General features: G+C 38.5%; 49 protein-coding genes (1 of these 49 running past the window's edge). 42 read left to right on the top strand and 7 right to left on the bottom strand.

The annotated features are described in order from the left end of the window. A protein-coding gene (gene rplI / locus Q4489_RS04610; RefSeq protein ID WP_303477712.1) for a 50S ribosomal protein L9 crosses the window boundary here: on the top strand, window positions 1-328 show its 3' portion. The gene continues 125 nt to the left of window position 1, outside the view; only the last 328 of its 453 coding nucleotides appear in the window; its start codon lies off the left edge, out of view; it ends in the stop codon at window positions 326-328. 33 nt (window positions 329-361) lie between these two features. On the opposite strand, the gene Q4489_RS04615 is transcribed toward rplI, so the two are convergent. Beyond that, window positions 362-526, bottom strand: coding sequence for a hypothetical protein (locus Q4489_RS04615; RefSeq protein ID WP_303477716.1), 165 nt, complete (start codon window positions 524-526; stop codon window positions 362-364). A gap of 142 nt (window positions 527-668) precedes the next feature. Here Q4489_RS04615 and Q4489_RS04620 point away from each other — a divergent pair, with 142 nt between their 5' ends. Then, window positions 669-2,084 (top strand): EAL domain-containing protein, encoded by a 1,416-nt coding sequence (locus Q4489_RS04620; protein WP_303477718.1) that lies wholly within the window; start codon window positions 669-671, stop codon window positions 2,082-2,084. On the opposite strand, the gene Q4489_RS04625 is transcribed toward Q4489_RS04620, so the two are convergent. Then, complete coding sequence (locus Q4489_RS04625; protein WP_303477721.1) at window positions 2,047-2,994, bottom strand: 1-aminocyclopropane-1-carboxylate deaminase/D-cysteine desulfhydrase; 948 nt, start codon at window positions 2,992-2,994, stop codon at window positions 2,047-2,049. The genes Q4489_RS04620 and Q4489_RS04625 overlap by 38 nt on opposite strands. 171 nt (window positions 2,995-3,165) lie before the next feature. On the opposite strand from Q4489_RS04625, the gene Q4489_RS04630 reads away from it, so the two are divergent. From Q4489_RS04630 to Q4489_RS04685, 12 genes are all read left to right on the top strand, one after another. Then, complete coding sequence (locus tag Q4489_RS04630; RefSeq protein WP_303477722.1) at window positions 3,166-4,077, top strand: MSHA biogenesis protein MshI; 912 nt, start codon at window positions 3,166-3,168, stop codon at window positions 4,075-4,077. After that, complete coding sequence (locus tag Q4489_RS04635; protein WP_303477724.1) at window positions 4,070-4,672, top strand: PilN domain-containing protein; 603 nt, start codon at window positions 4,070-4,072, stop codon at window positions 4,670-4,672. The genes Q4489_RS04630 and Q4489_RS04635 overlap by 8 nt, the downstream gene beginning before the upstream one ends. Window position 4,673: 1 nt before the next feature. Further along, entirely contained in the window at window positions 4,674-5,357 is a 684-nt protein-coding gene (locus Q4489_RS04640; protein ID WP_303477725.1) for a hypothetical protein, read from the top strand. Continuing rightward, complete coding sequence (locus Q4489_RS04645; protein ID WP_303477726.1) at window positions 5,350-5,676, top strand: MSHA biogenesis protein MshK; 327 nt, start codon at window positions 5,350-5,352, stop codon at window positions 5,674-5,676. Before Q4489_RS04640 ends, Q4489_RS04645 begins: the two co-directional genes overlap by 8 nt. A 2-nt stretch (window positions 5,677-5,678) precedes the next feature. Then, window positions 5,679-7,376: a pilus (MSHA type) biogenesis protein MshL gene (gene mshL / locus Q4489_RS04650; RefSeq protein ID WP_303477728.1), complete on the top strand. Its 1,698-nt coding sequence runs from the start codon at window positions 5,679-5,681 to the stop codon at window positions 7,374-7,376. A gap of 17 nt (window positions 7,377-7,393) precedes the next feature. Then, the gene (locus Q4489_RS04655) at window positions 7,394-8,296 is read left to right on the top strand and encodes an ExeA family protein (protein ID WP_303477730.1); all 903 of its coding nucleotides are present in this window, start codon (window positions 7,394-7,396) and stop codon (window positions 8,294-8,296) included. Further along, complete coding sequence (locus Q4489_RS04660; RefSeq protein ID WP_303477731.1) at window positions 8,293-9,441, top strand: lipopolysaccharide assembly protein LapB; 1,149 nt, start codon at window positions 8,293-8,295, stop codon at window positions 9,439-9,441. The genes Q4489_RS04655 and Q4489_RS04660 overlap by 4 nt, the downstream gene beginning before the upstream one ends. Window positions 9,442-9,445: 4 nt before the next feature. Beyond that, a complete protein-coding gene (locus tag Q4489_RS04665) occupies window positions 9,446-11,161 on the top strand; it encodes a GspE/PulE family protein (RefSeq protein WP_303477732.1) in 1,716 nt (571 codons plus the stop codon). A gap of 6 nt (window positions 11,162-11,167) precedes the next feature. Then, window positions 11,168-12,400, top strand: coding sequence for a type II secretion system F family protein (locus Q4489_RS04670; RefSeq protein WP_303477733.1), 1,233 nt, complete (start codon window positions 11,168-11,170; stop codon window positions 12,398-12,400). A 2-nt stretch (window positions 12,401-12,402) separates the two neighbouring features. Continuing rightward, window positions 12,403-12,888 carry a hypothetical protein gene (locus tag Q4489_RS04675; protein ID WP_303477735.1) on the top strand — a complete coding sequence of 162 codons (486 nt, stop codon included), beginning with the start codon at window positions 12,403-12,405 and terminating at the stop codon, window positions 12,886-12,888. Window positions 12,889-12,989: 101 nt separating this feature from the next. Next, a complete protein-coding gene (locus Q4489_RS04680; RefSeq protein WP_303477736.1) occupies window positions 12,990-13,601 on the top strand; it encodes a type II secretion system protein in 612 nt (203 codons plus the stop codon). Between the two features lie 20 nt (window positions 13,602-13,621). After that, a complete protein-coding gene (locus Q4489_RS04685; RefSeq protein ID WP_303477738.1) occupies window positions 13,622-14,062 on the top strand; it encodes a type II secretion system protein in 441 nt (146 codons plus the stop codon). Between the two features lie 68 nt (window positions 14,063-14,130). On the opposite strand, the gene Q4489_RS04690 is transcribed toward Q4489_RS04685, so the two are convergent. Then, on the bottom strand, window positions 14,131-15,795 hold the full coding sequence (locus Q4489_RS04690) for a PglL family O-oligosaccharyltransferase (RefSeq protein WP_303477739.1): 1,665 nt from the start codon (window positions 15,793-15,795) through the stop codon (window positions 14,131-14,133). Between the two features lie 234 nt (window positions 15,796-16,029). Here Q4489_RS04690 and Q4489_RS04695 point away from each other — a divergent pair, with 234 nt between their 5' ends. The 17 genes from Q4489_RS04695 (at window position 16,030) to Q4489_RS04775 (ending at window position 38,304) form a co-directional block, all read left to right on the top strand. Then, the gene (locus Q4489_RS04695; protein WP_303477740.1) at window positions 16,030-16,530 is read left to right on the top strand and encodes a prepilin-type N-terminal cleavage/methylation domain-containing protein; all 501 of its coding nucleotides are present in this window, start codon (window positions 16,030-16,032) and stop codon (window positions 16,528-16,530) included. Continuing rightward, window positions 16,527-17,036: a Tfp pilus assembly protein FimT/FimU gene (locus tag Q4489_RS04700; protein ID WP_303477741.1), complete on the top strand. Its 510-nt coding sequence runs from the start codon at window positions 16,527-16,529 to the stop codon at window positions 17,034-17,036. The genes Q4489_RS04695 and Q4489_RS04700 overlap by 4 nt, the downstream gene beginning before the upstream one ends. Continuing rightward, window positions 17,026-17,571, top strand: a complete 546-nt coding sequence (locus tag Q4489_RS04705; protein ID WP_303477743.1) for a prepilin-type N-terminal cleavage/methylation domain-containing protein — start codon at window positions 17,026-17,028, stop codon at window positions 17,569-17,571. Before Q4489_RS04700 ends, Q4489_RS04705 begins: the two co-directional genes overlap by 11 nt. After that, window positions 17,571-18,320 (top strand): type II secretion system protein, encoded by a 750-nt coding sequence (locus Q4489_RS04710; protein WP_303477745.1) that lies wholly within the window; start codon window positions 17,571-17,573, stop codon window positions 18,318-18,320. The genes Q4489_RS04705 and Q4489_RS04710 overlap by 1 nt, the downstream gene beginning before the upstream one ends. Further along, entirely contained in the window at window positions 18,310-18,747 is a 438-nt protein-coding gene (locus tag Q4489_RS04715) for a pilus assembly PilX N-terminal domain-containing protein (RefSeq protein ID WP_303477746.1), read from the top strand. The genes Q4489_RS04710 and Q4489_RS04715 overlap by 11 nt, the downstream gene beginning before the upstream one ends. 172 nt (window positions 18,748-18,919) lie before the next feature. Beyond that, complete coding sequence (locus tag Q4489_RS04720; RefSeq protein WP_303477747.1) at window positions 18,920-19,549, top strand: PEP-CTERM sorting domain-containing protein; 630 nt, start codon at window positions 18,920-18,922, stop codon at window positions 19,547-19,549. A 228-nt stretch (window positions 19,550-19,777) separates the two neighbouring features. Continuing rightward, window positions 19,778-23,971, top strand: coding sequence for a LamG domain-containing protein (locus tag Q4489_RS04725; RefSeq protein ID WP_303477748.1), 4,194 nt, complete (start codon window positions 19,778-19,780; stop codon window positions 23,969-23,971). 168 nt (window positions 23,972-24,139) lie between these two features. Next, window positions 24,140-25,183, top strand: a complete 1,044-nt coding sequence (locus Q4489_RS04730) for a rod shape-determining protein (protein WP_074500290.1) — start codon at window positions 24,140-24,142, stop codon at window positions 25,181-25,183. A 188-nt stretch (window positions 25,184-25,371) separates the two neighbouring features. Further along, window positions 25,372-26,259: a rod shape-determining protein MreC gene (mreC, locus tag Q4489_RS04735; RefSeq protein ID WP_303477750.1), complete on the top strand. Its 888-nt coding sequence runs from the start codon at window positions 25,372-25,374 to the stop codon at window positions 26,257-26,259. Then, on the top strand, window positions 26,246-26,725 hold the full coding sequence (mreD, locus tag Q4489_RS04740) for a rod shape-determining protein MreD (protein WP_303477751.1): 480 nt from the start codon (window positions 26,246-26,248) through the stop codon (window positions 26,723-26,725). The genes mreC and mreD overlap by 14 nt, the downstream gene beginning before the upstream one ends. Window positions 26,726-26,736: 11 nt before the next feature. Further along, window positions 26,737-27,339: a nucleoside triphosphate pyrophosphatase gene (locus tag Q4489_RS04745; RefSeq protein WP_303477753.1), complete on the top strand. Its 603-nt coding sequence runs from the start codon at window positions 26,737-26,739 to the stop codon at window positions 27,337-27,339. Window positions 27,340-27,349: 10 nt separating this feature from the next. Continuing rightward, window positions 27,350-28,813: a ribonuclease G gene (gene rng, locus Q4489_RS04750; protein WP_303477755.1), complete on the top strand. Its 1,464-nt coding sequence runs from the start codon at window positions 27,350-27,352 to the stop codon at window positions 28,811-28,813. A 114-nt stretch (window positions 28,814-28,927) separates the two neighbouring features. Then, window positions 28,928-32,908 (top strand): YhdP family protein, encoded by a 3,981-nt coding sequence (locus Q4489_RS04755; RefSeq protein ID WP_303477757.1) that lies wholly within the window; start codon window positions 28,928-28,930, stop codon window positions 32,906-32,908. After that, on the top strand, window positions 32,901-33,743 hold the full coding sequence (locus Q4489_RS04760; RefSeq protein WP_303477758.1) for a carbon-nitrogen hydrolase family protein: 843 nt from the start codon (window positions 32,901-32,903) through the stop codon (window positions 33,741-33,743). The genes Q4489_RS04755 and Q4489_RS04760 overlap by 8 nt, the downstream gene beginning before the upstream one ends. Then, entirely contained in the window at window positions 33,736-35,175 is a 1,440-nt protein-coding gene (tldD, locus tag Q4489_RS04765) for a metalloprotease TldD (protein WP_303477759.1), read from the top strand. Before Q4489_RS04760 ends, tldD begins: the two co-directional genes overlap by 8 nt. Before the next feature lie 197 nt (window positions 35,176-35,372). Then, complete coding sequence (locus tag Q4489_RS04770) at window positions 35,373-35,660, top strand: hypothetical protein (RefSeq protein WP_303477761.1); 288 nt, start codon at window positions 35,373-35,375, stop codon at window positions 35,658-35,660. Window positions 35,661-35,799: 139 nt separating this feature from the next. Further along, on the top strand, window positions 35,800-38,304 hold the full coding sequence (locus tag Q4489_RS04775) for a TonB-dependent receptor (RefSeq protein ID WP_303477762.1): 2,505 nt from the start codon (window positions 35,800-35,802) through the stop codon (window positions 38,302-38,304). 172 nt (window positions 38,305-38,476) lie between these two features. On the opposite strand, the gene Q4489_RS04780 is transcribed toward Q4489_RS04775, so the two are convergent. Together Q4489_RS04780 and Q4489_RS04785 are read right to left on the bottom strand one after the other, a co-directional pair. Then, on the bottom strand, window positions 38,477-39,307 hold the full coding sequence (locus Q4489_RS04780; RefSeq protein WP_303477763.1) for a S1 RNA-binding domain-containing protein: 831 nt from the start codon (window positions 39,305-39,307) through the stop codon (window positions 38,477-38,479). Window positions 39,308-39,363: 56 nt separating this feature from the next. Continuing rightward, on the bottom strand, window positions 39,364-39,816 hold the full coding sequence (locus tag Q4489_RS04785) for a TerB family tellurite resistance protein (protein ID WP_303477764.1): 453 nt from the start codon (window positions 39,814-39,816) through the stop codon (window positions 39,364-39,366). A gap of 245 nt (window positions 39,817-40,061) precedes the next feature. Here Q4489_RS04785 and nagX point away from each other — a divergent pair, with 245 nt between their 5' ends. The 3 genes from nagX (at window position 40,062) to Q4489_RS04800 (ending at window position 45,831) form a co-directional block, all read left to right on the top strand. Next, window positions 40,062-41,204, top strand: a complete 1,143-nt coding sequence (nagX, locus tag Q4489_RS04790) for a transmembrane glucosamine N-acetyltransferase NagX (protein WP_303477765.1) — start codon at window positions 40,062-40,064, stop codon at window positions 41,202-41,204. A 265-nt stretch (window positions 41,205-41,469) separates the two neighbouring features. Continuing rightward, window positions 41,470-42,663, top strand: coding sequence for an efflux RND transporter periplasmic adaptor subunit (locus Q4489_RS04795; RefSeq protein WP_303477766.1), 1,194 nt, complete (start codon window positions 41,470-41,472; stop codon window positions 42,661-42,663). Between the two features lie 3 nt (window positions 42,664-42,666). Further along, window positions 42,667-45,831, top strand: a complete 3,165-nt coding sequence (locus tag Q4489_RS04800; protein ID WP_303477767.1) for an efflux RND transporter permease subunit — start codon at window positions 42,667-42,669, stop codon at window positions 45,829-45,831. Between the two features lie 357 nt (window positions 45,832-46,188). Here the strand turns inward: Q4489_RS04800 and Q4489_RS04805 are convergent, their stop codons facing one another. Further along, on the bottom strand, window positions 46,189-47,496 hold the full coding sequence (locus tag Q4489_RS04805; protein WP_303477768.1) for a GGDEF domain-containing protein: 1,308 nt from the start codon (window positions 47,494-47,496) through the stop codon (window positions 46,189-46,191). Window positions 47,497-47,713: 217 nt separating this feature from the next. Between Q4489_RS04805 and Q4489_RS04810 the strand changes: the two genes are divergently transcribed. Then, the gene (locus Q4489_RS04810; RefSeq protein ID WP_303477769.1) at window positions 47,714-49,624 is read left to right on the top strand and encodes a GGDEF domain-containing protein; all 1,911 of its coding nucleotides are present in this window, start codon (window positions 47,714-47,716) and stop codon (window positions 49,622-49,624) included. Window positions 49,625-49,764: 140 nt separating this feature from the next. Next, entirely contained in the window at window positions 49,765-49,935 is a 171-nt protein-coding gene (locus Q4489_RS04815) for a universal stress protein (protein ID WP_303477770.1), read from the top strand. Window positions 49,936-50,064: 129 nt separating this feature from the next. Here Q4489_RS04815 and Q4489_RS04820 read toward each other — a convergent pair whose 3' ends face one another. Beyond that, complete coding sequence (locus Q4489_RS04820) at window positions 50,065-50,283, bottom strand: EF-hand domain-containing protein (RefSeq protein ID WP_074500331.1); 219 nt, start codon at window positions 50,281-50,283, stop codon at window positions 50,065-50,067. Window positions 50,284-51,492: 1,209 nt separating this feature from the next. Here Q4489_RS04820 and Q4489_RS04825 point away from each other — a divergent pair. The 6 genes from Q4489_RS04825 to glyA all read left to right on the top strand — a co-directional run bounded on the left by Q4489_RS04825 (window position 51,493) and on the right by glyA (window position 57,657). Beyond that, window positions 51,493-52,935 carry an alpha/beta hydrolase gene (locus Q4489_RS04825; protein WP_303477771.1) on the top strand — a complete coding sequence of 481 codons (1,443 nt, stop codon included), beginning with the start codon at window positions 51,493-51,495 and terminating at the stop codon, window positions 52,933-52,935. A 9-nt stretch (window positions 52,936-52,944) separates the two neighbouring features. Continuing rightward, window positions 52,945-53,691, top strand: a complete 747-nt coding sequence (locus Q4489_RS04830) for an ATP-binding cassette domain-containing protein (RefSeq protein ID WP_303477772.1) — start codon at window positions 52,945-52,947, stop codon at window positions 53,689-53,691. Next, complete coding sequence (locus Q4489_RS04835) at window positions 53,688-54,851, top strand: ABC transporter permease (protein ID WP_303477773.1); 1,164 nt, start codon at window positions 53,688-53,690, stop codon at window positions 54,849-54,851. Before Q4489_RS04830 ends, Q4489_RS04835 begins: the two co-directional genes overlap by 4 nt. Window positions 54,852-54,868: 17 nt before the next feature. Beyond that, window positions 54,869-55,459 carry an RNA polymerase sigma factor gene (locus Q4489_RS04840; RefSeq protein WP_303477774.1) on the top strand — a complete coding sequence of 197 codons (591 nt, stop codon included), beginning with the start codon at window positions 54,869-54,871 and terminating at the stop codon, window positions 55,457-55,459. Then, the gene (locus Q4489_RS04845) at window positions 55,459-56,088 is read left to right on the top strand and encodes a hypothetical protein (RefSeq protein WP_303477775.1); all 630 of its coding nucleotides are present in this window, start codon (window positions 55,459-55,461) and stop codon (window positions 56,086-56,088) included. Before Q4489_RS04840 ends, Q4489_RS04845 begins: the two co-directional genes overlap by 1 nt. 312 nt (window positions 56,089-56,400) lie before the next feature. Further along, the gene (glyA, locus tag Q4489_RS04850) at window positions 56,401-57,657 is read left to right on the top strand and encodes a serine hydroxymethyltransferase (protein ID WP_303477776.1); all 1,257 of its coding nucleotides are present in this window, start codon (window positions 56,401-56,403) and stop codon (window positions 57,655-57,657) included. The last annotated feature ends 14 nt before the right edge of the window (window positions 57,658-57,671 follow it).

A 57,671-nucleotide genomic window follows, 5' to 3' on the forward strand; every position in this document is an offset into this window, starting at 1 on the left:
AAACGTTGAGCACTTTGAAGCTCGTCGTGCTGATTTAGAAAAGAAATTAGCGGATGACTTAGCTGCTGCAGAAGCACGTGCTGCTAAATTAGTAGAACTTGCTGAAGTAACTATCGCTTCTAAAGCTGGTGACGAAGGTAAATTATTCGGTTCAATCGGTACTCGTGACATCGCTGATGCGATCACTGAAGCGGGTGTTGACGTTGTTAAAGCTGAAGTACGTTTACCTCACGGTTCAATCCGTGAAACAGGTGAGTTCGATATCGCTATTCACTTGCACACAGATGTAGATTCAAGCATTAAAGTTGTTGTTATCGCTGAAGCGTAATGACAATTAAGCTTTATATGAAAACGCTGTAACTTAGGTTACAGCGTTTTTTTTACTTTTATTTTGGCCAATCAGTGTTGATTGCATAATTTTAGCTACACTTTGAGTAGAATCTACAAACACATCAAGGTTAATGGTCAAGCTAACATCATCTTCACCAGTGGTATTATTGTCTCTATTGTACCTGATAACTGTCATTATCACTGGAACATCGCTTTTACTTTGGTTTAATTATCAAATATTACTTGCGTCTATTCTTACGTTCGTACTTTTGGCGATCATCGTGACTATCTACCTCATTCATAACAAAATCATGCCCAAATATAAAAGATATCTAGTGGTGGAAAACTGGGCGTACTTGGCAAATATCTGTCATGAATATCAAGATTTAGTTGGACAAGACGTTATTGCCCGAATGGTGAACCGATTAGTCGCTAAAGGTCGTGATGTTGATAATATCGACAGCATGATTGATAAAGGTATTAGAAGTAAAATATTGCTTGATGAAGATACAGGGCTTGGCAATAGAGAATTCTTTGATCATCGTCTTGACGCGTTACTGAAAGAAGAAGGCATTCAAGGAGCCGTTTACTTTATTCACTTTAATGAAGGAGAACTAGTTTATACGCTTCATGGTAGAACAGCGGTAACGCAAATTTTCAATCAGGTGATCGGTAGTATTAATATGTTGCTACATAAACTATCGGGTTGTTATTTAACACGCAGAGGTACCTATGAACTTGCGTTGATAGCGCCAGGTGTTTATATCACTGAAGCAGAACAATTAGCGCAACGCATGATCAAAACCTTATCGAGTATAGCCTTACCTATAGGCGTAGAACGAGATTCTTTTGTCCATATCGGTGTAAGCTATTTTTCTCAAGCTGAGAATAGCTATCAAATTAAATCTGAAGCTGATATGGCGCTACGATCTGCGCAATTACAAGGCCCTTCACAATGGTTTATGTTTGAACCAGGCGAGGTGGAGCATGTGCGTGCTAAAGGTTCATTACAATGGAGAACCTTTTTGGAAAAAGCCATTGCAAGAAATGCCTTTGTGTTATTTTTTCAGCCGGTACTTGCTGCAACCAATGAACAATCGTTACATCATGAAGTTTTGGTCAAAGTGCGTGATGAAGACGGGCAATTGATTAACGCACGCGTCTTCTTACCAATGGCGGTGAAAAGTGGTGTGATTAAAGAGGTTGATTTTTTAGTGTTATCACAAGTCTGCCGTTTATTGAATTACGATCGACATTTAACCGAAAGTTGCAGTTTAAATTTATCGATTGAGAGTTTGTTATCGAAAAACTTGCTCGGTAAGTTTAAAGAAATTCTTGTTCGCTATCCAAAAATATCATCACAATTGATTGTAGAGATATCAGAATATCATTTGGTAAATGAGTATTTACGGCTAAAGCCTGTATTATCGCAGCTACAGTCACTTGGAGTAAGATTATTTATTGATAAGGTTGGGCAATATATTGAAAGTGTAGATTACTTAAAAGAATGTCCAATCAGTGCAATTAAGCTTCATGCCAGTATTGTTATTAATATTCATCAGCGTTCTGAAAATCAAATTTTCGTCAAAAGTCTAGTGAAAATATGCCAGTCTCAACAAGTTGATATTTACGCCTTTGGTGTCGAATGTGCTGAAGAGTGGCGAACGTTAAAAAAATTAGGTGTGAACGGCGGGCAAGGACACTACTTTACTGAGCCTATGTCGCAAGTGGCAAAAGCCATTCATCAGCCTTAATTTTATGTTGTTCAATAAGACCGTATAAACCTTGTAAGCCTCCCGTATGTAATATCACGATACGGTGTCCCGAGGGGAAAAATCCTTGTTCAACCAACGTTAGTAACGCTAAGATCATTTTCCCTGAATAAATAGGCTCTATCGGTAATTGCGTTGCTTGGCTAAACGCACGCATTTTTGTTAAATCTTCTACGGAAAATTTTGCATAACCGCCACCATGAAAATTCGTGAATAGTTGCCAGTTTCGAGCGTTACATTGATGCGACTCTAATAAGGTATCAATGTGTTCACGTAAATATTCTGCTTGCTTTAATACCGCAATACCGAGAATATTATGTTGTTGTTTATCCCCTGCAATTATTCCTGAAATCGTGCCAGCACTTCCAACTGGGGTAATAATCGTATCAAATTCAACTTGGCTATTTAGTTCATCGCATAATTCGCTGACCCCCTTTAACGCAAGAAGATTAGTGCCGCCTTCAGGAATAATAAAATAGTCAGGGTAACGTGCTTTTAAATTTGTTAAGTAAGTTTCATTGTGGCGCAATTTGTAAGTTTTACGATCAATAAACGTTAAAGACATCCCCCATTTTTTGGCCTGTGTAAGAGTTGCATTGGTTTCATAATGCTGTTCTCCACGTACTATGCCAATTGCAGGTAATTGTTGCTGCTGACATGCATATGCGAGTGCATGAAGATGATTTGAATAACCACCACCAAAACTGAGTGCGCCGCGGTAGCCTATAGATTTGGCATGCTTTAAATTATATTTTAACTTTCGCCATTTATTGCCCGACACAACGGGGTGAATAAGATCATCGCGCTTTACGTAAACGGTTAATTTATGTTTCGTGAATAATGGATGTTCAATGACTTGAACAGGAGAAGGTAAATTTGCGGAAGATATCATGATGACGATAAGTATATACTTTATTTATGTAGTTGCCGGGCTTTTTCACAACATTCAGAGAGACCATATAAGTTTAATCATTAAATTTTAACTAAAAAACTTGCGGATATATACGAATAAGTGATAATGAAAAACATGGCGACTCTTATAAACAACAATAATATCAATTAAATGTCACTAGCGTCACGGATTCAACAAGTATTTAAACCCCGCGGGTCAAGCAATATCGTTGGGCTTAGTCTACAACAGCGCTCTATTCATCTATGTTCATTAGATCGTAGTCTTAATGCGCGTTGTAAGTTAATGGAACTAACAGATGGCGATTTCAATTCGGCATTTACTCGTGTGCAGCAAAAATATAAACCAAGTGGTCAGTGTCATTTAGTTTTGTCTTCGAAACATAACCAAGTGGTTCAAATTGATAAACCCGCCTTGCCCGAAGAAGAAATTAATAGTGCATTAAAGTGGCAAATCAAAGATTTAGTATCTATTCCTCCAGAAAACATGGTGCTTGATTATTTTGATGCACCGCAAATGTCGAATGATAACAATAAAATTCATGTGGTTTGTGCTGCAAAAGATATGTTGGCGGCATGGTTAACAACGCTTAATACCCAGCAACTTAATGTTGCATCAATCACTATTGAAGAGTTTGCGTTCGCTGCTTTAATGCCAAATATAGACGACGCTAAAATTCTCTTATGCCAACAGCCTAACGAAGATATGTTATTGCTCATTGTCAAACAAGGGCGATTGTATTTTCAAAGGCGTTTACGAGGTATGGCACAAATTGGTGAGAAAACAGAGCAAGAACTTAGTTTTGGTACGATTGATTCATTGAGTTTAGAAATTCAGCGTTCTATGGATTACTTTGAGCGACAAATGAAACAAGCACCAATCAAAAGTATTGAAGTGTTAGTACCCATTGAAAACGAAGCTTATTTAGCACGGTGTTTAGCTGAAAATGCTAATGTTGCGGTCAATTTATTTACTATGCCAGAAGGCTTTGAGCCTTACCGTACCTATGCGGCGAGTTTGGGAGCAACACGTATTCACGCAATGTCTGAGGTTGTCGATGGCTAAGTATTCGATTAATTTATTACAACCTGAACTTATTGCTAAACAGCCTACGTGGACGTTAACTCGTGTCGTATCCTTATGGGTATTTGTATTTATTGCAATGCTTTTGTGGCTAACGTGGTCGCACTATCAGCTCAATGACAGTAAAAAACACGTAGCTAAATCAACATTAGCAAAAGAAGCTTTAGTTACTCAGCAAATGACGCTCGAAAGTCAAGTAGCATCAAACAAAGCTGATACAGCCTTGGTAGAGCAATTAGCAACCGTTAAATTACTTTTTAAAAATAAACAATTATTGCATCAGCAGTTAACTGATACCTCTTCCACACATGCTGCTGGATTTTCAGCTGCAATGACCGAGTTATCACAATATCATCATCGCGATATTAGTTTAAAGCAAGTGACTATTTCAGGAGATTATATTCGCTTTTCTGGGGTGGCAAATACGCCAGAAAGTGTGCCTTCATGGTTAGCAGCGTTTGAACAGTCAACGTTTCTTTCTGGGCATGTTTTTAGTCATTTTAAATTACAAGAAAATGATCAGAAGTTAACGGAGTTTGTAATCAGTTCTCGTCAGCAGACAGGCAAGGAGCAATAAGATGAAACAACGTTGGCAAACATATGCTGATAAGTTCTTGCAGATCACACCGCGAGAGCAGTATTTGATCATCTTAACTGGCTTGATTGCGATTATTTTCATTATCTTTAGTTTGTTCATTGACGATAATTTACTACAAATTGAAAAGCTTACTAAGCAGCATCAACAAAATGTAGCTGATATTCAATCTACTCAAATGACAGTTGATGTACTTGCTGAGGCATTAAAAACAGATCCTAACGATGCTATCCGCAAGCAGCTAAGCCAATATCAATTACAAATGAGTGAAGTTGATCAACAGCTTAGTTTATTAGCGTCAGATCTTATCAACCCAATTCAAATGCGGCATGCGCTTATAGAGTTATTGTCGTCAACAAAAGCTGTATCGCTAACATCGTTTGATGTTTTTGCCGCAGAGCCTATGGAGTTAACTCCTGAAACTGAAAAGAAAAACGTTGCTGAACAATCTTTACCGGTACAATCATTATCATTGTATAAGCATGGTGTTAAATTAACATTATCCGGGGATTATTTCGCACTAAAAGACTATATAGCAGCGTTAGAAGAGCTGAAATGGAAGTTCTTCTGGCAAACATTTGATTACCAGTTAGTGGCGTACCCTAAAGGGGAATTAACAATAACGATGTATAGCTTAAGCACGAATAAGGAGTTTTTAGGTGTATAAAGTTTTGTTAGGCTTATTGTTGGTATCTTTAGTTAGCTTTGGGCAATCAACTGACCCTACAAAGCCGCTATTAAAGCAAGAAGTTGCCAGTGAACAACAACCAGCTAACGCTGAACTTGTGCTTCAAAGCATTGTGCAATCAGGTAATAAATATAACGTTGTCATTAATGGTACCTTGTTAAAACAAGGTGATAAGCTTAATCAATACCGATTGACTAAGGTTACACCGCGTTACGTATTACTTTCGTCTGATGAGAAAAAGATAAAGCTGTCATTGTTCTCGTCCGTTGTCGACAATTCAAAGAAAAAAGATAATTAACTATGAATCAGCCTTCAAAAAGTATGTTACTAGGTGCAATGACAATCTTCTTAGCGAGTTGTCAATCTGTTCCACCGCAACCCAAACATATTACCGACGAATTAGATAAAGCGATTGCATCGACAGATAGCACTAAAGCACCAAAACCCCTTGCGAGTCTTCCATCTACAGTACAGCAAGATTTAATGCAACAAAGCATGAGCCAAGCCAGACAAGGCTTGTTATCTGAAAAGCGATTAGACATTGGTGCGAGTGGTGTTGATGCACAAGCATTTTTTGCCGCGTTAGTGGAAGATTCTAATTATAGTGTTGCCGTACACCCAGGAGTAACTGGAGCCATTACTTTAAATTTAAAAGATGTCACGCTTACTGAAGTGCTCAATGTTGTTGAGCAATTATATGGGTATGAAATTCATCAAACAGGCCAAGTGATACAAATTTACCCAGCAGGTATTCGTACAGAAACAATACCACTAGATTATTTGTTTATTACCCGAGGTGGTTTTTCCACCATGAGTGTTAATTCGGGGGGCGTTGGTAATGCTGATAGTAATAACGGTGGCCAAAATAATGGCAACAATAACTCGAACAACAATAACAGACAAAGTCAAAATGGTAACGGTGGTCAAAATAATCAATCGGCACAAATGAATGTTAATGGCACCAACGTATATACTGAGAATAAATCAGATTTTTGGAAAGAGCTAGAAGAAAACTTAGAGGGTTTAATTGGCGCAGATGACAACTCAGAAAGCTCAGTGGTTGTCTCTCCCCAGTCAGGTTTAGTGACCGTGCGAGCATATCCGAAAGATATCAAAGCAATTAAGCGCTTTTTAACTGGTACGCAAGAATTATTACGTCGACAAGTCATTATTGAAGCAAAAATATTGGAAGTCACCTTAAATGATGATTACCAGCAAGGAATAGAATGGGATAGTATCCTTGGCAGTTTGCACCGAGGTTTTAACGAAACCGCAATTGGTTTTAGTACCACTGGAAATATCGAAGGTAATGTTATTTCAAACACTATCGGTGGTGTTACTGGCATTAGCTTCTTTAAGAACACTGATTTTTCAGGGGTTTTACGGTTGTTATCGACACAAGGGAATGTACAAGTGCTTTCTAGCCCTCGTATTACAGCAACTAATAACCAAAAGGCGGTGATAAAAGTTGGTGATGACGAATTTTTTGTCACTGAAGTTTCATCAACGACTACCACCGGTACTGCTACTACCACCACACCAGAAATAGAATTAACACCTTTTTTCTCAGGTATAGCACTAGACGTTACACCGCAAATTGATGCTAACGGCGAAGTTATTCTTCATGTCCACCCATCAGTAACAACAGTACAAGAAAAAACAAAAACCATACGCTTAGATGGTCAAGATTATGTGCTTCCGTTGGCGCAAAGTAGCGTAAGAGAATCAGATACCGTAGTCAGAGCCAAGTCAGGTGAGATCATTGTTATTGGTGGACTTATAGAAACAACTAAAATTGATATGGAATCTAAAACGCCATTACTAGGTGATATTCCATTGATGGGTGAACTGTTTAAAAGTAAAAGCCAAAGTACACAGAAAAAAGAGCTTGTACTGATGTTGAAACCGATAGTTACTGGTCAAGATACTTGGAAAAACCAATTAGAAGATGCCCGACAACTATTAAAACAATGGTTTCCTGAAGAAGACACGCAATAAGCGCCTTAGGCATTTATATGTATCTTTATCATTTTGGCTTACGTGAATTACCGTTTACTCTCACCCCAAATACCAACTTTTATTTGGGGATAGCACCGCACTTTGAAGCCTTTGAAGTATTGCTGACAGCATTAAAAACAGGGGAAGGTTTCATTAAGGTTATAGGTGAAGTTGGTACAGGAAAAACACTGCTCTGTCGTAAGTTACTGAATGAAATACCAGAGCATTTTGTGACAGCTTACATACCCAACCCTTACTTACAGCCAGATGAACTTCGACGAGCAGTAGCGGTAGAATTAGGTGTTAAACAAGCACAGAGAATGTCTGTGCAATTGTTAACACAACGTATTCAAGAACGGTTATTAACCTTACACAGTCAAGGCCATTCAGTGGTACTGATTTTAGATGAAGCACAAGCGTTGCCGGCCGATAGCCTAGAAGCATTAAGGCTTTTCACTAATTTAGAAACAGAAACACGAAAGTTATTGCAAGTGGTGTTATTTGCCCAACCTGAACTTGATCAGCGATTAAACGAAACAAGGTTTAGACAATTAAAACAACGCATTACCTTTTCATACGGATTACGAGCCATGACCGGTGAAGAAGTTGCACAGTATATTGACCATCGTATGCACATTGCCGGCTATAAAGGTGCACAGTTGTTTGATAAAAACTTGTGTCAACAGATCGCAAAAGTTACAGAAGGCATTCCTAGGCTGGTCAATATTTTATGTCATAAAATGCTGATGTTAAGCTACGGACAAGGAACCTATCAATTGACTAAAGCACACCTGAAAATTGCCGTAAAAGATACAGAAGCAACAGCTGAACAAGTAGTAAGAGTGAATGGCTGGTTTGCTAGCGGTGTGTTAGTGAGTATGTTATTGATAGGGTGGTACTTTCTTGGAGAAATGCTGTGAGTGTAATTAACCAAATGCTAAAAGATTTAGATCAGCGCCAAGGTGATGAACCAATAAATAATGAAAGGCAACACATGGTTGCTACTCAGCAACCGTCGAAAAAAATATGGCTGTTTATCGTACTAAGCGTGGTTTTAATTAATGTTTTTGTCTTAGTCATTTGGTGGCAATATCAAGAAAATCAACAATTAAAAGCTCAGCAGAATACAACACCAACCACCCAAGCTGAAAGTAAACAGGTTGAGCATCAAGTTAAGGTGCCGGCTACTCGTATTAAGCAACCTTCTCCGCAACAATCGATAGAAACCGAGCGTCAAAGTGCGGTTACCGTACCGCCTGAAAAATCGGTTGAAAGCGCTGACTCGCACATTTCCGAAAAACAAGACGAAAACCAACATCCAGTGTTAACAACACAACAGGATGTGTCATCGAATAAAAGCGATGAACATATACAAAGGCATCAAGCCACTAAAACGAACAATACGGTTAAGCCACAGGATAACGATGCCACACAACAACATGTGAGCTCACAAACTAACAGTAAACCAACACTTTCTATTGCACGTAAACAGTTAACGCCGAAAGAGCTTGTTGCTCAAAAAAGCAATGCAGCTCAACAAGCAATAGATCAAAATGATATCAAACAAGCAGAGAAGCTGTTAGAAGAAATCTTATTAATACAACCATCGCACCATTCAAGCAGAAAACAGCTAGCTGCACTTTGGTTTGGCCGACAAGATTATCGTGCAGCGTTAAATGTGTTGTTTCAAGGGATTGCACTTGCACCGCAAAACCCTGATTTTAGAATCATGCAAGCACGTATTTATATGAAACAAGGTATGCTTTCAAATGCGATTAACACTTTGCTACCGCTTGCGACGGTCGATAACGTTGAATTTCAATCACTTTTAGCATCATTAACTCAGCAAGTGGGTGATCATAAAAAAGCCGCAGCAGCGTATTTAAGGCTTACTCAACTGCAACCAGCTCAAGGCAAGTGGTGGCTAGGGTATGCCGTTGCATTAGATAGCCAAGGCGAATTTAACTTAGCAAAAAGTGCATACCGTCAAACGCAACAAACGAATGATATATCTGAAAGTACTCGGCAGTTTATTCGTCAACGATTGACAGAACTAGGGGAATAACAATATGGCTGCACCTAAATTAAAAATGCGATTGGGTGACTTGTTAGTTCATGAGCATATCATTACTAATGAACAATTAATGCAAGCACTTAATAGTCAAAAGTCAACAGGTAGAAAGCTTGGTGATACCTTAATTGAATTAGGATATTTAGGAGAAAGACAACTTCTAGAATTTTTAGCACAACAACTTGATGTACCGTTTTTAGATATTAGTCAACGTAGAATTCCAACGGAAGTCGCAAAACTATTACCAGAAGTTCATGCACGTAGATTAAGAGCGCTTATTATTGAAGATCAAGGTGATGCCGTACTTGTGGGTATGAGTGATCCAGCAGATTTAGGTGGTTTAGATCAACTTGAAGACATGCTTTCGCCACGAAAAATCAAACTTGCCGTTGTTATGGAGTCGCAATTATACCAAGCTTTCGATGGTTTATACCGCCGTACAGCTGATATTGAATCTTTTGCGAGTCAACTAGAGGAAGAATACGATCAATCGTCTGAATTTGATTTAACCACCTCATTCGTTGATGAAGGCGGGGATGCAACCGTTGGTAAGCTGTTACAATCTGTTTTTGAAGATGCAGTTCAAATGCGAGCTTCAGATATACATATTGAACCAGATGAAAATTTATTACGCATTCGCCAACGTATTGATGGCGTGCTGCAAGAAAATGTATTGAAAGAAAATAAAATAGCATCTGCTATGGTTTTGCGATTAAAGTTAATGGCAGGCTTAGATATTTCAGAAAAACGGTTACCACAAGATGGCCGCTTTAATTTGAAAATTAAAGGTCACAGTATTGATGTACGTATGTCGACAATGCCGGTGCAACATGGCGAGTCAGTGGTTATGCGGTTGTTAGATCAGTCGGCAGGCTTGCTGTCGCTTGATGAAACCGGTATGCCTACTGAGTTAGTTGCACGGGTAAGACATCAAATTAGTCGTCCTCACGGTATGGTGTTGGTTACTGGGCCGACAGGTAGCGGTAAAACAACAACATTATATGGTGCTTTAAGTGAATTAAACCAATCTTCAAAAAAAATAATCACTGTTGAAGATCCCGTAGAATATCGTCTACCACGGATAAATCAGGTACAAGTTAATAGTAAAATAAACTTAAGTTTCTCAGGCGTTTTACGTACAGCATTACGTCAAGATCCCGATATTATCATGGTGGGTGAGATGCGTGATCATGAAACCGTTGAAATTGGTTTGCGAGGCGCATTAACGGGGCACTTGGTATTATCAACGTTACATACCAATGATGCCATCACTAGCGCATTAAGATTGATAGATATGGGCGCAGCTGGTTTTTTAGTGGGAAGTTCGTTACGTGCGATTATTGCTCAGCGTTTAGTACGTCGTGTTTGTGAAAGTTGTGCAAGTGAGCATCATCCAACAAGCCAAGAAAAAATATGGTTATCACACTTAGCGGGAGATAAAGCCACGCAGGCAAGTTTCAAACAAGGAACAGGATGTCAGTCATGTCAATATACAGGTTATAAAGGCAGAATCGGCGTATTTGAATTATTAGAAATGAATGAACCAATGATGGCAGCATTAAAAAGAGATGACACTGAAATGTTTACTGAGCAAGCAAAAGCACACCCTAGGTTTACTCCTTTAGCGATGGCTGCTTTTGATTATGCTGCTCAAGGCATAACAACCGTTGAAGAAGTGCTACGCCTTGTTGAAATGGTTGATGTGAGCGAGTAACGAGATATGGCGGCATTTGATTATATTGGTAGAAATAGCAGTGGCACACAGGTAAAGGGTTCAATTGAGGCCACTAATGCCGCAGCTGTCGCTGAGCAGTTAAACCGCCAACACATTATTCCAATCGCTATCGAGCCAAGTAAAGACAAATCAGGTGATGCAAATAATCAATTGGACTTAGCGCAAATTTTTGGTTCATCACCCGTGTCATTAGATGATCTGATCGTATTTTGTCGGCAAATGTATGCGCTAGTTCGTTCAGGCGTGCCCATTTTACGCGCTATTAATGGCATGGCAGATTCTAGTAATAACAAACAGTTAAAAAAGGCGTTAGTCGAGATAGCGTCACAGCTTGAAGGGGGTTATGCTCTTTCTTCCGCCTTGAACCATCATCCGAGAATTTTTACACCACTGTTTATTTCTTTGGTTCATGTGGGTGAGAACACCGGGCAACTTGAACAAGCATTCGCAAAATTAGCCAGCTATTTCGAACGTGAACAAGAAACAAGAAAACGCATTAAAACTGCGCTACGTTACCCGTCATTTGTGATCATCGCGATTGTTATCGCCATTGTTATTTTAAATATTTTTGTTATTCCAACCTTTGCTGATATGTTTTCTAAGTTGGGGGCGGAGTTACCTTGGGCAACCAAAGCATTAATTAATAGCTCGGCTTTTTTCTTAAGCTATTGGCCGCATATGCTCATTGTGTGTGTGTTTGGCTTTTTTGGCACGCGCAGTTATTTAAAAACCACTGATGGCAAATATCGTTGGGATCGCATAAAAACCCGTTTACCGATTGTTGGTTCAATTATCGAACGCTCGATACTTGCACGTTTTTCACATAGTTTTGCCATTGTACTAAAAGCTGGTGTACCAATGACTACAGGTCTATCGTTAGTGTCAGAAGCTGTTGATAACAGCTATATGGGCAAGAAAATAGTTGCAATGCGTACAGCCATTGAGAGTGGAGAAAGTTTATTACGCTCAGCAATAGCGAGTGAGTTGTTTACTCCGTTAGTGTTGCAGATGGTTGCTGTAGGCGAAGAAACTGGCCGAGTTGATGAATTATTGCAAGAAGTCGCGGAATATTATGAACGTGAAGTGGATTACGAATTAAGTACGTTAACCGCTAAAATCGAGCCTATTTTAATAGCCGTTGTTGCTGCCATGGTACTCATTTTAGCTCTGGGTATATTTACGCCAATGTGGGATATGATGTCTGCATTCAAGGGGTAAACATGACACAGCAAGAGCAGGCAAATAGCCGAGAAAAATCGCTCAGTGAAAATATTATGATTATCACGCTAGTGGCTTGTTTGATGTCGGTGTTTATTTATTACTTTTTTAAACAGGAACAACGCTTTACTAAAGTTAGTTTTGAAACCGCGGCATCAACGTTTGCTACTAGAGTCATGTCAATAAGAGCACAATGGTTTATGGAAAATCAACCAAGTGTTGTTACTATTAAGAAAGAAGGAATTACGATATCTGTAAATGGGAAGGGCTGGGTTGATTTTCAACAGGTTAACAATAATTGTGGCAAGATTTGGCAAGTGGTCATGCAGTCACAGTTAACTTTCATGAATCAACCAGTTGCTGCTATTGAACGGTTTAGAGAAAAGCCGACCTTGCAAAGGCGTTGTCGATATCAGCTTGCCAGTGGAGAATACTTTGACTATGCCCTGCAAACAGGTACAGTGAGTCAGGTAATGGTAATAAAATAAGAAGGCGTCAATGTTAATACCTGTTGATTGATATAAATCAGTGACTTATTAGCTAAAACGTTGTTAGAATAATTTTAAGATCTAAATTGAGGTTGTGTTATATGAAAAAGCAATCAGGTTTCACGTTAATTGAGCTGGTTATTGTTGTTGTAATATTAGGTTTTCTTGCGGTAACAGCAATACCTAAGTTTTTAGATTTAACTGATCGCGCTAAAGAAGCTAATATCGAAGGTATGGCCGGCGGCTTTGCAACGGGTATATCGCTAGCGAGAGCGCAATGGGAAGCGTTAGGCAGAGAACAGGATACTGGTGGTCGAAATGTCGTCACTTATGACGGAACAGAAGTGCTATTAACAACAGAAGCTGCCGGTATTCGCCCTGGTTATGTGGTGGGTTCTACGGCCGTGACCAATGATGGTGCTAGCTTAGGTGGTGGTTTTGATGCGGCAAATTGTGCTGATGTATGGGACAGTATATTACAGCAACCACCTAAAGTAACCGATACCGTTTCTACCTTAAATAGTAACAGTAGTATGCAATACTATGTAGCAAAAACGGGTACAGGTGCTACAAGTACGTGTTTTTATTATTTGAAAGAAACTATTGCGAAAGACACTAATGGTGACTACGATGTTACCAACATCAATAGCGTTGCCAATTACTTTAGTTACATGCCAGCAACCAGTGAAGTTGCAATAACAATAAATAATTAATAATCGTTCGAGGAAATATTATGAATAAATTATCAAGTGCTAAAGGTTTTACCTTAATCGAACTTGTTGTGGTGATTGTCATTTTAGGTATTTTAGCGGCAACAGCTGCGCCTAAGTTTATTGACTTAACCGGTGATGCAAAAGCGTCAGTGATGCAAGGTGTACAAGGTTCGATTAACTCTGCAGCAGATTTAGCACATGCAAAGGCGTTAGTTGAAGGTGAAACCTCAAGTAGTGCAGCAATTTCTATGGCGGGTGTAACAGTAAACCTTGCATTTGGTTGGCCAACGAATGCATCAATTATCAACTTAATTGATATTGATGAATCAGTAAGCTTTTCGGCTGGTGCGTTTTTTCATTTAGAGTCAAATGATCAAGCAAATTGTCGTATTACTTATACACAGCCTACTATTGCTAATACGCGCCCTGAGATTACCGCTGTTGATTTAGATGCATGTTAATCAGTAAGTGCTTGCTATCAAACCGAGCTTAAAGCTCGGTTTTTTTATCTCAAAAATCAAATCAATGTTTACTTTTTACCGTAATTTTTTGATGTAATAGACCAGTGGTTAACTAATGGATAAGTTGCTTTTGCTTCTTGTAGTACTCGTTGATAGTTTTCTTCATTTCCTAATAGCTGATAACACAACAAAAGTTGCTCATATAATGCTTTTCTCGGCTTGCGTTTTAGTCTTTGCTCAGCCCAAGTAGCGTAGCTTTTTACCTTTTCAATATTTTTATTTTTAACACCTGAATACAACATATTATGATGAACAAGTGCTTCAATTTTGCTTCGCCATGGAAGTGGGTTAATAACCTTTGTTAGTTTATCTAAAGTTTGTACCGAAGACTTCTCATACTGTGTGACAATATAATTGGTATGTAAGGTGGTTAATAAAAACGAGCTCGAAACAAGCACAATGATGCTAGCCGTTAATGTTGCGCTGCTGTGCCAGTTTACTGAATAGTTTTTGTAACCGTTGAGTTTAAGCAAACGTTGAGGGTAACTTTCGCTAGCATGTACTATGTTCTCTGTTAGTAGCTGTTTAGCAATATAGACAATTAACATTGCAAACACTAATAAGTGGGGAGTAGAGCTATAAAAGGGCATTTCAGTTTGCGTATGAAAGGCAATAGGTATTAACAGGCCAAAACACGCCAATGCTTGATATTTGTTTTTACTGATCATCATTAATCGAGCAAATAAACATAGCAAAATCAAAAAACCTAATAATGGCATAACACCACCTTCAATAATCCATAGAAGGGGTTCATTATGCGGGTGACTTAAATTAATTAATGGTTCAGCTAGAGTAGGCTGTTTAACTTTTAATTGGTTGTGAAAGTCGAGATATTCGCGTTCAAAATGACCATAGCCAACGCCAGTTATTGGCGAGGTGAGCCAAAGTTTTGTGCTAACGCTGTAAATTGTTTTTCTGACATTAACACTACGTTGTTCATTTTTGATATAGCTTGGCTGTTCATTTTGTTGGTTTACATAAAGTGTTGTAAATACAGCAACAATGATCACAACATAGCAAATCAAGCTACGCTTGATGGAACATTTGATTAACAACGGCGTAATAAAAATAAGCGCAGCAATAGCGCCATACCTGCCTGTTAATGATAATAAATCGGTCAGTAAAACAGTAAACGCAGCGAGCAATAGTAGCAATAATGATAGCCATTTCTTTGCTAATTGTTGCTTTATTGCTAAGAGATAACAACAAATCGCTAACCCTGTGGCGATAAAACTTGCCATCACATTTGGCTGGAAAAAAAGCCCGTAAGCTCGGTTTAGTAATGGATCAAAATGAAGCGGTGTAAAGTATTCAGTCAGGCTCATTTGAAATATCCCAACAGCGGCTTGAATGCTAACGGCTACTAAAATTAATACTAATAATAACGGGCTTTTTTTTTGCCAAACATCAAATTGGTGCAGCGCAATAATGAACGCGACTGTCACAACAGCGCCGATAAACCGAGGAATAGCAAAATCACTGTATTCTGCGCTATAAAAGAAAGGTACTAATAAACACAATAATACCGCTAATAAACCATATTCAAACCATGATATTACCCAGGTTTTTTCAGCCGATATTTTGTATAACGCTAAAGCAATGGTTAACGACATACAAAGCCATGCCAAGACATTGAATGAATACGCTAAACCACTACCACCTGATGATTCCATAACAAATGGCATGCCAATAACAAAATAACTGAATAATAGAAAAAATGAGACTTTGCTAAAGCGAGACATAAAGTGAAGAGTTGAGTTGCGATAAATGCAGATTAAGGAGAAAGTGATTTTATTTCAACTTTTTAACGATTTTTGCCTCATAGTTGTATTTATTGAAAAATATTCATTATGATTGAGGTGTTAAAGAGAGAAAGTTGAACGCAACCTATTTGGAATGACTCACTCATGCGCAAAAACGGCTTTACCCTAATAGAATTGATTGTGGTGATTATCGTGGTTGGTATTTTAGCGTCAATTGCTGTACCAAAATACATTGATTTTAGTGGCAATGCTAAAACCACAACCCTTGAAGCGATAAAAGGCTCTATCGACGGAGGTATGGCTCGGGTATATGGAAAATCAGTGGTTGCTGGTAATCATCAACTACCTTTTGCGCCTAATGCAAATACAGCATTAGCTTTTCCTCGCATAACCCTTGATGGTCAAACTGTTGCCGTGAACTACGGTTACCCGCTTGGTTCTAATAGTGAATGGCAAAAAATCATTACTTTTGATCGCGATGTGTTTACGTATACTGCTAGCACTGATAGTAGTCGTCTTATCATTTACCCTAAAGATCAAGCAGTGCCGAGTAATATCAATGAAGACTGTATCGTTTATTATTTAGCGGCGACAGGCACAACTAAATCAACATCAGCCAAAGTGGGCATGAACCCTTGTTTATGATAACGAGTTCACAACGCCCGCTTAAAGGTTTTACCACTATTGAAATGGTGGTTACCATTATTATTTTAGCGATTGTTGCGGTAACTATCGTACCAAAATGGTTTACCAGTAGCGGCTATGAAGAAATGACCTATCAAGATGAAATCATTACAACATTACGTGCGGTGCAAATGCGTGCAATGCAACAGTCAGTCGATGAACACTGCCATTTGGTTAAAGTGCAAGCAAAAATCATTGGCTTATTGGCAACGGATTTAAGCACTATTAATAAATGTCATACCAGTAATTGGCAAGATGATGCACGATACGATTTAACCAAAGAAGATGGCCCTACAAGTGTACAAATAGAGGCAAACCATGATGTGGCTTTTAGCGGCTCAGATATTCAATTTGATAAAATGGGTCGACCACAAGGTTGTATTGCACCTTGTGAAATATTGATACAAGGCAGTGAAAAAACCGTAAAAGTGCTGGTCAATAAAGAAGGTTTTATCTATGAAGGGTAAGTGTTCAGGTTTTACTTTAATAGAAACTATTGTTGGCATGGTGGTGCTTTCTATTTCGTTTGCCGTATTAACCAGTTTGTTATACCCCGCTACAGAACAAAGTGCTAGTGTGTTGCATCAAATACGGGGGTCAGAATTAGCACAATCAATGCTTAATGAAATTCAACAAAAAGCTTTCGATGAAAATAGTGATAAATCTGGCGGACGATTACGCTGTGGTGAAACGGGTATTACAGGGTGTAGTACGAGTATGGGTAACGAAGAAGGGGATGAGCGTAAACAGTTTGACGATGTTGATGATTACCATGGCTTAATTTATAACGTCGGTGAAATTGAAGATTCTCAAGAGAATGCTCTCGATTATTTAGGCTATACCTTATCGGTAAAAGTAGGCAATGACAGTGACTATAATGGCGTTACTTATGAAGAAGGCGATACTGATGATAATCGCAATACAGCAAAACTTATCACGGTGACCGTAACAACGCCAACAGGTTACGAACTTACTTTTTCAACCTACCGGACAAACCACTGATGTTCTCTCAAAGCTCTAAACGTCAAGCGCGTGGCTTTACCTTGATTGAGTTAATCACGGTGATTGTTATTTTGGGGATATTAGCAGTAGGTGTTAGTAACTTTTTGCAATTTGGCAGTAATATTTACGCCGAATCTACTGCCCGAGATAAGCTGGTTAGCGGTGCGAGATTTGCGATTGAGCGACTTAACAGAGAAGTGCGACAAGCGCTGCCAAACTCTTTACGTGTGTCAAATGTTGGTAGTTCAACGTGCTTAACATTTATGCCAATATGGGGCGTAACGACTTATATTGATATTCCAGTATCGCCAGAATCACCAAAAAACGCTATTGAAGTTGTGCCGTTTGAGGTAAGTGACATAGCAAATGCAGACAAAGTAATTGTATATCCTACGCATCAATCAGATACCCAAGCAGCTTCGGGTAAAGTACATAGTTTCAACAGTATTGATGACTCAGTGACACCCTGGCAGGTAAATCTGGCTAGTAATGTGATCTTTGATACCGACTCACCAACAAAGCGTATTTACTTTATTGGTAATGACACTCAAATTTGTTTATCAAACACCGGTACATTGTTACGTAATAATGTCACTATTGCTGAAGGTATAGACACAGCATCGTCAATTATTGAAGTGATACCAGCAAGTTTACAACGAAACGCGTTAGTGCGCATTTCGCTGTTATTTAAAGAAAATGATGAACAAGCATTGTTTAGTAATGAGATACAGGTGCCAAATGTTCCATAGCGTATCAGTAAAAAAAATAGCCAATAGAAAGCAACTACGAGGCAGTGCTCTTGTGATCGCTATTTTCGTTATTGTTGTTATGAGTTTACTTGGCGTAGCACTTGTTAAAATGCTGCGTACAAGTAGCAATACAGTGGTTTATGAAGTGCTTGGTACTCGTGCATTTCATGCCGCTCAAACAGGTATGCAATGGCAATTACAAAAACTATTCCCGTTAAATAACCCCGCACAACGGTGCACATCTTTTGGACCTGCACCAGCGATTGATACTGTTGATGGTTTTCAAAGCTGCCAAGTGAGCACCTCTTGCGAAGATAATATTGAAGTTTCAGGTGTTCGTTATTATCGGCTAACTAGTACGGGGAGTTGTGCTGTTGACGATGTTGTAACATCTCGAACGATTGAAGTACAAGCACGTAGTTTATAACACTCCGATAACATAATATTGTAAGATTTCTTTACAGTGCCATCACTATTATTTATTATTTTTTCATCAATAGACTGAAAATAAAGAAGAATATATTATTGGCATGTAACTTGATTATAAATACTCAAGATTACACGTTTTGTGGGTCTTCTCATTAAATAAGGTGGTATTAATGAAAACTTTTTTTAGCCTAATATTATTATCGATATGTTTATCTAGTCCTTCACAAGCGACGCTGATCACTAATTTAACGCAGTCTGAACTTGATAGTTTTGACTATACTAACGCGGTCGATCAATTATCACCAACCTCTGAAAATATTCACTATGTTTCTGCAAATGGGTGGGATTATGCTTGGGTTTCACCGGTAAATGCAGAAGCTTGGGGAACAAATACATTATATGCGCCTGAAGTTCAACAAAACTGGACTTATGCAACGTTTGAACAGCTCGTGTTTATTCATCAAGTATTAACCTTAGATGCCTTTACTATTAAAGATGAACAAGGAAATACGACAGGCTATATTCACGCTGTAGAGTATTTTAATTCCGTTTTTACTGGTTTGAATCAGAATATTTTAGATCAAGACGTTGTCACTACAAGTGACTTCCTAGTTGGTATAATTGCCAGTGAACGAAACGAAGCAGGGTTAATTCCTTTTTATCTTGATTTTGCCGACACCTTTTATGTTAGAGAATCGTTAGTTGACATCCCGTCAGTTGATGTACCTGAACCAGCGTCATTACTTTTAATGGCATTAGGCTTTGTTTTTATAATGTCTCGTAAGTTCGTCCGTTACTAAGTTGATCACCGATTTTGCGCATAATGACACTGTTTATAGTGACTAACCTTGTTATGCGTACCCCTTTGTTTCATGAAAATCTTCCCCGCACTTGCGGGGTTTTTTCTTTTAGTGTTATTGTCCCCATTCTATTCACTATTATTTTTATAAATACAAGCTGTTACTTGTCAATTCGTTAACATCAGAGTACCTTTTAACTAATCATTTGCGAAACTGTGTCAGGAACATATGTATATTAAGGTATTTGCTGCTACCATTTTGTTTTGTTGTTCAGTGGTTGCTAATGCAATAGATTGTTCAGAAATTTTTCCTCAGCAAGATCATTCGTTTGCTGTGAATGGCAGTAAACAATTTTTTTCATATGGTGATGACAGTGAATGTAATAGCAATAAATGCAAAACTGTTTCCATACCTACCTTTACTCCTCCTGCTCTAAGCGGGTTACCTGATAATGGTGCATTTAATTTAACCACAGTAACAGATGGTGTTTACTATTACTCAAGTTGGGGACTTACTGACAGTGAAGGGCTGACATTTTCTGGAACAGGTACTGCGGTTATTTACATTGACGGTAATGCGACAATTCCTGTTGGTTCTGAAGTTAATCTATCAGGGGTGCCAAGCAATATTTTAATTGTTGTTACTGGAGCCTTAACTATTGCCGATGATGTTAAGATTAATGCGAATATATATGTAGCAGGTTCTACAGTAATAGGCAGCTTAGGTGGCAATGACTTTGACATCAATGGTGCTATTTCAGTTGGGGGCGCACTTGCTGTATATGGTGAAGGTGAACTTGAGTTTGATGCTGAAGATATTACTGATATGAATACCCACGGCTTATGTGTCAACGCTAAGCCTTTCGATTTTTCGTGTAACTCAACATTTGTTGATGGAATAACCAGTCACACAAATAATGGGCAAATTCATTTTAATCGAGACAGTAAAATCATCAATAATCCTGATAACATTTTAGCAACAGCAAGGATCATACATTCGAGTAATATTACATCTTGTGATGTTTTTGGCCAATGTTCAGCATCAGGAACCCCAACCACCGCAATGACAAGCTCTCGCTTTAAAACAACATCAAGTAGCCAAGACTTTAGTGTTTCACGAAATAGCACAAGAACCATAAATGGAAATACCTTTGACGAAGTAGCAATTGAAAGGGGGGGCACATTAAATTTTTCATCTAATTATTCTGAATACCGTATTGAAACACTATCGTTAAAAACTGACGCTACCTTGCGCTTGACCCCCGGTGATTATTGGATTGAAGAATTAACCTATTCCGGTTTTGCTATTAATATCGAAGTGATTGGTAGTGGTTTAGTACGCATGTTTTTTAAAGACGGTGATGGCAATAATGATGCGTTGGAGTTACCACGAAATACAACGATTAATCAGGGCGGCAATGCAAGTGAATTTCATATTTATGCATATCAAGGCGTTAAACTTAACCGTAACGCAAACGTAACTGCGCTCTTGTATGCCGTTGAAGATATTGAAATAGAAAGGAGTACAACATTTCAAGGTGCCATTTCGGGTGATAATATTGAATTGAACCGTGATTCTTTCGTGACCTACAGTTGCGGGGCTACAGCACAACCAACAGAAGTTTTGCATTTAAAAATGGAAGAAGCAACTTGGCAGGGTGGTTCAGGGTTAGTTATAGATAGTATTAATGGCATTAACGGCACTGCTTATAATGGCGCAAAAACGGTCGGTAGTGCGTCATGTCGATATGGCGAATTTGATGGTAATAATGATCACGTGCTAATACCGCATAACGACTTACTTAATGGCACTTCAACATTAACCTATGCTGCTTATTTTCGTGCTAATAGCTGGAATGGCACCACGCAAATAATGGCAAAATCTGTTCATGGAGGAGGCTCTGGTCGCGCGCAAATGGGCATTTTTTCTGAAAATGGCGTATTGAAGGGGCGAGCAGAAACGGCTAACGGCCGATATGAGATCACTTCTTCACTCCCTGCTACACTGGGCGATTGGGTACATGTAGCTTTGGTTTTCAATGGCACAAGTTTAAAGCTATACCAAGACGGTGCTGTGGTTGCTAGTAGTTCATTTTCTGCGACAACATTAGTTCAAACCAATGATCCATTAGCAATCAGTAAGCGAGTAGGCACTAATCAATACTTCTTTCATGGTTTAATTGATGACATTCATGTATTTCAAAATGCATTATCTGCCGCAGAAGTACAAACGCTTATTGATAACAACCCGAGTTGTCCACTTACTGATGTTGATCATTACTTAATCACTCACAGTGGAACAGGATTAACATGCGAACCAGAACCTATCACAATTAAAGCTTGTACCAATAGCTTTGGCGCAAATTGTGTTGAATCGAGCAATATTGTCAATGTAGATCTTGTAGCCACTGGTAGTTCACACGCTGTGACTCAGTCAGTCAGTTTTATTGGTAGTACAACCGTTGACTTACCTTACCAAGTTGCCGAAAAAACAACGCTATCTATTGATAATGCCAGTATTCCGGCAAGTAATGGATACGTATGTAATAGTAATAACCCAAATGATTGCGATATCACGTTTAGTAACGCTGGTTTTAAAATTACTGGCTTTAATAACATCGAAATTGCAGGGGAAGCGATGCTTTCTGCTGGAAATTCGCGGATTTTTATTCAAGCGGTTAAAAATAATAAAGGCGCATGCCAAGGATATTTTGACACACCAGGCGCTAGAAATATTGATTTCGCCATGAAAGCTATCACCCCAAGTACGATAAACGGCACACAAAATTACCTTATTGGCAATAATGTTGTTCCTAAATACAGTGGCTCATCGCCAAACCAATTTTCGACGGTTAGTTTAACTTTTGATGCTAATTCTCAAGCGCAATTACCGAACAATTTATATCATGATGTTGGTGATATTGCCTTATATGCAAAACACACGATACCCGCTACCGTTGATAACCCTGCAATCACGCTTGTTGGAGACAGTGATGTTTTTTATGTAAGGCCTTATGCGTTTTTAATTTCGGCCTCTACTTCTTCCGGAAATAGTCTAGATAACACAAGCGATACCGGGGGAAGTATTCAAAAGGCGGGTGAAGCGTTTAATTTATCAATGAAAGCCGTGAATAAATCAGGTGGTGTGACAAAGAATTTTAACAAAAATGTTGAGTTGGCGTTACAACGCACAGCGCCATTTAGCGAAGGTGCTGAGGGAGTATTGGTTGCTAAAAGTGTATTAGGGTTAGTGTCAAATACTCTCGCAGAAAATTATACCGGTGTCACGGTGCCTTTTTCTCAAGGAGAATACCAAAGTGAAGTTGATTACAATCAAGGAGCGACATACAGCGAAGTAGGATTAATTAAATTGTTTGCTCGTGAAGTACAAAATGCCAATAACAACAATAATCATGCGCAAGGCCAGTCGGCTATCGGGCGATTTGTGCCGGCGCAGTTTGCGATGGTTAGTTCTGTGCCTGCTCAGTTTGCAATGGTTAGTAATGATGTAGAAAATTTTTGTAATGCAATGACATACATGTCTCAACCAGCAATTAAATTCAACTATCGGATAGAAGCACAAAATGCAGCGGGTGTTAAAACTGAAAACTATCTTAAAACGAACAATTTTGATTTTATTAAAGCGAACATCGCTTTTGTCGCTGAAAATGCCAATACCATTGATTTATCAACGCGGTTAGCTGATTTTAATGGTAATTGGCAATCAGGTGTTTATGAAAATGAAGATGACTCCTCTGGTAAAGATGAAGGTAAATTTAATCGACTAACAAGTATCGATGGTCCCTATGAACAGCTTCGGTACGGTATTAAACTTGTTGATCCCGAAGGCAGTGAATTACTAGGTTTAGATATGTTATCGAATGCGGGTAACTTTACCGCAAAAGCATTATCGAGTTCAGCAAGTAAAATGCGATTTGGTCGTTGGGTGGTTGATAACGCTTATGGACCAGAAACAGAAGCATTACCGGTTGCAATGCGCCTAGAGTATTTTGATGGCAGTGGTTTTGTTGTTCATGACGATGACAGCTGCACAACGCCGACACTTAATACTCTTAACGATAAAGTGATTACAGGGGCTATCTTCAGTGGTGGCTTAGTGGATGGTCAATATCGGTTGTTTGATATGGATAATACGGATGGTCTAACAATGTCGGATGTTGATGCCGCGACAGCTGGAAGCTTCGCTGCTGGACGTTTTATTGACCAGCCGAACCGTTTTACCTTTAGTGCTCCTGGAAATGGTAAACAAGGGGCGTTGCAATTTGAATATGAAGTGCCAGAATGGTTAAAATACGACTGGCAAGATGATGGTAATAACAATGATAACCCCGCAGCATTATTAAATTTTGGCTTATTTCGTGGTAATGATCGGATAATTTCGTGGCGAGAAATTCAAAAATAACCACTTTTTGACACTTTCATGAAAAAAGTTGCAAAAAAACATGTTTTTTTCATCATTGAGGCATCACATCTAGTAAATACTGGGGTATGATTACCGACAATTAGCAAAATAATTGAAGTACGCTATGGCAGGCATGTTGTAGTCAAGTAGCAAGGACATTTAGACCTTATGTTTAAAAAATTAAGAGGCATGTTTTCAAACGATTTATCAATCGATTTAGGAACAGCAAATACACTCATTTATGTTAAAGAACAAGGCATCGTACTTAACGAGCCATCCGTAGTTGCTATTCGTCAAGACAGAGCCGGTGGTTCAAAAAGTGTTGCCGCAGTGGGAACCGCTGCAAAACAAATGTTAGGTCGTACGCCTGGTAATATTGAGGCTATTCGTCCGATGAAAGACGGCGTAATCGCTAACTTTTTCGTGACTGAAAAAATGTTGCAATACTTTATCAAGCAAGTACACAGCAATAATTTTTTACGTCCTAGCCCTCGAGTATTAGTGTGTGTGCCTTGTGGTTCTACACAAGTGGAACGTCGTGCTATTCGTGAGTCTGCATTAGGTGCTGGTGCGCGTGAAGTTTATCTTATTGATGAACCAATGGCAGCAGCTATCGGTGCTGGTATGCCAGTTTCTGAAGCAACAGGTTCAATGGTGGTTGATATAGGTGGCGGTACTACCGAAGTCGGTATTATTTCATTAAATGGTGTGGTGTATTCGTCATCAGTACGCATTGGTGGTGATAAGTTTGACGATGCGATCATTAATTATGTGCGTCGAAATTTTGGTAGTTTAATTGGTGAAGCAACGGCTGAACGCATTAAGCATGAAATAGGATCTGCTTACCCAGGTGAAGAGTTAATCGAAATAGAAGTACGTGGTCGTAACTTAGCAGAAGGGGTTCCACGTAGTTTCACGCTTAATAGCAATGAAATCTTAGAAGCATTACAAGAGCCGTTGACCGGTATTGTTAGCGCGATCATGGTAGCGTTAGAGCAATCACCGCCAGAACTAGCATCTGATATTTCAGAGCGCGGTATGGTACTAACAGGCGGCGGTGCATTATTGAAAGATTTAGATCGTTTATTAATGGAAGAAACCGGTATACCAGTTGTTGTTGCTGATGATCCTCTAACTTGTGTAGCACGAGGTGGTGGTAAAGCTCTAGAAATGATTGATATGCATGGGGGCGATCTGTTCGCATACGAGTAATAGCAAGTTTTATGCTGACTATTTATTACACTTTATAGCTGCGTTAAAAGTACTCATTGATAATAATCAACGCTGTACTTTTTCTTGTTTTAGCGTGTACAACCCACGCATAAATCGACGCTAAATGGACCAGATAATAGTACATTACGCGCGATTAAATTTAACAACAAAGAGAAACTATATTCTCGATGAATCCTATATTTAAACATGGACCTTCTCCACAGCACCGGCTAGTTCTGGTGCTGTTTTGTTCTGCGCTATTGATATTTTTTGATCATAAAATGAATAGCTTCGAGTTTGTTCGGGGTTATTTACAGTCAATGGTAAGCCCACTGCAATACTTAGCAACAACACCTAAACAAGCGATTGATTGGGCAGTAGAGAATTTAACGACACGCCAACACTTGATTGAAGAAAACCAGCGGCTCAAATCAAATGAGCTTCAATTTCAAGAGCAAGCGATGCAACTTAACATTCTGAAGCAAGAAAATGACAGATTACGTTCATTATTGTCATCGCCTGTGCGAAAAGATGCTAAGAAAATGGTAGCTGAGATTCTATCTGTCGATAGTGATCCATACTCCCATCAAGTGGTGATTAACCGAGGTGCTAATGATGGAGTATTTGAAGGACAAGCAATCATTGATGAAAAAGGCATTGTTGGCCAAATATTGCATGTTGGCACCATTACCAGCCGAGTAATATTAATTACCGATGTTACCCATGCCGTGCCTGTTCGTATTCGACGAAACGGCATTCGCATGGTTGCAAATGGTACTGGTACGATTGACCGATTAGTGCACAATTTTGTACCACACAGCACAGATGTTGTGGTGGGTGACTTATTGGTAACATCAGGACTAGGTGGTAAATACCCGGAAGGTTACCCTGTTGCTAAAGTTGTAGCGGTTAAAATGGATGAGTCTAGGCCGTTTGCGCAGGTTCAAAGTGAACCAGTAGCGCAAATTAATCGCTTACGCTACGTATTGTTATTATGGCCAGAGAAGCCAACAGCTATCTTTTCAAGTAAAGATGCACTAACAGCCATACCGGAGAATGAAAATGCTGGCTCATAACGGTATTATAATCCTCTTAACGTTATTAGTGGCGATAGTCGGCTCTATTATGCCACTACCATTAAATGTTGATGCTTTTAGACCTGATTGGGTGTTGGTGGTATTACTTTATTGGACCTTAGCATTACCAAGTAGAATAAATGTGATCACGGCCTGGTTTATGGGGTTTTTACTTGATGTACTTTTAGGCTCCGTATTAGGAGTACACGCGGCAGCAATGGCGTTATGTGTGTATATTGTTGCAGGAAACTTCCAAAAAATTCGTAACTTTTCAGTTTGGCAGCAAGCACTTATTGTTGGTGTGTTATCAGCTTTATATCACTTGTTGGTGTTTTGGTTTCAACGTTTCTTAACCGATATTATCTTTTTACCAAGTTACTTATATCCTGTGATCACCACAATTATTTTATGGCCTTGGGCTTTTTTATTATTACGAAAAATACGCCGGCATTTTGGTATTAAATAACAGGAGTGTGCATGTCACAACTGTACTCATTGATTTTAGCCTCGCAATCTCCACGACGAAAAGCATTTCTTTCGCAATTAGGCTATCAATTTGAAAGTATTAGCCCAGATATAGATGAATCGTTAAAACCGCAAGAAACACCCCATGATTATGTGGCACGTTTAGCGTTAGAAAAAGCACAAAGTATTGCTAAGAAATCTGCCGATGCAACTGTTGTTATCGGCTCTGATACTTGTGTTGTTTACCAACAACGTATTTTAGGAAAGCCAGAAAACCTACAACAATGCCGGGAATATTTGTTGTTACTGTCGGGGACAACTCATCAAGTATATACTGGAGTAGCGGTTGTTCAGCAAGCATTAAGCAAAACATCAGTAGTGTGTACCCATGTGGAATTTGATGAGATATCTGATGCCGAAATAAACGCTTATTGGCAAAGTGGTGAACCTAAAGATAAAGCAGGTGGCTATGGTATTCAGGGAATAGGCGGTCAATTTGTTAAGACAATCAATGGCAGTTATTCTTCTGTTGTTGGCTTACCGTTATGTGAAACCAAACAATTATTAACACAGTTTAATATCTTTACACCCTTCAATAGCACGACTACCAAATAAAGGAAGTTAAATGGCCGGTGAATTACTGATCAATGTAACCCCCAGTGAAACGCGAGTAGCGCTTATCGAAAATGGTGTGCTTCAAGAAGTGCATGTTGAACGAGAAGCTAAGCGTGGTCTAGTTGGTAATATTTATCTTGGCAAAGTGATTAGAGTGCTACCTGGCATGCAAGCAGCTTTCGTTGATATTAACTTAGATAAAGCTGCCTTTTTACATGCTTCAGATATTAATTCTTCATTAATACTTAATGAAGAAAGTAATGGCGATCAAGTGCCTGATATTAGAAGTTTAGTGCATGAAGGACAGCATATTGTTGTACAAGTAGTTAAAGATCCATTAGGCACAAAAGGTGCTCGATTAACGACTGATATTACAGTAGCAGCACGTTATCTGGTTTTAATGCCTAATGCTAGTCATGCAGGTATTTCCCAACGAATTGAAGATGTAGAAGAGCGAAAGCGGCTGCGTGAGATAGTGCAACCGTATTGTGAAGAAGATCACGGCTTTATTGTACGTACGGCCGCAGAAGGAGCTGGCGAAAAAGAATTGCAACACGATGCAGAATTTCTTTGTCGTGTTTGGTCAAAAGTGATGGAACGTAAAAAACGTAAACAAACTAAAGTTGCTATCTATCAAGATTTACCGCTCGCGTTTAGAGTTATTCGGGACTTTGTCGGGGTTTCGTTAGAGCGAATTAGGGTTGATTCTAAATTAACCTTTGATCAATTGGGTGAATTTACACAAGAGTTTGTGCCAGAACTTACGCCAGTAATGGAGTATTACCCTGGTGAGCGGCCTATTTTTGACCTGTTTGATGTTGAGAATGAGATTCAGCGAGCCTTACATCGAAAAATTGAATTAAAATCTGGCGGCTATTTGATTATCGATCAAACAGAAGCGATGACCACCATTGATATCAATACAGGTGCCTTTGTTGGACATCGAAATTTAGAAGAAACCATTTTTAATACCAACATCGAAGCAACACAAGCGATTGCCAGACAATTAAGATTACGGAACTTAGGTGGGATCATTATTGTCGACTTTATAGATATGCATAATGAAGATCACCAAAGACGTGTGTTGCATAGTTTAGATGTAGCGATGGCTCGCGATAATGTTAAATATAGTCTTTCAGACTTTTCGGCTTTAGGGCTTGTTGAAATGACTCGCAAAAGAACTCGTGAAAGCTTAGAGCATATACTGTGCGGAGAATGCCCTGTTTGCGATGGTCGTGGCTATTTAAAAACGGTTGAAACCGTCTGTTTTGAAATACTACGTGAAATTGTTCGGGTTAATCGTGCGTATGATACCGATAAGTTTATTGTTTACGCATCAACAGCCGTTAGCGAATCGTTAGTGAACGATGAATTTCATAATCTTGCTGAACTTGAAGTTTTTATCGGCAAGCAAATTAAAGTGCAGACTGAGATCATGTATAATCAGGAACAGTTTGATGTCGTCATGATGTAATTATGCGTGATTAGCTTTCATGTTAGACATGGAGTACGACCAACAAAACAGGGAGTTACGTTGACGTTAAGCAAGGATACCGTAAAACTTACCTAAAGAGGTGAACGAATTTAGATGATGAGAGTATCGAAGGTTTCCAATCGTTGGTTAAACCGAGCATACAAAATATTGGCTATTTTATTGGTCATATTTGCTGTGCTGATAAGCTCGTTACGTCTATTTTTACCTTACGCTCATAATTATCGTCAGCATTTACAAGACTATATTAATAATACCTATAACAGCCATATTGTTATCGGTAATTTAAATATGGGCTGGTTGAGCTCAGGCCCCAGTTTAATTGCTGAAAATGTAAGTGTTTTGCAAACCGAAGGTGCTGAAATTTATATTGAAGCCTTTGATGTCAGTGTCGACTTTTGGCGAAGTATAAAACAGCGTAATATTGTCACTAAAGATCTATCATTAAATGGGGTCAGAGTACTTTTTGATCAGCAAGCGTTTTCCAGTAATTCTACAAGCAATACTAAATTAGTAAAAAATGCATCAAGGCTTTTTTTAAAGCAAATAAACCGCTTTTCTGTGCAAAACAGCCAAATAATCTACCGTGATGAGAAAGGTGAAAGAACGTTCTTAATCAAGGAACTGTATTGGGCAAATAATGGTTTGTCGCATAAAGCTAAAGGTAAGGTGGTGTTAGACGGACTAACCTCGAATACCTTACAATTTAATATGGCTATTCATGGTGAGAAACTTCGTGACATGCAAGGTAAGCTTTATTTACAAGCGAACCAGCTCAATATTACCCCTTGGTTAGATAAAGTGTTCGCCATTGAAGATGAAAATACTCATGCCTCGATTAATTTTGATGCATGGTTAGCTATTAAAAATGGTAAGGCTGATCAATTACAAGTGTCGTTAGGTGACAATCAAATCGCTTGGCAACATCAAAATGCGATAAAAACATTGAATATTACGCAAGGGCAATTGGTGTTTGATAATCTATCAACAACTGAAAGGCTTCATGTGTATTCTAACAATATTTTAATTCGCACCGATGAGCAACAGTGGCAGCCATTCGTTGTTGATGTAAAACGCAACAATGGTAATTTAATCGGCAGTATTTCTCAGTTAGATATTGGTGGGGTCAATGATTTATTACCGTTATTTATTGAGCAAAAAGAAATACGTTCAACACTTGAGGCGATAAACCCGAGCGGGCAAATAACGAAAATTGTTTTTCAGCAGTCAAAAGACGATATAAAAGCAACGGCAAATTTTTCACAGTTTCAATCACAATACAGTGATGGCATACCTGCTATTTCTGGGCTTTCTGGTGAGGTTGCTTTTCATAACGATACGATGAAAGTGGCACTGGATGGTCAACAAGGAGTCGTTGATTTTGCAGAGCATTTTGATGCGCCAATTACTTTTGAACGGCTATTAGGGAATGTTGTAGTAAGGAAACAAGCAGAACAATGGAAGATATCTTCAACTGACCTGGTGCTTGATTCATCCAAAATAAAAGTAAATGCTGCACTGGGAATCACTGTTTCGCCAGAGAAAGACACTGAAATGTCATTAGTAGCTAATGCTTCTGAGCTTAATGTTGTTGATGCTCCTTCATTATATCCATCATTGTTGATGGGTGAGAATTTGGTTGGCTACTTAAACGGTGCACTTAAAAAAGGTAACATTTCACAGGCGAAAATACTGTTTAATGGACCATTAGCAAAATTTCCGTTTGATCATAATGAAGGTATTTTTAACGTAAGTGCTGAACTTGAAAATGCCAGTTTTATCTTCAATGAAAGCTGGCCTGCAATCCAACATTTTGCAGCAAATTTAAATTTCACCAATAATAAAATGTTGATCACAGGAAGATCAGGTACGTTAAATGGATTGGATGTTACCGGAGTTACGGCTTCAATAGATTCTTTATCACATGATCAAGTGTTAAACGTTGCAGCCGAAATTGCACAAGCAGACCCTGCTTTAGTAACGAACCTGATGCTAACTAGTCCCCTTGATGAAAGTGTTGGCGCAGTATTAGAACAGGTGAATGTTAAACAAAATATCGCGGCAACATTTTCACTTTCATTACCGCTTAACAATGTCGATGCGACCTTAGCAAAAGGTAATATTAGATTTAATGATAATGACGTAGCCTTGAAGTCGCCGGAAATGCTATTTAGTGGGTTAAATGGACAGTTGACGTTTGAAAATGAAAAAATTAATACAAAAGGTTTAACAGCAAATTGGCGAGGTATGCCGCTATCGTTTGAGGTAAAAGGAATTCAGAACCCTCTACATTATGAAACAGAAATAAATATCTCTGCTTTATGGCCAGAAAACGCATGGTTAGCGCAATTACCTACACTGATGAAACCGTATGGTGAAGGTCTATTAGCTTGGCAAGGGCAATTAGTGCTAAATAACTTTGATGATGGTGAATTTAACTATCACTTAACCGTTGATTCAACCTTAGAAGGAACAACACTTAATTTACCAACCCCATTTAACAAAGGGGAGCAAGAAATCACGAAGAGTAAAGTGATTGTTAATGGTGATTTGGAAGAATCGACCATTGATGCAATGATCGGTGAACAGTTGGCCTTTTATGGCAAACTAAATCATCAACAAATCAATTTCAATCAGTCACATTTGATTTTAGGTGATGAACCCATGTCACTTCCTAAAACAGGGTTTCATGTGACAACCTCACTAGCTTCGGCCAGCGTTAACGAATGGCAGCCATTTATTACCGACTTATTAGCGAGTATAGCGTTACTAAACACCGAAAATAATCAACACACTAGTCCTTTATTGCCTTCACCAGATATTATTCGCGGGAATATTGCGCAGGTAGATGTATATGGCGAAGAACTGAACGGTGTATCTTTTGATTTGGCCGATCAAACAAGTTGGTGGCAGCTTACGCTAACCAGTAAAGAAGCCCGAGGAGAAGTCAAAATATTTCCCGAGTTACTGACACAGGGGATAGACATAAATGCCGATTATATTCGAATTGCTACGGAAAAACCTTTATTCAATGCTAAAGAGTCAAACGTAACGGAACAGCTTGCAAAAGATAATATAATTGATAACGCAGACCAACAATTAAACCAGAAGATTTTTGAAAACATGCCACCAATTCGTTTTTCTTGCGGTGATTGTCAATATGCTAATTTATCTTTTGGAAAAGTCGACTTTTTATTAAATCGAATGAGTGATAATAAGTTAGTCATTGAAAATTTTGTTGCCAAAAGAAAAGGTAATCAGTTGGCATTTGATGCTAGCTGGGAAGTGCAAGGCGAACATTCGATTACGGATATCATTGGACGCTTTGATAGCAACGATATTGAAAGAGAATTTGAGCGTTTAGGTCTATCATCAACCGTAGCTGACAGCGGTTTGGAAGCTTCCTTTGCCGTTAATTGGTTAGGTGGTCCCCATAATTTTGCCGTGAGTAATTTTAATGGGGATATCAAAGCCGAACTTGACGAAGGTGTGTTAAAGGAAGTTCCTGATCAAGCCAGAGCTTTTTCAATACTTAGCTTGCAATCATTAGTCAGAAAGTTAAGGTTCGACTTTCGTGATATGTTTTCTGATGGCATGTTTTATAGTGAAATAAAAGGTGATTATCATATTAAAGATGGCATTGTTTATACAAAAAACACCTTTATGAAAGGGGCTGCAGGTGATTTAAGTGTTAAAGGTAATACTGATTTAACGACTCAAAAGCTAGATTACCGAATGTCATACCAGCCCAATGTTACCTCCAGCCTTCCCGCTATCGCATGGATTGCAACGTTGAACCCTGTCACGTTTTTAGCTGGCGTGGCGATAGATGGTGTTATAACCTCTCAAGTACCAGTTGAGTACCAGTTTGCGTTAACGGGTGATATTGCTAAACCAAATTTTCAACAGATAAATAAAAAGACTAAACACATAAGTGTTGGGCAAGACTCTCCTCCTCAAATTGTTGAAAATTTACCAGAGCAAGCATCAGAGCAAAAAATTGAAGGGGTACTAAACCCAGAAACAGGGCTGATAGAACCAGTCAAAAAAGATCAAATGGAACGGCCAAATGGTTAATATATCTGCGATTCAATTAACAACAGCACCAGATGTTGCAACAAATTTAACGGTTATTGAGCAACAACTGAGTACATTAACAGCCAGCACTAATCAACAACATATAGTGGTGTTACCTGAATGTTGTTTATATTTTGGCGGTAAAGATTCTCAGCAACTCGCTTTAGCAAGGCAAACCTGTAATGATGATGCCTTAAGAGTCGCTTTAGCAACGTTAGCTAAAAAGTATGGAGTTTGTTTAATTGCAGGCAGTGTGCCCTTGTATCAAGCGAAGGAAGATAAATTCACCAATAGTTGTTGCGTGTTTAACGCAGCTGGTGACGAAGTTGCTCAATACGATAAGTTACATTTATTTGATGTTGAAGTTCAAGACAGTGAAAAACACTATTTAGAGTCAAAATATACCTTGGCGGGTAATAAGGTTGTCACCGTAGACATAGCAGGTATCACTGTTGGACTTACTATTTGTTACGATCTTCGTTTCCCCGAATTATTTAGACAGTTGCGAAACAAAGGCGCACAAGTTATCACTGTGCCGAGTGCATTCACTAAAGTCACCGGTGAAGCACATTGGCTTGCACTATTACGCGCACGAGCGATAGAAAATCAAGTGTATATTGTTGCAGCGGGTCAATACGGCACGCACAGCAATGGTAGAGAAACATATGGGCATAGTATAATTATTGATCCATGGGGAGAAATTATTGAACAGCTTCCTGAAGGTATTGGGCATATTACGGCGCAAATAGATACCGCAAAAATTACACAGGTAAGAAAAGCAATACCTGTTCAAACTCACAACAAATTTACAACGAAGTTAATCAATCATGAATGAAGTTGAACAAGATTTATTAGGTAAAGGCCAAATAGATCAAGGTTTTATAACCGATATATTATCTGGTATTAATCAGACTAACATTGACCTTGCTGATTTATATTTTCAATCAAGCGCCCATGAATCTTGGCTACTAGAAGATGGCGTTGTTAAAGAAGGCTCCTATAATATTGAACGAGGGGTAGGCGTAAGAGCAGTTTCAGGTGAAAAAACTGGCTTCTCATATTCCGATGATATTTCGGCTCAAGCGATTATAAAAGCTGCCGATGCCGCTAAAGGCATCGTGAAAGCTGAACAATCTGGAAAAATTAAAGTATTTAATAAGCAACCTGTTGTGCAAATTTATAGCGATATAGATCCGTTAGGTAGTTTGACTCAAGAGCAAAAAATTACCTTGTTACATGAAGTTGAAGCACATGCTAGGCAACAAGATGAACGTGTAAAGCAGGTTATTGTTAGCTTATCTGGGGTCTATGAAAAAATATTAGTTGCCGCTAACGATGGCACTTATGCCACCGATATTCGCCCGCTAGTTCGATTAAATTGTTCAGTACTTGTTGAAAGTGATGGTAAACGTGAGCGCGGTAGTGCTGGTGGTGGCGCGCGAACAGATTACAGCTATTTTTTCGAAGCGGAAGGTGACCAACCACGCTACCTTGAATATGCTCAGGAAGCGGTAAGGCAAGCGCTAGTTAATTTAGTGGCGATTGACTCTCCAGCTGGCACATTACCTGTGGTGCTAGGAGCTGGCTGGCCGGGCGTTTTACTGCATGAAGCTGTTGGTCACGGTTTAGAAGGCGACTTTAACCGCAAAGGATCATCTGCATTTTCTGGAAAAATCGGTCAACAAGTTACCTCTGAACACTGTACGATTGTTGATGATGGCACATTGGCTAATCGCCGAGGTTCTATGAATATTGATGATGAAGGTGTGCCGGCTCAATACAATACCTTGATCGAAAAAGGCATTTTAAAAGGATATATGCAAGATAAGCATAATGCTGCATTAATGGGTGTAAAAGCTACAGGTAATGGACGTCGTGAGTCTTATGCGCATTTACCGATGCCACGGATGACAAACACTTACATGCTTGCAGGACAGCATTCTCCCACTGATATCATAAAGTCCGTTAAAAAAGGAATTTATGCCCCACACTTTGCAGGGGGGCAGGTTGATATTACCTCAGGTAAATTTGTGTTTACCAGTTCAGAAGCCTATTTAATTGAAGATGGTGTGATCACCTCGCCAATTAAAGGGGCAACACTAATTGGTAGCGGACCTGAAGCTATGAAAAAAGTCAGCATGGTAGGGAATGATCTCGAATTAGACCCTGGAATTGGCGTGTGCGGCAAAGATGGGCAAAGCGTTCCAGTCGGTGTGGGACAACCAACGTTAAAAGTAGATGAAATGACTATAGGCGGCACGCAATAACGCTGTCGCCTTCTATGAGAGCGCAAACAAGCGCTTTCTTAGGTGTTAACCAAATAACGTATCTTAGCACTCCTTGGTATTATTCAGCATAATCAACGTTTAGATTTTAGTGATTGCTAATAATCGATAAATTTTCTTTTTTACATTCATTGCAGCTATCTGTGTAATGTTATATTATCACGGCCATGAAGTTGAACATGCGCCTTTTCAAAAAATTTAAACACGTATCAATGAGTGCCTTTTTGTCACTTATTATGCTGTTCTCTTTTGCTACTCATAGCCATGATACTTCTACAGATCTTCAAGTTTTTGAACAGTTAGATTGCAAGCTTTGTCAGCAAAAAGCCGACCCTGCTTACCGCCCTGTAACCATTGCCAATACGAACATTGGCCAATATTCGGCGCCCTGTCTTAATAAACACGTAATGCTCGCTGCACTACCAACTTATGTAAAACCATCGCAACGTGCACCGCCTACACCTTAGTACTCCCTTATTTTTAAACAAACCTTATTTTAATTAAATTTTTGATTGAACGAGCATCGTCTTACGCCGAGGTTTATGCCTTGTGCGATGATGACCTTTGCGCATTTCGTTCATATACTCATAAATGTACAGGAATATTATGAAACTTTTCCCCGTAGTGACGCTATTCACGTTGTCGTCAGCATCCTCTATTGTTTTTGCCGCTCAACAAGTCTCGGGCATAGTAAAAAATGCAAGTGGTGAACCAATTCAATACGCTAAAGTTGCGATTGTAAACAGTAAAAAAGTTGTTCTAACGGATGAATTTGGTAGGTTTACCTTTACAGGGATAGAGTCAGGCAACGTTGAATTACATGTGAGTGCGAAAAATTTTGCGCATCAGAATCAAAAAATCACCTTATCATCTGACAACAGAACAAAAATTAATTTCTCATTAAAACCCAGTGTGATGGAAGTGGTAGATGTGCATGCAACACCATTACATTCTTCTACCATCGAATCTGCATTGCCAGTAAATGTTATTGCTAGCGATGAACTACGAACGAAACAAGCATCAACGTTAGGTGAAACACTTAAAAATGAAGTGGGTGTGCATTCTACTTATTTCGGCCCTGTTTCTAGTAGCCCAATTATCCGCGGGTTAGATGGCCCTCGCGTTTTAATCACGCAAAATGGCCTAGATGTAGGTGATGCCTCACGTGTTGGTCCAGATCATGTTGTGTCGACAGAATCTGCTACCGCACAACAAATTGAAGTATTACGTGGCCCAGCAACGTTATTTTATGGCAGTGGTGCCATTGGTGGCGTTGTAAACGTTGTTGATAACCGAGTACCAAAACAGCTTGGCGATGAATTTAGCTATTTAGCGAAACACAACACAGTGGCATCAGAAGACGAGCTGAGTTTAATGGCTAATACTTCTGTAGGCAATATGGCGTTTCATGTTGATGGTTTTTGGCGAGATGGCGATGATTACAAAATACCCGGTTATGCGGAGCTGGAGCACGACGAAGATCATGATGAACATAGTGAAGAGCACGACCATGATCATGAAGAAGAACATGAAGAGCATGCGCAAGAAAAAGGTATTTTAGCCAATAGTGCCTCTAAGTCTTCTGGCTTTACCATTGGTACAAGTTTTATTCTTGATGAAGGCTTTATTGGCTTTTCATACGGAAAAAGCAATCGTGAATACGGAATACCAGGGCACAGCCATGGAGAAGAGCACGAAGAAGATCATGAAGAACACGAAGAAGGCCATGATGATCATGAAGAAGAGCTTGAGGTTCACGAAGAAAATGTTTGGGGTGATTTAACCCAAGAACGTTTACAGTTTTTAAGTGAATTGAACTTCAATAAAGGCTTTGTTAATAAAGTTGCGAGCAAATTATCTTATACAGACTACCAGCATAAAGAAATTGAGGGTGATGAAGTTGGCACTGTTTTTAACAGTGAGATGTTAGAGGCTCGCTTTGATATCTTTCATAATGAAATGTTTGGATGGAAAGGTGCTTGGACACTTCACTACAAAACCAATGACTTTGAAGCTATTGGCGCGGAAGCCTTTACGCCGCCATCAGAAACGAGCTCTGTTGCATTAGCTTGGTTAGAAGAGCGTCATTTTGATGATCTTCTCGTACAGCTTGGCGCACGTATTGAGCATGTAGAAGTTAGTGCGCAAAATGATGAATCGCATGACGAAGATGAACATGATGATGAGCACCATCATGATGAAGACGAATTAACAACTCAAGATTTTACGCCAGTAAGTTTATCAGCAGGTTTCGTATGGGATTATCAGCCAGGGTATAACATTGGCTTATCATTAGCCTATTCGCAACGAGCACCTTCTGCAGCAGAGTTATTTTCAAATGGTCCGCATATAGGCACCAATACGTTTGAAAAGGGGGCGATTTACTCATTGCACAATGATCACTTCCATATCGAACAAGAAGGTATTGAACTAGAAACGGCAACGAACATAGATTTAACTTGGCGCAAATTTGAAGGTGACTTAGGCTTCGTGCTTGGTGCGTTTTATAATCAGGTTGATGATTATTTTTATCAAACCAATACTGGACTTTTTGTTGAAACACATCACGAACATGGTGATCATGAAGAAGAGCATGATGAACACGAAGAAGAACATCATGAAGATGAAGAAGATCATCATGATGAGTTTTCAGATGAAGGCTTGCCTGTTTATGTGTATCAACAACGTGACGTTGAAATGTACGGTGTTGAAGCTGAGGTGATTTATCAATGGACATCAAACCTTCGCTCAAATGTGTATGCTGACTATACGCGTGCTAAATTAAAATCAGGTGGTAATTTACCACGTATACCACCAATGAGAGTTGGTGCAACCATTGATTATATGGCGCAAAACTATAGTGCCCAATTGTCTGTTAATCATTATTTTGATCAAGATGATATTTCTCAATACGAAGAAGAAACAGCCGGTTATACGTTAGTTGATGCGCATGTGAACTATTATTTAGACGGTATTGGCGATGATTTCGTTTTATTTGTTAAGGGTAACAACCTTACAGATGAAGATGCGCGTGTGCATACATCATTTTTAAAGAATGTAGCACCTTTGCCGGGTAGAGGTATTGAATTAGGAATTCGAGGCAGTTTTTAATAAGCTTTTCTAAGTGGTATCGCGAGTAATGTAGAAACTCATCGGCTTCATTACTCGCGTATTGTTCAAAAAGCGCTTAACAAAGACAAACCTTAACTATGGTAGCATCAAAGCTTAATGTTTATGCATATCAAAGATAAAGGTAAGCCTCTAAGTAGAGCGGCTTACCTTGCTAAACGAGGTGAATGCCACTTTCAGAGAGGGTGACTTTTCCCTGCTTTAATAAATTTCCAACGGCAGCTTTATAGGTTTTTTTACTGACTCCAAACGTTTTTGAAATTTCTGCAGGCGTACTTTTGTCATGTATATGACAATAGCCATCATGTTGCTTAAGGTAATTTAATAACTGTGTGTTAAAATCGACCACTTTACTTTTGCCAGCACGCGATAAGCTGAGGTCTAATCGGCCATCTTCACGCACGTTTTTGATAAAGGCTTTTAGCTTTTGACCAACTCTCAAAGGTTTAAAAATTTCATTTTGATATAGCAATCCCCAATGTTTGTGGTTGATTATGGCCTTAAAACCTAAATCAGTTTTACCACCTATAACAATGTCAACCTCTTGCCATTGTTGATAGTCTGCTGGCCAGATATCTAAAAACTTATCTAATTTGCTTGAAGCTACTAATCTACCAGTTGTTTCATCAACAAAAACATACACTAAATAGGACTTTCCCTGTTCCATTTTACGATATTGTAAATTGAACGGCACTAGTAAATCTTTAGGTAGCCCCCAATCTAAAAATGCGCCTAATTTATTGGTTTGTTTCACCCGTAAATATGCAAACTGTTCAGCTTGAACAAAAGGTTTGCTGGTTGTTGCTGTTATTTGCTCACTTGCATCGCGATATAAAAATACCTCAACCGTAGATTGTTCATCTTGTAAAGTGGGTACTTGTTTATTGGGTAAGAAAAGCTGGCCGAAGGCTTGCCCATCAAGCACTAGCCCTTTATCTGACTTTTCTAAAATTGTTAATTGATTAAATTGACCAAGTGAAGCCATAAATACCTGCAAGCGACGATTGAAAAAACATTGGTTAGTATACCTGACTCCTCACCTTAAGGCTTGGAAATCACCGTAGATTTTGCAGAAATATATTCGCTATGGCGTAAATGCAATAAATCTGCAATACGTCTAATGGTATGTTCTTCAATGGCATCAATATGATCATCTGCGTTTGCTAATTGCCAGAGTAATGCAATTATCTTTATTTTATCTTCTGGTTGATAATGATGATTAACAATAGACGTGAATCGATGGAAGTCATTGGCGTGTTCACATAATTCAATCGCTTGATTAATTAACGAATCTGCCGAGGATTCATCAAGTGAAAACTTCTCTCTTACTAATTTGGATAATTGCGTTTGTTCTTGTTGGTTCATTAAACCATCAGCTCTGATCACTTCACAAAGCAATACAGTACATGCAAGCTCTATTGTGATGGATTCTTCAATCGCAGAATCGTCACCTTGTTGTATTGATGTTAAAAAAGCAGAGATTTTGTCAAACATACTATTGGTCCTCTTTTTAATTCCCTTCCTATGTTAAGAGTATTCCTAATGATAACAAGTTTAGAGTGTAATTAATTATTTGTGGATTAAGGTCTGTGATCCCTATACATGTGTTTTTTACTTTCGGTGTTAAACAACCTTGTTTGCATATTGAATTTTTGTTTTAACTTTTAAGTAGCTGTTTTACAATGAGCCTAATTAAAATGACAGCGTTGTCTTTTTTGGGTTCGAAAAATAGGAATAATATGACACAACAAGTAGCAGGGGTGCAGCCACCCAAGAAAAAACGGTTATTATCGATAGATGCATTACGTGGCTTTGACATGTTTTGGATTTTGGGCGGTGAAAAGCTGTTTTTGGCCTTTTTTGTGATCACTGGTTGGTCTTTCTTTCACTTTTGGGCAAAGCAAATGGAGCATTCTACTTGGCACGGCTTCACTGCTTATGATCTTATTTTTCCATTGTTCATCTTTTTATCAGGGGTTAGTTTAGGTATCGCGGCAAAACCATTATCTACTTACCCGCCTGAAAAAGCCAAAGCAACCTTACATCACGGGATCAAACGTTTAGCGTTATTATTATTATTTGGTGTGATATACAACCATGCTTGGGGTCGAGGCTTACCGGTAAATATTGACGACGTTCGCTTTGCAAGTGTATTAGGTCGTATTGGCATTTCATGGTTTGTTGCAGCGTTACTGGTTTGGTATGTCAGTGAAAAAACTCAGTGGTTTGTTGCTGGTGGCATTCTTATCGGTTATTGGTTGCTTCTAGAGTTCGTAACCTTAGGCGGCTATGGCGGTGGTAATTTCACTGCAGAAGGAGCAATCAATGTTTGGTTTGACCAGCATTTACTACCGGGAACAACATATCGTAATTTACCATTAGATCCAGAAGGGTTATTGTCAAATGTTACCTCTATTGTAAATGCATTGATTGGGGTGTTTGTTGGCCGCTTTATGATTAACAATATTCAGCAATCTAAAAAGCTTATAATCACACTATTGCTGATTGGCTGTGGTTGTATTGCCTTAGGTTATCTATGGGATATAGTCTTTCCAATCAATAAAACCTTATGGACAAGTTCGTTTGTGTTAGTAACTACTGGCTATAGCATTTTATTACTCACCTTATTTTATTTACTCATTGATGTGATTGGCTTAACAACATGGGCTAAGTTCTTTGCGGTCATAGGCACAAATTCGATCATTGTCTATCTAGCATCGAGTTTAATTAATTGGAAGTACACCAGCACAAGCCTTTTTGGTGGTTTGATCAAGGTTGCTCCTGCTGGTTGGCAAGATGTGATCTTGTTTGGCGGCATGCTGCTTATACAATGGTTGATACTCTACTGGTTATATTGTCGAAAAATTTTTATAAAAGTTTAATATTTAGTTAAATTCACCACATTGAAAAAAGAGCGTTTTAAACGCTCTTTTTTATTAGATAAAAATCAGACTGAGACTTATTGTTAACTTATTGTTTTTATATGATTAAATATTTATTTCTGTGATTTTGACTCTCTATTAGTAGAAACGGCGCGATCTTTGTAACAAGCATTTACAACTTTTATAATCGTACTTTTGTGTAATTCGTTATCATAATGACATTGACATAAAAGCTACGTCTAACATCATTCATGAGGAAATCGCGGTGACTCGAAAAAAACAAATAATACTTCCGATTGTCATCTTACTAGTTGGGGCAGTGATCTTTTTCGCTTTATCAAGTATGAAAAAGCCACCAGAGGAAAAACCTAAAGTTGATAATACACCTATTGTTGCGGTAGAAGAAATTTCTGTGGCTCCTTTAACATTAACGGTAGAGTCATACGGTGTGGTAACACCAAAATATGAAATTGAATTAGTGGCACAAGTTAGCGGTCAAATCGTTGAACTTTCTGAAAAGTTTGTTCGCGGAGGCTTTGTAACGAAAGGGCAAATACTCGCACGTATTGACCCCAGTGATTATCAAGCAGCGTTAATCGATGCGCAAGCTACTTTGGCTTCAGCAACCGCTTCATTACAAGAAGAAGTGGCACGTGGCAAGGTTGCAGAAGAAGAGTGGAAACGCATTCAAAATGCTTCACCCACAGCGCTTAGTCTTCGTAAGCCGCAATTAGCTCAGGAAAAAGCAAGGGTCAAAGCAGCAAAAGCAAGTGTTTTGCGTGCAGAAAGAAATCTTGAACGCACCTACTTAAAAGCACCGTTTGATGCCATGATTGAGTCTCGCCATATTGGCCTTGGGGCATTTGTTGCTACGGGCAGTAATATTGGCAAAATGCTAGGTACTGAAACGGCTGAAATAAGACTACCTGTTGCGGATAATCAACTGCAGTTTTTAGTTAATCAAGGTGAAGCAGCAACAGTGAATTTAGAAGGTGACTTTTCGGGCCAAAAACAAGTATGGCAGGCAAATATAGCACGAAGTGAAGGGGTCATTGATGACACCAGTAGAATGAGCTATTTAGTTGCTGAAGTTGTAGACCCTTATGGCTTAAAAACTACATCAGACGTCATTCCGCTTCGTTTTGGTTCTTATGTAAATGCTAAAGTTTTAGGCAAAGAGTTAGCGATGGCAACATCAGTGCCAAGGCATTTAGTCAACAAAGATCGCGTAGCGTTGTTAAACAAAGATTCAACATTAAAATTTGTTGATATTGAAATTGTTAGTCAAGACGGCGCCAATGTGATTGTTGCTAATGGCTTAAAAACAGGTGATCGTATGATCATTTCTGCATTAGATTACCCTATTGATGGTATGAAATTGTCTTTAGCGGGTGAGGATGTTGATCTACCAGAAGCTGATGTTAACGAAGACGCGCAAATCGCAAGCGTTAAGGATTAGATTATGGATGATACTAATAAAGGCTTAATCGCTTGGTTTACGCGTAATAGCGTAGCCGCTAATTTGTTAATGGCATTCATCATTATTGGTGGATTATTAACAACATTAACTATCAATAAACAAATGTTCCCTCAAGTTAAAATCAACTGGATAGAGTTTAGTGCTCCCTATCCTGGTGCAGCACCACAAGAAGTGGAAGAAGGGATCACAATAAAAATTGAAGAAGCGTTAGAAACAGTTCAAGGACTAGAACGTGTTATCACCTATTCAAACCGTAACTTTTCACGTGGCTATTTTCGTGTTGATGAAAGTTACGATCCTCAAGTCGTATTAGAAGAAGTTAAGTCAGCGATTGATTCGATACCTAGCTTTCCTGATGGCATGGAGCGCCCTACAGTTGAACGTATAAAGTTTCGTCAAGAAGTACTTTATATCGCGCTGTATGGTGATTTATCAAGCGCTGAATTAAAAGAATTAGGACGTAGTATTCATGATGAAATACAACAACTACCTAGTGTCAATATTTCTGAATTTTATGGTGGGTTAGGCTATGAAATTTCGATAGGAGTTAGTAAAGATAAGTTAAGAGAGTATGGCTTAAGCTTCAATGATGTTGCACGTGCAGTTAGGGGCCAGTCGCGTAATATGTCAGCGGGTCAAATTCGTGCTGAAAATGGTTACATTAATTTACGTGTTGAAAATCAAGCATATCGCGGTCATGAATTTGAGCGTATTCCTGTTTTAACCTTATCCGACGGCACCAAAGTAATGCTTGGTGATATCGCAACGATCAATGATGGTTTTCAAGAAGGCATTCAATACTCTAAATTTAATGGCATGAATTCAGCGACCTTTTTTATTGGCGCCGCTGATAACCAAAGTATTACTAATGTCGCAAAAGTTATTCATAAATACATTGATCAAAAGCAAGAGCAATTACCTGCTGGTGTAAAGTTAGAGCCTTGGGTTGATTTAACGTATTACTTACAAGGCCGTTTGGACATGATGTTAGAAAACATGTTCAGTGGCGCTATCTTAGTTTTCTTGATGTTGGCATTGTTTTTAAGAATGCGTTTAGCCTTCTGGGTAATGATGGGTTTACCAGTGTGTTTCTTAGGAACTATCCTTGTTATGCCGATGGAGTTTGTCAATGTAACGATTAACATCACCAGTTTATTTGCCTTTATTTTAGTGCTGGGGATCGTTGTTGATGATGCTATTGTCATGGGAGAAAGTGCCCATACTGAAATGGAAGAAAAAGGTCATACCACGGAAAATGTTATACGCGGTGTTAAACGTGTAGCCATGCCAGCTACTTTCGGTGTGCTCACAACAATAGCGGTATTTGTGCCTTTTGTTTTGGGAGATGGACCTGCCTCAGCGTTCAATAAGTCTATAGGTTTCGTGGTTATCTTTTGTTTATTATTTTCATTGGTGGAATCTAAGCTGATTTTACCGGCGCATTTAGCCAATATGAAAGTGAAGAAATTTAACGCTAAGAATCCGATGGATAGGGCTCGTCGTTGGATTGATACCAAATTATCTACATTTATTGAGAACGTATATCGTCCATCATTAGAAAAGTTTTTAGGGTATAGGTATGCTGTATTAGCCGTATTCTTTGCTGTTATTTTATTAAGTGCAGGATTGTTTTCAGGTGGTTTTGTACGCTTTGTTGGTCAACCAAAAATTCCACATGACTTCCCGCGTATATCTGTCGAAATGAATGTTGACTCTTCAGAAAAAGCAACATTAAACACGTTACTACGTATAGAAGATATTCTGACAACTGTTGATAATAAAATTTTATCAGAGCATGGCAACGCGATGATTGCTGATATGAATGTTCGACTAAACGGACGAACTCGCGGTGAAATTACAGTGAAACTGGTTGAGCCTGAATTACGTGCGATGGACACTTTCGAACTAGCAGAATTATGGCGCGCAGCAATACCAACGATGCCTGGCGTTAAATCTTTTGCCATTGATGATAATTTATTTGGCAGTGGTCGTGAAGATGGTGACATCAGCTTCCGTTTAGAAAGCCAAAGTGATGAACAGTTGCTCGCCGCAGCAGAAGAATTGAAAGCGAAGCTTAATTCATTAAAAGGTGTAGGCGATGTGAATGATAGTCGTCAAACGAGTGCGAAAGAGGTTCAGTTTACCTTAAAGCCATTAGCTCATAGTATGGGGTTAAGCCTGCAAGATATTGCTTCACAAGTGAGTTATAGTTTCTATGGCTTAGAAGCACAACGTATTTTACGTGACACTGAAGAAATTAAAGTGATGATTCGTTATCCATTAGCAGAGCGTAATTCTGTGGGACAAGTGGAAGATGTGATGATTCAAGCATCAAATGGTGCTGAATTACCTTTGTCAGAATTAGCAGATATTTCCGTTAAGCAAGGGGTGACCAGTATACGACGTGAAAATGGAAATCGTACAATAAACGTGTGGGCGAGTGTTGATGCTGATCAAGTCGAACCATTTAAAGTTGCGAACGATATTCGAGAAAACTTTATTCCCCAGTTAAAGCGTAAATACCCACAGCTCAACTCTGAGTTAACAGGGCGTATCCAAGAGGAAATGGATAGCTTTATCGATCAACTGAAAGGGTTTGTTATTTCAATGTTAGTGGTGTATTCGTTATTGGCTATCCCTTTAAAGTCTTATTCTCAACCCATTATGATTATGATTGTTATACCGTTTGGTGTAATCGGTTCAACCTTTGGTCATTTGATGTTAGGCATGGACCTTAACGCATTATCTTTATTTGGTATCATTGCCGCTGCAGGTGTAGTTGTTAATGATTCTCTGGTAATGGTTGATTATGTCAATAATTCACGTAGACAAGGAATTCCACTGAAACAAGCGGTGGTTCATGCCGGTACAAAACGTTTTAGAGCCATTATGCTGACATCTATCACTACGTTTATTGGCTTAGTTCCGATTGTATTCTTTGAAACGAGTATGCAAGCTCAAATTGTTATACCGATGGCAGTGTCTCTATCCTTTGGTGTATTGTTCGCTACGGTAGTAACACTAATATTGATACCGACGTTATATGTGGTTTTTGAAGATTTGAAGCGCTTAGTACGTCGTAAAAAAGCAGTAGACTCGAAAGATATTAATTCAAAGCTTTCAGTAGAAGCGGTAAAAAATACTTAACGATAAATACGGTACTAATTCGTAATAAGTAAAGATAAAGTCGGCGTTAAGCCGGCTTTTTGCTTTCTGCCTTTTCTCGTTCAAACGGGTTTTTAATAATGTGTTCGTATCGCCAAAAGCTGAACAATAGCTGTGTTATAAAAACACGATTTTCATTAATGACGTTGAATAGTGTTGGTGGCATAGTTCAGGGTTATAGCGTGTTTAAAACCTGTAGAAACGCTATTAATCGAAGTGTTAATAATCAAGATAATTCCCAATAACCTTCACCGTGTATTTTTTGAGAGCTTTACTGTTTAAGTAATAACATTGCGTGTGAAAAACCGCTGCTGGAAAATATCTACGGCCTATAAAGCCCTACAATAAATCGACGTTATTCGAGACAATCACCTTATTTCTTCCCTGTGCTTTTGCGGTATACAGCGCAACATCAGCTCTTTCTATAAGCTCTGCAATTGTTTCATTTTCTTTTTGAGCTAGGCCAAAACTCGCGGTAAGTTTAATGTTTTGAACAAAATTATGTTCGGCAATGAGCTGTCGTAAATCTTCTGCCAGTTCATTGGCTTCCAGTACTTTAGTGTTCGGACAAATTAACAAAAATTCTTCGCCGCCCCATCGAGCCAGGAAGTCAGATGTTCGACAGTTTTCACTAATAAGTTTTACAAAGTCTTTTAAAATAATGTCACCAATATTGTGTCCGTAGCGATCATTTAGTGGTTTAAAATGGTCTATATCGATAAACATCAATGACATAACTTTTATTTCATTGGTAAAAATGTGTTCAATACCTTTGCGGTTTAGTGCGCCGGTTAATGGATCTCTTTCAGCTAAATCTTTTAATTCTTGAGATTCCACGTTCAATAATCTATTCAGTTGTTTTAGTTCAAAAGCACGTTGCTCGGCATTTTTTAATTTAGCTTTAGAACGGTATAAATTCATAATTAGGCCAATTATTGCCGTGAAAACCCACATAGCAATAATGAAAGTAAACACTTGCTTATTAGTAAATACCTTACCGGTAAACTCAACTTTATCGATTTCTATTTGGTAATGACCAGGGGAAATACTATTGCCTGTGGCAACCTCTACAACGAGAACTTGGTCAAACTCTGGACCTGCATACTCAATCGGGATTTCTTTTTCCCATAACCACCAGGTGGCTACTTGCATGGCGTTCAATGGAATATCAACGGGGTATTGGTTCTTTCTTGGCCAATACTCAATACCATTATATTTCCAAGTGCTGTCATCGTTGGGGAGTGAATAGTTCTGATTATAAGAACGAACTTGAAAGCGAAAGCTCGCTTTATTTTCGCCAATATATTTGGCATAAACATGTGCGGTGCTATAACTTGATAAGTCAATTGGTTGTGACGGCATATTGTGAGCATCAACGCCAATAGAAAAAGTGATTTCGCAGAAGGGCCAAGCATAATCAGATTCAATGATATGGCAGTCGAGTAAATATTTATTACCTTTAGTGTGTAAACTGGCCTTGGATTTACCGCCGTTTGCGGTATCACTGATGGCAAAGGTTCGATACGGAGATTTTGTATCTAGCGTGAATGTTTTATTTAATGAAAAGCTATGTAAACCAATAACAACAAAGGTTAAGGAGATTAGAGCAAGTATAACTATGTTGTCGAATTTTTCAGTCTGCATCATTAAATTTTCTAGCTATAAATTAATACATCCTTATAGAAATTGACGTAAAAGTCCATAATTTACTGTTTTAAGTTTACGCATATATTGCATGTTTAAACAGCTGTTTTTGTTTTTTTGTTTGATTTATTTGTACCTATATTAATTCACTATACTCACGTATGATTATAGGTACAGTAGCTAATTAGGTGGCGTTAACAATCATGAGAGGGTGTTCTGGTTGAAAGATAAATATCGCATTCGTATTCCAAGCTCTATTTTACTATGTTTATTGCTCGCTATTTTTACACGTGTTGTTGTCGCAAAAATGGAAGTTAGTGTCGATCAGCGTGATACAAATAATGATTACGTGTTAATGGATGAAGATATATATCGTGACCCATGGTCAGCCTATCAAACCCTGCTACAACACCAACCCTCTGAAGTTGAAGAAAAGCGTTACCAATGGTGGTTAATCCGTAAAGCACAGTCAGAGAACTTACTGTATTTTTATGAAAAATTTGAACAAACGTTAACGATATTAACACCTCTGTTATCTGACCAAACTGATCATGCAATTAAAGCGTATTTTTATTATTTTTCTGGCTTAACCGAGCAGCGGAAAGGCAACTATAAACAAGCAAGAAGCTTATTTAACCGTGGAATGACCTTGGCTAAAGGTATTGAGTTAAATCAGGTATATATAAGAGCTAAGCAAGAACTTGCGTATACCTACAGTTTAGCAGACTTATACGATACTTCTCTGAAAGACTTACAAGAGGCTTTTGTTGAAGCTTTTGCGATGGAAGATCATTTCTTGATTGCGACAATTAATGAAACTTATGGCGCAATTTATGGTTATATGAGTCAATATCAAAAATCCATTGAATATTATCAAAAGGCTTTAGATACCTATGAACTGTTAGGGTATCAAGCACATGTCGCTGAAGCGATATATGGCTTGGCTACGACGTTTAGATATTGGAAAAAATATGACCAAGCGATTTCGCTTTTTAAACGTTACCAAAAGAAAGTTAATTATACGCCTAACGAGCATCTTTCCTATTTTTCTGCTTATGGATTAGGTATGAGCTATGCTGAAAAGGGGGATTGTCAGCAGGCACTTAGCTATATTGAACAAGCACTTAATTTAAATGGACTTGAAGATTATGATGCAGAACTTTATAAGCGTAAAGCGAGTTGTCATATCCAAAGAAGAGAGCTTGAAAAAGCTGAAACAGCAATAGAATCTTCCGAAGCTATTTTTGCAACAATGCCTGAATTAACAAATACAGCATGGCAACTTGAAAATCAGAAAATTCGCGGACATTTGGCCTTTGCTCGCGAAGATTATAAGCAAGCCTATCAACTGATAACATCTTATTATCAAGCATATAGCCAAGTATTAATCAATAACTCTACCAGCAGAGTCAATAATATTAGAGCGTCTCTCGAACTAGAGCGGCAAGAAGTTGAAGAAGCTTTGTCTAAACAGCGACAAAAGGCATCGACGTTAGCAAATAAAAATAGGGAGCAAAAAGCGCTACAGCAAAGTTATTTTATCGTGTTCTTAATCACATTACTGACTATTGTAACAGTCGTTTTAACATACCAATTCAAGAATAACCGTAGAATAACAGCATTAACAAGAGTAGATGCATTAACCGGACTCTACAATCGACGCTTTTGCTTTGAATCGTTAGAGGTTTTATTGGCGAAAACAAAGGTTGATAAAGGTGCTTTTACGATCATACTGTTTGATATTGATGATTTCAAAGCTGTCAATGATGTATATGGCCACCCAGTGGGCGATCAAGTATTGATTGAAGTTGCTCAAATAGCACGTGAAAGCTCTCGCCCAGGGGATATTGTTGCTCGGATTGGTGGCGAAGAGTTTATGTGTATTTTGCCACGCACAGATAATGAACAAGGTGTGAATGTGGCGGAAAGGATCCGACAAAATGTTGCTGGTTTCATTTTTAATAGTGAAAAAGATCAAGGCCTTAATATTACAGCTAGTTTCGGTGTTTGTACTTCAACTAAATCTGAGGTAAATGCGAAAACATTATATGCAAATGCGGATAAAGCGCTTTACCAGGCTAAACAATCAGGTAAAAACAGCGTTAAAGATGGCAGTAGTAATGAAATATAGAAGTCCGCTTGATGTATATTGTATAGCTTAATTAAATCTTCATATTTAACAAATAGAAAAACAATAATGGATTTACTAACTATCCCTGTTTTTGACGTTTAACGAGACTAATCAAAGCAACGAAAGAGAACATTGTAGCATTGGCTGAACAATATAATGTATCAGTTGCTAACTATATCGTAAGAGCCGGTAGTACAGATCAAGTGATTATTGATGTTGCTACCGAAACTAATGCAGGAATTGTGGTTATTGGTACTGTGGGTCGAACAAGATTAAAAGGGAAGTTAATTGGAAACATCGCAGTATTTTGAGTATTTTAAAAATCCATGTATTAGCGATTAAGCCTGAATAAAACAGACACAATGATAAAGTATGGGGTTATCATTGTGGTGCGTAAATCATGCTGTTAAGTGATACAAACTCCCTCATAGAGAGATAGATCAAAGTGCTAGATCAATGACCATTTCCTTTAGTTCTTCTTTGGAAATTGAATTATCATGATTTGTGTCAAACCGCTTAAAAATACTTTCACACATTCTAATACCTTTATCTTGTAAAAGTACGTCAATTAATTCAACAAATTCACTTCTGCTGATCTCACCATCTTTGTCTTCATCAAAGACTTCAAATAATTCGTCTACCCACTGATTTAAATCCATCAGGTGTCCTTAAATTCAATTACATCTAACTAGACTTTATCGCTAATTGGAGCCGATGTGAATGTTTATTTTAATTTTTCATAGCTTTAAATAGCAAATGTTTGAATAGTGCACAATTTATTAAAACCCAATACAAACACTATGAAATTAAACTCATCAACCAGTTAACAAATAAGAGAAACGGAACTGAGTATTGATAAACAACCTGTTTGCTTATTTCTTGTATTGATAGTCACTAAAATTAATTTTGAATAATGCTTGTACAAATAAATTAAGTTATTTATAGTGAGTATACTGTATACAATATATTTATTTGTAGTCTAGCTTATAAGTAATTGTTATACAGTTGATCTCTGAGGTTTAAGCGCTAAGAAAGCTCCCCTATTGCTTTCTTAGTGCTTACTTTTACCAAGCCGCAGTCTTCGTGCGGCTTTTTTTTAGAGATCTATGGAGTACATTGTTTCACGACCTGAAAGTGGTTTAATTGTGAACTGATGAAAAACTCATAGGTATTGAATAACCACAAAGGTTACTTTTATTCCGATACTCGTTCTATTAAGGCCCACCATAAGTGATTATTGACAGGTGTTTGTTCAAGAGTGATATGATAAAAAAGTATCATAGTTTGCAATAATGGCTTTATGTAAAGGAGAGATGATTAAATCATTTTCTTGAGTGGAGAGTTTCAGAATTTCTTAGATAAACAATAGGTCTGTGATAACGCACTTAGTTTCATATAATGTTTATTTTGTAAGTCGTAAGTGACGTATTTAATGACAGCTGCTTTAACGCCAGTATCCATCATATTCATTGATATCTTATTTTAGTTTTTCAGCATTGATATCATAATTCCCAAAATTGAGTTGTATTAACGACATCCTCAACGCTTTTACCTGTTTATTTGCTGCAACAGTTTGAATAATGTCGCATAAAATGTGGTTGCAAAATAAAAAATTGCGCTCACGGCTAGAAAAATATTCAAGCTTTCACGGGGCAAAAGCATAAATTTAAGCTGAGATGTTAGCTGTTCAATTATGCAAGTGCTTGTTATGCTTAATCGGTTTCTTTGAGTGTATTTCGTTTGTTTTTCAATTGGTTAGTGTTTCCTTATTAAAGTATTTCACGCTCTGCTATAAATTTCTTACATTTTTTGTAATAAAACAATTATAGCTAAGACTAACTGCCTAAGTTTTTAGAAGGAATAACAAAATGACAGTACCTTGGAAAAGTATTGCGGTGATGGGCTTAGTAACAATATCTAGCCTATCGAAAGCCAGCGATGAAAAATTATCACTAAACGATTGCCATCTTGAGGGAATTACTCAATTGGTGCAATGTGGCAAACTTGAAGTACCTGAAAATTATACTAATAAAACAGGTGATACCATCTCAATTAATTTTGCGGTACTGCCTGCCATTGATAATAGTCAAAAAAATGAGCCATTAATGTTTTTGGCAGGGGGGCCCGGTCAAGCAGCAGTGAGTTTAGCTGGCGGATTATATAAAGCATTTAATGAAGTTAGAAAAACCCGCGATTTAATCTTAGTTGATCAACGTGGTACGGGGGAATCAAATCCACTTCAATGTGAAAATGCAGAGCAGCTTGATCCATACACCAATTTACCATCTGATTTTTCTGTAGAAGAAATAAAGCAATGTTTAACGCAATTAGAAGGCGATTTATCGCAATATAACTCTGAGAATGCCATCCGAGATTTTGACGCTGTTCGTGCCGCATTGGGCCACGAAAAGATAGCGATATACGGTGGTTCTTATGGTACTCGTGCAGGCCTAGTTTATATGCGTATGTTCCCTGATTCTTTAACCTCTGTTATTTTAGACAGTGTTGGGCCAATTGAAGTACCTATTGGGCTCTTTGGTAAAAGTGCAGAGCGATCGTTTAATATGTTACTTGAAAATTGTCGCGCTGAAGAAAGTTGCCAAAATGCCTATCCGAATCTAGCGCAAGAATTTGAACAAGTGAAAGCAGAGCTTGCTAAAAAACCAATTACTGTTTCGCTACCTCATCCAAGGTTAGGTACGCCAATGTCAATGAAAGTTGATGAGCAAAAATTTGTTTCAACTATTTTCTCACAACTTTATTCTGTTGACTTGCGCTCACTGGTACCATTAATTATTCATCAAGCGTCATTAGGAAATTATGCACCTTTAGCTGGTCTTACAGCCGCAGGTGATGTTGGCGAAGGGATGTTCCTTGGTTTAACATTCAACATTCTTTGTAATGAAGATGTACCAAGAGTTACTGATGCGATGTGGCAAGATGATGCGAGTAATACGTTTAATGGGAGTATTAGTCAGTATGGTTTAAAACTCGCGTGTCCAGTTTGGCCTACTTATCAGGTCTCAACAGATTTTACTTTGCCGGTAGATGCGGATATCCCCACGCTGATTATATCAGGTGACTTAGATCCTGTTACACCGCCAAGTAACGCTGAATATTCAGATAGAACCTTGCCAAACAGTAAACACATTATTATGCCTAACAGCTCACATACACCAGGGGTTCAACCTTGTGCAATGGGAATGATCAGTGAATTCTTAACCACCCAAAACCCAAATGATCTCGATGACTCTTGTCTTACAGATATTCCAGCAGAATCATTTATGACCAGCCTAAACGGCGGAGTATAAGGAAATATTATGATTGAAGTACATGAACTACATAAAACTTTTAAGTCTAAGAAGCAGTCTGTTACCGCATTAGATGGTTTATCATTTCAGGCAAATGATGGTGAAATCACGGGGATTTTAGGTCCGAATGGCGCAGGTAAAACAACGTGTTTACGTACATTGTATGGTTTGCTTGCTGCAGATCAGGGCTACGCAAAAATTGATGGAGTAGCTGTGACGGAAAACCCATTACAAGCAAGAGCTAAGCTTGGCATATTCCCTGATAAATTTGGTTTGTATGAACGTTTAACCGCTTATGAACAAATTGATTACTTCGCGAGTTTACATGGTATGCACGGTGAGCAAAAAAAACAGGCGATAGAGAAAATTCTAACAGATCTTGATATGCAAGAGCTGGCGCATCGTAAGTCGGCGGGTTTTTCTCAAGGCCAGCGGATGAAAGTAACCCTTGCACAGGCACTAGTGCATCAGCCGCAAAACTTTGTATTAGATGAGCCCACTCGTGGCCTAGATGTAATGAGTACGCGTGTGTTACGCACTTACCTTAATAAGTTTAAAGAAAAAGGCCATTGTATTTTATTTTCATCTCATGTGATGCAAGAAGTTGCAGCGCTATGTGATCGTGTGGTTATTGTGGCGAATGGCAAATTAGCTGCTCAAGGTACACCTCAAGAGCTATGTGATTTAGCAGGTGAAACGTTATTAGAAGAAGCCTTTGTAAAATTAATCGGCTCAGACGAAGGGGTAGCAGCATGATCCAGTTTAAAGCGTTATTAATAAAAGAATTAAAAGAAGCTTTTCGTGACAAACGTGCCTTAATGGTAGCACTAAGTATGGGTTTACTTATGCCTGTATTTATTATGGTTTTTTCAAAGTTTGCCATCAATGAAGCTGTTGATAACCCACCAATTTATGTGAAAATCACAGGGGCTGAATATGCACCAAAATTAATGAAATCGTTTACCGACAATAATATTCTCCCTTTTGCAGAAGTACCTGAAGATAAAAAACGTCAGTGGGATGAATATAATGTTGAATTGATCATTCCTGATAACTTTGCTAACAACTTACGTGAAGGTCACCCAATAGATTTAACTCTACGAGCTGATTATAGCGAAAAGTCGTTGAATGCACCTATACGTCGCATTAAGGATGAGGTTCGCCAACATTCATTAAGCATCGGCTATAAACGTTTATTAGTCCGTGGTATAGACGTAAAGCTATTGCGACCGATTAATTTACAAGAGCAAGATACATCAGCACCAACAAGTAATGCGGTGATTATTACTTTAATGTTAGGTTTATATCTAATGATGGGCGCATTTGTTTCTGGTCAATCAATTTCTGTCGATTCAAGTGCCGGTGAGCGTGAGCGAAACGTGCTAGAACTATTATTATGTCAACCTGTTAAAACATATAAAATAGTGTTAGCTAAATTGATTTGTTCAAGCTTAATCGCCACAATTTCTGTGACCTTAATGTTGAGCTTAACCACGGTATCAGTAAGCTTTGTTGATTTAGCAAAAATCGGAGCAACTTTCAGCTTAGATGTTTCAACATTCATAGCGTTACTTATGCTGCTGATCCCATTATGTTTCTTGGCATCATCATTACAGTTGTTTTTTGCATTCCAAGCAAAATCTTTTAAAGAAGCACAATCAACTGTAGCAATGCTAATTATGGTTCCTGCTATGGTTCCGTTAGCGATGATGATGATGGATAACAAACCGGCATGGGTTGAATGGGCACCAATTTCAGCACAATCTATATTAATGGAAGATTTGTTTAAAGGTTTACCTGTGGATTGGAGTGCGCTTTTGGTTAGCACTGCTGCAACACTCGCCTTGACTGCTGCATTAGTGGTAGGAATGTCGAAACGCTTGAAGTCCGAAAAAGTAATTATGTCTTTAAGTTAAATGATAGTTGGTGATCTGTGAATAAAGCGTTAAAATTGCCCGCATTAAAACAAGATTGCTTTTTAACAGCAACGCATGGGAATTCTTACGTTTTGGATCATCAACAAACTTTTACGCAGTGGATGACGGAGCATGAAAAGTTGCTTCGTCATATTATCACGGGTTTTGAAGCTAAGCCGGCTTTACAAGATGAACTCTTTCAAGAAATTGCTTTAAATATATGGCGAGCATTACCCTCGTTTAGGCATGACTCGGCAGTTAAAACCTTTGTTGCACGAATTGCACATAATGTATTAGCAACACATGTTGCTAAAGCCGTTCGTACTGTAAAGGCTGATCACGATCTTAGTGATATGCCGCATGAGATAGAAAAAGATCATCAACAACCCACCCCCTTTCAGTCTTTAGATCAACAGCAGCGTCAGCAAAAATTAGCGCAGGCTATACGTCAATTAAAATTGGATCAACAGCAAGTAATAACGCTTGCACTAGAAGGGATGAGTTACCAAGAAATTGCAGACGTACTATCTATTAGTACTAATTTAGTGGGAGTTAGGCTTCAACGCGCTAAAGCCTCATTGAGTAAGATACTCGGAGCACACTCATAATGACTGCAAATAACAATGAACCTGATAACAACATGAATCAAGATAACGATACTGACACTTCATTTATCGATGAACAATGGCAGGAATTGGCGAAAGATTGGCAGCAGCAACCAACAGAAAAAGCTGATATTAAAAAGCTACTTAAAGAAACAAAACGAAGAACACGTAAAGCGAAATGCTTATTCTGGGGAAATGTAGTTGCAACCATAGGGCTTTTATTTGGTGCCATGTATGGCACATTGATTGAAGATTCTTGGGAAAGATCATTTCTGAGTTACATGTGGGGCAGTTTCGTACTTTCAGTTGTTTTCTGTTATTACGAATATAAAATCAGACAAACAGCCTGGCAACAAATCAATGATAGCCCAGAAAATGCGGTTAATAACGCGATAAAAGGTATTGAGTCTTCATTAAGTTATATTCGTTTAACGAAATGGTCTTGTTTACCCTTTGGACTATTAGCTAACTTTTTTGTTTATGAAACAGCACTTAATGCGGAAAAACCGGCAATGAACGGTTTAATTACCATTAATATACTTATTGTTCTTATGTTTGCTATTACTCATTGGTTTGGACTAAAACGCCAAAAAGAGCTTAAAGCAATGATTGCTAAAACAAAGAATAATTAACCGATTATATTGTCTTGACCATATTAAATTCGGTTTTAATTCTTTAATCCTGAATTTAATATGTTGTTCTTTGGTTTTTTATTCGATATATTACTTCAATAGCGAATATGATCTCGCAAAAGAAAACTTTTACCGCATATAGCACAAAGAGCAATCGATATATTTCATTAAAAAATGAAATAACTGCATCGGGTTTTTGCGTATACTTTAGCGCATGATTCAGGCAAAATATGCGGCAATTAATTTAGACAACCCTCCAGCAAATGCCTCGTATTGTGCAAGGCCATGATGCTGAGAACTTGAGGTAAAAACATGCTTACTCGTGATATGAATATTGCTGACTTTGATGCTGAATTATGGCAATCAATGACTGACGAAACTACTCGTCAAGAAGAGCACATCGAACTAATTGCTTCTGAAAACTACTGTAGCCCTCGTGTACTTGAGGCACAAGGTTCTCAGTTAACTAATAAATATGCTGAAGGTTACCCTGGCAAGCGTTACTACGGTGGCTGTGAATTTGTAGATAAAGCTGAAGCACTTGCGATTGAACGTGCGAAAGCATTATTTGGTGCTGATTATGCCAATGTGCAACCGCACGCTGGTTCTCAAGCAAATGCTGCTGTATTTCAAGCACTTGTAACGCCTGGCGGTAAAGTTCTTGGTATGAGCTTGGCGCATGGCGGTCATTTAACACATGGTGCACACGTTAACTTTTCCGGTAAATCTTATGAAGCGATTCAATATGGTTTAGACCCTGAAACCGGTGATATTGACTACGCTGAAATGGAACGTTTAGCACAAGAACACAAACCGGAAATGATCATTGGCGGTTTTTCTGCATTCTCTGGAATCGTTGACTGGGCGCGCATGCGTAAAATTGCAGATAGCATCGGTGCTTACTTTATGGTTGATATGGCACATGTTGCAGGTTTAGTTGCTGCGGGCCTTTATCCAAACCCAGTTCCTCATGCACATGTTGTTACTACAACAACACACAAAACATTAGCTGGCCCACGTGGTGGGTTAATTGTTGCTGGCTGTGGCGATGAAGCTATTTACAAAAAGTTAAATTCAGCAGTATTTCCAGGAGGGCAAGGTGGCCCATTAATGCATGTGATTGCCGCTAAAGCCGTTGCATTTAAAGAAGCATTAGAGCCTGAATTTAAAGTATATCAACAACAAGTGTTAGATAACGCTAAAGCGATGGTTGAAGTGTTACAAGAGCGCGGTTACAAAGTTGTTTCTAATGGCACTGAAAACCATTTATTATTATTAGACTTAATTGATAAAGATATCACAGGTAAAGATGCTGATGCGGCGTTAGGTCGTGCGCACATTACCGTGAATAAAAACTCGGTACCAAATGATCCGCGTTCTCCTTTTGTTACTTCTGGCTTACGTTTAGGTACACCGGCAATTACTCGTCGTGGCTTCGGTGTAGAAGAAACTAAAGCATTAACAGGCTGGATCTGTGACATTCTTGATGATATCAATAACGAAGCAACAATCGCTACGGTACAAGAAAAAGTAAAAGAACTTTGTACTCGTTTACCGGTATATGCATAATTAAACTCTGTTTA

The organism is Thalassotalea sp. 1_MG-2023, assembly GCF_030546745.1.
GTDB lineage: Bacteria > Pseudomonadota > Gammaproteobacteria > Enterobacterales > Alteromonadaceae > Thalassotalea_C.

Excerpts from the sequence above, each read along its gene's own strand:
- Q4489_RS04845 (WP_303477775.1), top strand. The coding sequence starts at position 55,459 with ATGACTGCAAATAACAATGAACCTGATAACAACATGAATCAAGATAAC.
- Q4489_RS04695 (WP_303477740.1), top strand. The coding sequence starts at position 16,030 with ATGCGCAAAAACGGCTTTACCCTAATAGAATTGATTGTGGTGATTATC.
- tldD (WP_303477759.1), top strand. The coding sequence starts at position 33,736 with ATGAATGAAGTTGAACAAGATTTATTAGGTAAAGGCCAAATAGATCAA.
- Q4489_RS04730 (WP_074500290.1), top strand. The coding sequence starts at position 24,140 with ATGTTTAAAAAATTAAGAGGCATGTTTTCAAACGATTTATCAATCGAT.
- mreD (WP_303477751.1), top strand. The coding sequence starts at position 26,246 with ATGCTGGCTCATAACGGTATTATAATCCTCTTAACGTTATTAGTGGCG.
- Q4489_RS04665 (WP_303477732.1), top strand. The coding sequence starts at position 9,446 with ATGGCTGCACCTAAATTAAAAATGCGATTGGGTGACTTGTTAGTTCAT.
- Q4489_RS04680 (WP_303477736.1), top strand. The coding sequence starts at position 12,990 with ATGAAAAAGCAATCAGGTTTCACGTTAATTGAGCTGGTTATTGTTGTT.
- Q4489_RS04710 (WP_303477745.1), top strand. The coding sequence starts at position 17,571 with ATGTTCTCTCAAAGCTCTAAACGTCAAGCGCGTGGCTTTACCTTGATT.
- Q4489_RS04820 (WP_074500331.1), bottom strand. The coding sequence starts at position 50,283 with ATGGATTTAAATCAGTGGGTAGACGAATTATTTGAAGTCTTTGATGAA.
- Q4489_RS04615 (WP_303477716.1), bottom strand. The coding sequence starts at position 526 with ATGACAGTTATCAGGTACAATAGAGACAATAATACCACTGGTGAAGAT.
- Q4489_RS04760 (WP_303477758.1), top strand. The coding sequence starts at position 32,901 with ATGGTTAATATATCTGCGATTCAATTAACAACAGCACCAGATGTTGCA.
- Q4489_RS04700 (WP_303477741.1), top strand. The coding sequence starts at position 16,527 with ATGATAACGAGTTCACAACGCCCGCTTAAAGGTTTTACCACTATTGAA.
- Q4489_RS04800 (WP_303477767.1), top strand. The coding sequence starts at position 42,667 with ATGGATGATACTAATAAAGGCTTAATCGCTTGGTTTACGCGTAATAGC.
- Q4489_RS04635 (WP_303477724.1), top strand. The coding sequence starts at position 4,070 with ATGGCTAAGTATTCGATTAATTTATTACAACCTGAACTTATTGCTAAA.
- glyA (WP_303477776.1), top strand. The coding sequence starts at position 56,401 with ATGCTTACTCGTGATATGAATATTGCTGACTTTGATGCTGAATTATGG.
- Q4489_RS04830 (WP_303477772.1), top strand. The coding sequence starts at position 52,945 with ATGATTGAAGTACATGAACTACATAAAACTTTTAAGTCTAAGAAGCAG.
- Q4489_RS04715 (WP_303477746.1), top strand. The coding sequence starts at position 18,310 with ATGTTCCATAGCGTATCAGTAAAAAAAATAGCCAATAGAAAGCAACTA.
- Q4489_RS04685 (WP_303477738.1), top strand. The coding sequence starts at position 13,622 with ATGAATAAATTATCAAGTGCTAAAGGTTTTACCTTAATCGAACTTGTT.
- Q4489_RS04630 (WP_303477722.1), top strand. The coding sequence starts at position 3,166 with ATGTCACTAGCGTCACGGATTCAACAAGTATTTAAACCCCGCGGGTCA.
- Q4489_RS04775 (WP_303477762.1), top strand. The coding sequence starts at position 35,800 with ATGAAACTTTTCCCCGTAGTGACGCTATTCACGTTGTCGTCAGCATCC.
- mshL (WP_303477728.1), top strand. The coding sequence starts at position 5,679 with ATGAATCAGCCTTCAAAAAGTATGTTACTAGGTGCAATGACAATCTTC.
- Q4489_RS04835 (WP_303477773.1), top strand. The coding sequence starts at position 53,688 with ATGATCCAGTTTAAAGCGTTATTAATAAAAGAATTAAAAGAAGCTTTT.
- Q4489_RS04770 (WP_303477761.1), top strand. The coding sequence starts at position 35,373 with ATGCGCCTTTTCAAAAAATTTAAACACGTATCAATGAGTGCCTTTTTG.
- Q4489_RS04675 (WP_303477735.1), top strand. The coding sequence starts at position 12,403 with ATGACACAGCAAGAGCAGGCAAATAGCCGAGAAAAATCGCTCAGTGAA.
- Q4489_RS04745 (WP_303477753.1), top strand. The coding sequence starts at position 26,737 with ATGTCACAACTGTACTCATTGATTTTAGCCTCGCAATCTCCACGACGA.
- Q4489_RS04625 (WP_303477721.1), bottom strand. The coding sequence starts at position 2,994 with ATGATATCTTCCGCAAATTTACCTTCTCCTGTTCAAGTCATTGAACAT.
- nagX (WP_303477765.1), top strand. The coding sequence starts at position 40,062 with ATGACACAACAAGTAGCAGGGGTGCAGCCACCCAAGAAAAAACGGTTA.
- Q4489_RS04725 (WP_303477748.1), top strand. The coding sequence starts at position 19,778 with ATGTATATTAAGGTATTTGCTGCTACCATTTTGTTTTGTTGTTCAGTG.
- Q4489_RS04780 (WP_303477763.1), bottom strand. The coding sequence starts at position 39,307 with ATGGCTTCACTTGGTCAATTTAATCAATTAACAATTTTAGAAAAGTCA.
- Q4489_RS04755 (WP_303477757.1), top strand. The coding sequence starts at position 28,928 with ATGATGAGAGTATCGAAGGTTTCCAATCGTTGGTTAAACCGAGCATAC.
- Q4489_RS04670 (WP_303477733.1), top strand. The coding sequence starts at position 11,168 with ATGGCGGCATTTGATTATATTGGTAGAAATAGCAGTGGCACACAGGTA.
- mreC (WP_303477750.1), top strand. The coding sequence starts at position 25,372 with ATGAATCCTATATTTAAACATGGACCTTCTCCACAGCACCGGCTAGTT.
- Q4489_RS04690 (WP_303477739.1), bottom strand. The coding sequence starts at position 15,795 with ATGGAATCATCAGGTGGTAGTGGTTTAGCGTATTCATTCAATGTCTTG.
- Q4489_RS04705 (WP_303477743.1), top strand. The coding sequence starts at position 17,026 with ATGAAGGGTAAGTGTTCAGGTTTTACTTTAATAGAAACTATTGTTGGC.
- Q4489_RS04720 (WP_303477747.1), top strand. The coding sequence starts at position 18,920 with ATGAAAACTTTTTTTAGCCTAATATTATTATCGATATGTTTATCTAGT.
- Q4489_RS04825 (WP_303477771.1), top strand. The coding sequence starts at position 51,493 with ATGACAGTACCTTGGAAAAGTATTGCGGTGATGGGCTTAGTAACAATA.
- Q4489_RS04805 (WP_303477768.1), bottom strand. The coding sequence starts at position 47,496 with ATGATGCAGACTGAAAAATTCGACAACATAGTTATACTTGCTCTAATC.
- rng (WP_303477755.1), top strand. The coding sequence starts at position 27,350 with ATGGCCGGTGAATTACTGATCAATGTAACCCCCAGTGAAACGCGAGTA.
- Q4489_RS04785 (WP_303477764.1), bottom strand. The coding sequence starts at position 39,816 with ATGTTTGACAAAATCTCTGCTTTTTTAACATCAATACAACAAGGTGAC.
- Q4489_RS04655 (WP_303477730.1), top strand. The coding sequence starts at position 7,394 with ATGTATCTTTATCATTTTGGCTTACGTGAATTACCGTTTACTCTCACC.
- Q4489_RS04640 (WP_303477725.1), top strand. The coding sequence starts at position 4,674 with ATGAAACAACGTTGGCAAACATATGCTGATAAGTTCTTGCAGATCACA.